Annotated in this window: 36 protein-coding genes; 19 read left to right on the top strand and 17 right to left on the bottom strand. The window is 63.1% G+C overall.

Features of this window, described 5'->3' with window-relative positions; genetic code table 11:
* A partial coding sequence (locus RFN28_RS29310; RefSeq protein ID WP_320290622.1) for a beta strand repeat-containing protein occupies window positions 1-3471 on the bottom strand: 3471 nt, incomplete at its 3' end.
* Window positions 3472-3795: 324 nt separating this feature from the next.
* Between RFN28_RS29310 and RFN28_RS29305 the strand changes: the two genes are divergently transcribed.
* The gene (locus RFN28_RS29305) at window positions 3796-4767 is read left to right on the top strand and encodes a transglutaminase-like cysteine peptidase (RefSeq protein ID WP_320290621.1); all 972 of its coding nucleotides are present in this window, start codon (window positions 3796-3798) and stop codon (window positions 4765-4767) included.
* A 1-nt stretch (window position 4768) separates the two neighbouring features.
* Here the strand turns inward: RFN28_RS29305 and RFN28_RS29300 are convergent, their stop codons facing one another.
* The 4 genes from RFN28_RS29300 to RFN28_RS29285 are packed head-to-tail and all read right to left on the bottom strand — an operon-like array spanning window position 4769 to window position 10325.
* Window positions 4769-5410: a ribbon-helix-helix domain-containing protein gene (locus RFN28_RS29300; protein WP_320290620.1), complete on the bottom strand. Its 642-nt coding sequence runs from the start codon at window positions 5408-5410 to the stop codon at window positions 4769-4771.
* Window positions 5400-6689 (bottom strand): HlyD family type I secretion periplasmic adaptor subunit, encoded by a 1290-nt coding sequence (locus tag RFN28_RS29295; protein WP_320290619.1) that lies wholly within the window; start codon window positions 6687-6689, stop codon window positions 5400-5402. Before RFN28_RS29295 ends, RFN28_RS29300 begins: the two co-directional genes overlap by 11 nt.
* Before the next feature lie 15 nt (window positions 6690-6704).
* A complete protein-coding gene (locus RFN28_RS29290) occupies window positions 6705-8837 on the bottom strand; it encodes a type I secretion system permease/ATPase (RefSeq protein WP_320290618.1) in 2133 nt (710 codons plus the stop codon).
* A gap of 39 nt (window positions 8838-8876) precedes the next feature.
* On the bottom strand, window positions 8877-10325 hold the full coding sequence (locus RFN28_RS29285; protein ID WP_320290617.1) for a TolC family protein: 1449 nt from the start codon (window positions 10323-10325) through the stop codon (window positions 8877-8879).
* Window positions 10326-10842: 517 nt separating this feature from the next.
* Here RFN28_RS29285 and RFN28_RS29280 point away from each other — a divergent pair.
* From RFN28_RS29280 to RFN28_RS29270, 3 genes are all read left to right on the top strand, one after another.
* Window positions 10843-12156, top strand: a complete 1314-nt coding sequence (locus RFN28_RS29280; RefSeq protein ID WP_320290616.1) for an NAD(P)H-dependent oxidoreductase — start codon at window positions 10843-10845, stop codon at window positions 12154-12156.
* An 81-nt stretch (window positions 12157-12237) separates the two neighbouring features.
* Window positions 12238-12480: a type II toxin-antitoxin system VapB family antitoxin gene (locus RFN28_RS29275; RefSeq protein WP_040970444.1), complete on the top strand. Its 243-nt coding sequence runs from the start codon at window positions 12238-12240 to the stop codon at window positions 12478-12480.
* Window positions 12480-12872 (top strand): type II toxin-antitoxin system VapC family toxin, encoded by a 393-nt coding sequence (locus RFN28_RS29270; protein WP_320290615.1) that lies wholly within the window; start codon window positions 12480-12482, stop codon window positions 12870-12872. Before RFN28_RS29275 ends, RFN28_RS29270 begins: the two co-directional genes overlap by 1 nt.
* A gap of 12 nt (window positions 12873-12884) precedes the next feature.
* On the opposite strand, the gene proC is transcribed toward RFN28_RS29270, so the two are convergent.
* Window positions 12885-13700: a pyrroline-5-carboxylate reductase gene (gene proC, locus RFN28_RS29265; RefSeq protein ID WP_320290614.1), complete on the bottom strand. Its 816-nt coding sequence runs from the start codon at window positions 13698-13700 to the stop codon at window positions 12885-12887.
* Window positions 13701-14095: 395 nt separating this feature from the next.
* Between proC and RFN28_RS29260 the strand changes: the two genes are divergently transcribed.
* The 5 genes from RFN28_RS29260 (at window position 14096) to RFN28_RS29240 (ending at window position 20223) form a co-directional block, all read left to right on the top strand.
* Window positions 14096-14830 (top strand): hypothetical protein, encoded by a 735-nt coding sequence (locus RFN28_RS29260; protein ID WP_320290613.1) that lies wholly within the window; start codon window positions 14096-14098, stop codon window positions 14828-14830.
* A 127-nt stretch (window positions 14831-14957) separates the two neighbouring features.
* Complete coding sequence (folD, locus tag RFN28_RS29255; protein WP_320290612.1) at window positions 14958-15857, top strand: bifunctional methylenetetrahydrofolate dehydrogenase/methenyltetrahydrofolate cyclohydrolase FolD; 900 nt, start codon at window positions 14958-14960, stop codon at window positions 15855-15857.
* A 16-nt stretch (window positions 15858-15873) separates the two neighbouring features.
* A complete protein-coding gene (locus tag RFN28_RS29250) occupies window positions 15874-16872 on the top strand; it encodes a GlxA family transcriptional regulator (RefSeq protein ID WP_320290611.1) in 999 nt (332 codons plus the stop codon).
* 88 nt (window positions 16873-16960) lie between these two features.
* Entirely contained in the window at window positions 16961-18625 is a 1665-nt protein-coding gene (locus RFN28_RS29245; RefSeq protein ID WP_320290610.1) for a vWA domain-containing protein, read from the top strand.
* 200 nt (window positions 18626-18825) lie between these two features.
* Window positions 18826-20223 (top strand): ATP-binding protein, encoded by a 1398-nt coding sequence (locus RFN28_RS29240; protein ID WP_320290609.1) that lies wholly within the window; start codon window positions 18826-18828, stop codon window positions 20221-20223.
* Window positions 20224-20560: 337 nt separating this feature from the next.
* Here the strand turns inward: RFN28_RS29240 and edd are convergent, their stop codons facing one another.
* The 3 genes from edd to zwf form a co-directional block, all read right to left on the bottom strand.
* A complete protein-coding gene (gene edd, locus RFN28_RS29235) occupies window positions 20561-22384 on the bottom strand; it encodes a phosphogluconate dehydratase (protein WP_320290608.1) in 1824 nt (607 codons plus the stop codon).
* Between the two features lie 62 nt (window positions 22385-22446).
* Window positions 22447-23163, bottom strand: coding sequence for a 6-phosphogluconolactonase (gene pgl / locus RFN28_RS29230; protein ID WP_320290607.1), 717 nt, complete (start codon window positions 23161-23163; stop codon window positions 22447-22449).
* Window positions 23145-24614: a glucose-6-phosphate dehydrogenase gene (gene zwf / locus RFN28_RS29225; protein ID WP_320290606.1), complete on the bottom strand. Its 1470-nt coding sequence runs from the start codon at window positions 24612-24614 to the stop codon at window positions 23145-23147. The genes pgl and zwf overlap by 19 nt, the downstream gene beginning before the upstream one ends.
* 375 nt (window positions 24615-24989) lie before the next feature.
* Here zwf and RFN28_RS29220 point away from each other — a divergent pair, with 375 nt between their 5' ends.
* The gene (locus tag RFN28_RS29220; RefSeq protein WP_320290623.1) at window positions 24990-25736 is read left to right on the top strand and encodes an SDR family oxidoreductase; all 747 of its coding nucleotides are present in this window, start codon (window positions 24990-24992) and stop codon (window positions 25734-25736) included.
* A gap of 69 nt (window positions 25737-25805) precedes the next feature.
* Here RFN28_RS29220 and RFN28_RS29215 read toward each other — a convergent pair whose 3' ends face one another.
* From RFN28_RS29215 to RFN28_RS29205, 3 genes are all read right to left on the bottom strand, one after another.
* Entirely contained in the window at window positions 25806-26690 is an 885-nt protein-coding gene (locus RFN28_RS29215; protein ID WP_320290605.1) for an SH3 domain-containing protein, read from the bottom strand.
* A gap of 258 nt (window positions 26691-26948) precedes the next feature.
* The gene (locus RFN28_RS29210; protein WP_320290604.1) at window positions 26949-28235 is read right to left on the bottom strand and encodes an NAD(P)/FAD-dependent oxidoreductase; all 1287 of its coding nucleotides are present in this window, start codon (window positions 28233-28235) and stop codon (window positions 26949-26951) included.
* Between the two features lie 146 nt (window positions 28236-28381).
* Window positions 28382-29818 (bottom strand): glutamine synthetase family protein, encoded by a 1437-nt coding sequence (locus RFN28_RS29205; protein ID WP_430679144.1) that lies wholly within the window; start codon window positions 29816-29818, stop codon window positions 28382-28384.
* A gap of 182 nt (window positions 29819-30000) precedes the next feature.
* Here RFN28_RS29205 and RFN28_RS29200 point away from each other — a divergent pair, with 182 nt between their 5' ends.
* Complete coding sequence (locus RFN28_RS29200; protein WP_320290602.1) at window positions 30001-30714, top strand: HAD family hydrolase; 714 nt, start codon at window positions 30001-30003, stop codon at window positions 30712-30714.
* Between the two features lie 113 nt (window positions 30715-30827).
* On the opposite strand, the gene RFN28_RS29195 is transcribed toward RFN28_RS29200, so the two are convergent.
* The 3 genes from RFN28_RS29195 to aceA form a co-directional block, all read right to left on the bottom strand.
* A complete protein-coding gene (locus tag RFN28_RS29195; RefSeq protein WP_320290601.1) occupies window positions 30828-31229 on the bottom strand; it encodes a response regulator in 402 nt (133 codons plus the stop codon).
* 260 nt (window positions 31230-31489) lie between these two features.
* Window positions 31490-31732, bottom strand: coding sequence for an SMc00767 family acetate metabolism repressor (locus RFN28_RS29190; protein WP_320290600.1), 243 nt, complete (start codon window positions 31730-31732; stop codon window positions 31490-31492).
* 55 nt (window positions 31733-31787) lie between these two features.
* The gene (gene aceA, locus RFN28_RS29185) at window positions 31788-33077 is read right to left on the bottom strand and encodes an isocitrate lyase (protein ID WP_320290599.1); all 1290 of its coding nucleotides are present in this window, start codon (window positions 33075-33077) and stop codon (window positions 31788-31790) included.
* A gap of 246 nt (window positions 33078-33323) precedes the next feature.
* Here aceA and RFN28_RS29180 point away from each other — a divergent pair, with 246 nt between their 5' ends.
* The 6 genes from RFN28_RS29180 (at window position 33324) to RFN28_RS29155 (ending at window position 40418) form a co-directional block, all read left to right on the top strand.
* The gene (locus tag RFN28_RS29180) at window positions 33324-34772 is read left to right on the top strand and encodes a helix-turn-helix domain-containing protein (protein WP_320290598.1); all 1449 of its coding nucleotides are present in this window, start codon (window positions 33324-33326) and stop codon (window positions 34770-34772) included.
* Window positions 34773-34928: 156 nt separating this feature from the next.
* A complete protein-coding gene (locus RFN28_RS29175) occupies window positions 34929-35879 on the top strand; it encodes a DMT family transporter (protein WP_320290597.1) in 951 nt (316 codons plus the stop codon).
* Between the two features lie 340 nt (window positions 35880-36219).
* Window positions 36220-37317 carry a polyamine ABC transporter substrate-binding protein gene (locus RFN28_RS29170; RefSeq protein WP_320290596.1) on the top strand — a complete coding sequence of 366 codons (1098 nt, stop codon included), beginning with the start codon at window positions 36220-36222 and terminating at the stop codon, window positions 37315-37317.
* 171 nt (window positions 37318-37488) lie between these two features.
* Window positions 37489-38628: an ABC transporter ATP-binding protein gene (locus RFN28_RS29165; RefSeq protein ID WP_320290595.1), complete on the top strand. Its 1140-nt coding sequence runs from the start codon at window positions 37489-37491 to the stop codon at window positions 38626-38628.
* Window positions 38629-38637: 9 nt separating this feature from the next.
* On the top strand, window positions 38638-39603 hold the full coding sequence (locus tag RFN28_RS29160) for an ABC transporter permease subunit (protein ID WP_320290594.1): 966 nt from the start codon (window positions 38638-38640) through the stop codon (window positions 39601-39603).
* Window positions 39600-40418, top strand: a complete 819-nt coding sequence (locus RFN28_RS29155) for an ABC transporter permease (RefSeq protein ID WP_124997935.1) — start codon at window positions 39600-39602, stop codon at window positions 40416-40418. The genes RFN28_RS29160 and RFN28_RS29155 overlap by 4 nt, the downstream gene beginning before the upstream one ends.
* Window positions 40419-40494: 76 nt before the next feature.
* On the opposite strand, the gene RFN28_RS29150 is transcribed toward RFN28_RS29155, so the two are convergent.
* Entirely contained in the window at window positions 40495-42387 is a 1893-nt protein-coding gene (locus RFN28_RS29150; RefSeq protein WP_320290593.1) for an AsmA family protein, read from the bottom strand.
* 263 nt (window positions 42388-42650) lie between these two features.
* Between RFN28_RS29150 and RFN28_RS29145 the strand changes: the two genes are divergently transcribed.
* Window positions 42651-44609 (top strand): acetoacetate--CoA ligase, encoded by a 1959-nt coding sequence (locus RFN28_RS29145; RefSeq protein ID WP_320290592.1) that lies wholly within the window; start codon window positions 42651-42653, stop codon window positions 44607-44609.
* A 727-nt stretch (window positions 44610-45336) separates the two neighbouring features.
* Here RFN28_RS29145 and RFN28_RS29140 read toward each other — a convergent pair.
* Window positions 45337-46449, bottom strand: a complete 1113-nt coding sequence (locus RFN28_RS29140) for an IS110 family RNA-guided transposase (RefSeq protein WP_320290591.1) — start codon at window positions 46447-46449, stop codon at window positions 45337-45339.
* 1444 nt (window positions 46450-47893) lie between these two features.
* On the opposite strand from RFN28_RS29140, the gene RFN28_RS29135 reads away from it, so the two are divergent.
* The coding region (locus tag RFN28_RS29135; protein ID WP_320290590.1) for a calcium-binding protein at window positions 47894-51134 on the top strand (3241 nt) is incomplete at its 3' end.

Genomic DNA, 51134 nt, shown 5'->3' with positions numbered 1-51134 from the left:
CTGCACCGTGGTGAAGGCGCCGGCGAAGTTGCCGGTCGAGACCGTATTGGCCGGGTTCGGCGTCGAGCCGTTGGCCAGGTAGCTCTCGTCAACCGACAGCGTCGGCTGCGTCCCGCTCAGCGTGATCGAAGGCACATCATCCTTGATGTCGATCGAGATCGTGGACGTAGAGGTGTTGCCCAGTCCATCCGTCACCGTGAAGGTGAACACATCCTTGCCCGGCTCGACCTCGGCACCGTTGTTGGCAACCGGGTTCGTCGTGTACGGCGTCGTCAGCGTGTAGGTGTAGTGGCCCGCCGCATCGACGGTCAGCAGTCCGTATGTCCCGGCGATCGTTGTTGAGACATTGCCGCTTACGTCGGCACCGCCGCTATTGCCGGCCGCCACACCGGTCACGGTAACCGGGCCATCGGGATCCGAGAAGGTCAGGGTCCCCGTCGTCGTTTCTGCCGTCGAGCTCGGGTTCGACCCGGTCACCGATCCGTGGCCGAGATCGCCCGGGTTGGTAATCGTGTCCAGCGCCGCTTCGTCAACCGTCGCGGTCTCTGGCGTGACGGAAGGTGCGCTGCCCGCCACGGTGATGGTGAGCGTGGCCTGCGAGGTGTCGCCGTCACCGTCGGTGATGGTGTAGGTGAAGGTGTCGGTGCCCGAGGTGTTCGGGTTGGCCTGATAGCTGTAGGACCCGTCGGTGCCGAAGGTCAGCGTGCCGTGGGTGCCGGTGACCGTGTTGCCCGATGCACTATCCCAGGCGATCGAGGCGATGCCGTCGGCGCCGGCCGTGTCATTGGTTTCGACGTTGCCGGTCACGGTCTGGCCCGACTGCGCGCTGTTGGCGTCGTTCTGCGCCGTCGGCACATCGTCCTTGATGTCGATGGTGATGGTCGAGGTCGAGGTGTTGCCGTAAGCGTCGGTCACCGTATAGGTGAAGACGTCCTTGCCGGGCTCGGTCTCGGTGCCGTTGTCGGCGGCCGGGTTCGTGGTGAAGGGCGTCGTCAGCGTGTAGGTGTAGTGACCGTCCTGGTCGATCTGCAGCACGCCGTAGCTGCCCTGCACGGTGACCGCACTACCGCCGACGGCCGACGAGGTCGCGCCTTGGATGTTGGTCACATGCGGGGTGTCGGCGTCGCCAAGCGTCAAGGTGCCCGACACCGTCTCGGCCGTGCTCGACGGGTTCGACCCCGTCACCGCCGAAGCCGCCAGGTCGCCGGTGGCGCTGGTGTCCAGCGCCGCCTCATCAACGGTCTGCGTTACCGCGACTGGCTGCGGTTGGCCGTTGGTCACGGTGATGGTGAGGGTCGCGGTCGAGGTGTCGCCGTCACCGTCGGTGATGGTGTAGGTGAAGGTGTCGGTGCCCGTCGCGGTGTTCGGGTTGGCATGGTAGCTGTAGGAGCCGTCGGTGCCGAAGGTCAGCGTGCCGTGAGCGCCGGTCACCGTATTGCCCGATGCACTGTTCCAGGCGATCGAGGCGATGGCGTCGGCGCCGGCCGTGTCATTGGTCTCGACATTGCCGGTTACGGTCTGGCCCGACTGCGCGCTGTTGGCGTCGTTCTGCGCCGTAGGCACATCGTCCTTGATGTCGATGGTGATGGTCGAGGTCGAGGTGTTGCCGTAAGCGTCGGTCACCGTATAGGTGAAGACGTCCTTGCCGGGCTCGGTCTCGGTGCCGTTGTCGGCGGCCGGGTTCGTGGTGAAGGGCGTCGTCAGCGTGTAGGTGTAGTGACCGTCCTGGTCGATCTGCAGCACGCCGTAGCTGCCCTGCACGGTGACCGCACTACCGCCGACGGCCGACGAGGTCGCGCCTTGGATGTTGGTCACATGCGGGGTGTCGGCGTCCCCAAGCGTCAAGGTGCCCGACACCGTCTCGGCCGTGCTCGACGGGTTCGACCCCGTCACCGCCGAAGCCGCCAGGTCGCCGGTGGCGCTGGTGTCCAGCGCCGCCTCGTCGACCTGCGCCGTGGCCGCAACCGGCTGCGGCTGCCCGTTCGTCACCGCGATCGTCAGTGTTGCCGGCGAGGTGTCGCCGTCCCCGTCCGTGATCGTGTAGGTGAACACGTCATTGCCCGTCCCCCCGTTCGGGTTGGCGTGATAGCTGTAATCGCCATTGGCGTAGACCGTCAGCACGCCGTGCGCGCCCGTTACCGTCGTCACGCCGCCGTTCGTCACAGCGTTCGTCCACGTGATCGACGCGATCCCGTCCGCTCCCGCCGTGTCCGCTGCGCCGGTCCCGTGGGTGCTCGTCCCCGTCTCGACATTGCCCGTCACCGTCTCGCCGGACTGCGCCGCGTCCGTATCGGCATGTGCCGTCGGCACATCGTCGACAATCTGGACCGACAGCGTGCCGGGGGCCGAGACGTCGCCGTCCGTGTCGGTGACTGTCACCGTCATGTTGTCAAAGATGGAATCGATTCCAGCGCCGGGGTGAGGCTCGCTGTGAAGCAGCGTGTAGGTGTAGCTCACCTGGCCGGTGGCGGCGTCGTAGCCGTTGATGGTCAGCGTGTTGCCGAGCGGCGTCGTGATTTCGATCGGCGTCGATCCGCTGTTGGCAAGCGCGGCGCCCGAAATCACCTGGCCGTTGATAGTCACCGAGCCGATGCCGTCGGGCGAGCTAATGGTGAAGGTGCCCGTGTTGATCTCGGACTGGTCGGTGTTTGGAGCGGGATTTTGCGCTTCGCCCGAGCCTTCCGAGCCTGAGTTTGCCGGCAGGCCCTTTTCATTGACGGTGGTGTCGCCCCCATCGACCGCAGGCGTCAGGTCCAGGATCGAGGGCGTGTGGTTCGGCAGTCCCGGAAACAGTTCGCGATGATCCAGTTGCCCGAACGCCAGGTCCGTCGGCGGCAGCAGTGCCGTCAGGCCGAATCCGTCGCCGATCCCGCCTGCGGGATGGTCGAAATTGCCGCCGGCGCTGCCAGGCGCGCCGTTTCCGCCGGCGGTGATCGAGCCGTCGGCGCCGAAGGCGACATTGACGTGGCTTGATTCCAGGGCTGCGATCAGGGCGACGCGCGGCACCTCGACGTCGCCGATGATGAAGGTCGGAACGTTGAGCGCGCCGTCCTTGATGACGATCTCGGAACCGTCGGGCTGCACCAGCACGAGGTTGTGACCGTCGACCTTGATGTTGTCGATCGAGACGTTGGCCGGAAGCTTCACGACATTGCCGGCTTCGGCGTGATATTCATGCGGAACGTTCGAAGCGGCGGTATTAGCCGCCGGCGCGTTTGCAGCAGGAGCGTTGGCGGCAGGAGTGTTGGCGGCGGCCGCCGGCTGGTTTGCACCCTGCGCGTTTGCTCCCTGAGCATTGCCCGCGCCCTGCGCCGGCGCACCGCTGCCGACATCGACCGGCACCGGCTCACTCGCGGCCTGGCCACTGGCGGCCTGCGCCACCTGGACACCCGCCGAGATCGGATGTTCGCCAACAGTCGCGTGCTCGTCCCCGGAATTGGAAACGGTGTCGAATTCGATACTGGTCGTCATAGCTCAAGCCCCCTTCGGCATTTCCCGGCAAGAGACATGCGGGGCCCGAACTTTGCAACAGACCTTCAACCTATTTCATATACTTGAATATGTAGAGATTTGCTTTTTTTACACTTGGTAAACCGCCGCGATATATCCGGTTATGTGTCTCCGGAAACGACGCCGGGCCGACTTTCACGAGCGGCTCCGGTTTGGTAAATGAAAGTATAAATTCGAATAAAATTTGACAGAAATAAGAACAAACTGATTCGCGGAACTTTACCCACCTTCCTTTCCGATAATTTGAGACAAGATTGGTAGCGTCCACAGTCAAAGGTGGGCGTCATGAAAATAAAAAAAGCTGTCCCGAGGACTTTAGGGATCAAGATTCTCCTGCTGGCAATCGGCCTCGCCGGTCTGCCAAATTCATCGTCGGCCAGCACGATTTCCGTCGCAAATCCGGCTCGGCAAGCGGTGCCCGCGCCGGTCCTTCTCGGCGGCGTTTCGCTGGCCAGATTGCAGCCTTGGCAGCCCGCTGCCGCCTACCGGATAACCGGCGTCGTCAGCGCCTATAGGCCACTCGAGGCTTATCCCGCGATGAGTTCCGCGACAGCCGAGGCCGCCCCCGGCATCGACCCGATCCAGACCGCGGCAATCATTCCGGGCGTGTTCGGGTCGGTGGCCTTGTCCATGCACAACTTCCCGGTCGCCGCGCGCTGGGCGCCCGTCTACAAGGCGATCGTCGATTGCACGCCGGGCAGCGCCTGCGACCACGAGAACGCGGCTTTTGGAGAGATCATCAACATTGCTGGCAGGAAGGGTTTTCGCGACAAGCTGTCCTTCGTCAACAGCAGCATCAACCGGCTGATCGCTTACAAGTCGGATATGGCCGTCTACGGCAAGCTCGACTACTGGGCAAAGCCCTCTGAGATCCTCGAGCATCGCGCCGGCGACTGCGAGGATTTCGCCATCCTGAAGATGGCGGCGCTGCTGCGCGCGGGTATCCCGGGAGAGAGCATGTCGCTCGTGGTGCTGCAGGACCGCCGCCGGAAATTCTTCCACGCCGTGTTGTCGGTGAGCACCGGAAGCGGCGCCTTCATCCTGGACAGCCTCAGCAACAATGTGGCGATGGACAGCGATCTTCCGGACTATGTTCCGCTCTATTCCTTCAGCACCGATCGCGCCTGGATCCACGGCTCGAAATCGGGCGCGCAGATCGCCGATATCGCCGGCGGTTTCGCGACGGTGGCGCCCGGCGAAGGGTCTTCGCCTGGTCTGGATGTGACGCCTGCAAGCGCAAGCACGGGTTCGGAATAGATTAGCCGTTGAAGACGAAAGCCATCAGCAGTTCCGGCTCGGCCACCGGCGCGCGCACGGCGCTGAGCTGGCCGCGGTAGCGGCGTTCGCCGGCGCCGATGACGAACCCGGTGGTGACGGGCGTCTCGCTGTTGGCATCGAGCCGGGCGAAGATGTCGATGACGTTCAGGTCCAGCGCCAGCTTGAGGTCCTGTCGGCCGTCGTCGCTTGGTGCGTTCGGCAACTGACGCCTGACCAATTGCTGGAACGCCGTGTTGAACGCCAGGATCTTCTTTGACGACGCCAGCGCGAAGGCGGGCGAGGGGCAGGCGACCAGGATCGCATTGATCGTCCGGATCGAGGCGAGCTTGCGCAGCTCCATGCTTTCCTCGGCCAGCCCGCGCATGCACGCGACCCTGATCGCCGAGGTGAGGTTGCCTTGGTCGGGATGGGTCTCGGCGATCTCCTCGACCAGCATGCCGATCGTGCATTTGCGGCTTTCGGCCATCTGCTTCAGCGAGGCCCAGAAGGCACGCTCCAGCCGGATGCCGCGGCGCACGCCGCCGCGCGCCACGACCCGGAACTCCGGGCCGAAATCCTCGGCCGCAAGCCACGGCAGCAGCCGTTCGCGCTGGGGTTCGGGGCGTGCGGCGCTATCGCTCACTCATCGCCTCCTGCCGCGCCTTGTTGATGGGCTTCAAAAGATAGTTGAGGATCGTCTTGCGCCCGGTCTTGATATCGACCGAGCAGATCATGCCCGGAATGATCGAATAGGTCTTGCCGTTCCTTTGCAGCGTCGATTTTTCGGTCGCGACGCGAACCTGGTAATAGGGCTCGCCCGTCTTCTGGTCCACCAGGCTGTCGGCGGTTATGTTCGAGACCTTGCCTTCGATGCCGCCGAAGATCGAAAAATCATAGGCCGTGACCTTGATCAGCGCGTCCTGGTCCGGCTGAATGAAGGCAACGTCGCGTGGCGAAACCCGCGCCTCGACCAGTAGCGTCTCGGAAGTCGGCACGATGCCGGCCACCACAGCGCCAGGCTGTACGAAGGCGCCGAGCGTGTTGACGTCGAGCGTGTTGACGATGCCGTCGACGGGCGAGCGGATGTCGGTCCTTGCTACCTTGTCGGTGGCGCCGCGAATGGTTTCGTCGACCACTGACAGGTCGGCCAGCGCCTGCGTCAGGTCGCTCAGCGCTTCCTGCTGCAGCTGCAGCCCAAGCTCATTGACCTGCAGCTGCGCCTCGGTGATCGCCGCCTGCGCCTTCTTGATGGTCTCGCCCGCAAGGTTGAGCTGCCCATGAAGGTCGGTCTGCTCCCGCTCGACACGGATCTGCTCGGTCCTGGCCATCAGGCCCTTCTTGACCATGGATTCGACCAGCGCCGTTTCCTGGTCGCTCACGGCCAAGCTCTTCGACAGGCGGTCGGAATTGGCGGTCGCCTCGTCAAGCTCCTTCTCGCGCTGGTCGAGGCGCGATTTGAGCACCGAGAGCTTCACTTCGAAGTTCTCGCGCCGCGCGACCAGCAGCTTCTGCTCGTTGTCGCAGATTTCCGGCGCGACTTTTTGGATGTCGGCCGGACAGGGAAACGACCCTTCGACATTGCCGCTCTGCTCGTATTTCAGCCTGGCGACGCGTGCCTGCAGCGCCCGCGCCTTGGCCTGCTCCTCGCCCAGGCTAGAGGTGTTGCCTGAGTTGTCGAGCCGGATGATCAGATCGTTCTTCCTGACGGTCTGGCCGATCTTGACGGCGATTTCCTGCACCACGCCAGGCTCGCTCGCCTGGATGATCTGCGTCTTGGAGGCGGGAATGACCTTGCCGTCGCCGCGCGCAATCTCGTCGACCTCGGCAAAGGATGCCCAGGCGGTGAAGGCCACAAACAGGGCCCCTATGATGTAGACGGACGCCGATGCGAAAAGCGGCGGCCGATCTTCTTTTGCAAGCATTCCCCAACGCCCCAATCAGGCATTTGCCTTTTGCAATGCCTGGATAACTTGTTCCTTTGCTCCGTCCGCGACCACGCGGCCCTGCTCGATGACGATGAGGCGGTCGACGAGCTCCAGCATGCTGTAGCGGTGGGTCGACACGATCAGCGTCGTGTTGCGGTCGAACGCGACCTTGAGCTGCTTTATCAACTGCCGCTCCGAGGCGAGGTCCATCGAGCCCGACGGCTCGTCCAGGAAGACGATCTTCGGCTTGGTCAGAAGCAGTCGCGCTATCGCCACCGCCTGCCGCTGGCCGCCGGAGAGATTGGTGCCCCGCTCGCCGACATTCATGTCGTAGCCGCGCGGATGGCGCGAGACGAAGTCGTCGACGCCCGCGGCCTTCGCGGCATCGATGATCTCGTCGTCGGTCGCTTCGGGAGCTGCCATCAAGAGGTTTTCCTTGATGGTGCCCGAAAACAGGTCGCCGGCCTGCGCGACGATGCCGACCGCGGCGCGGACTTCCGACGGGTGATATTGGCGCATGTCGATGCCGTCGATGAGCAACTCGCCAGAGGTCGGCAGGAAGAGCCGGCCGACCAGGCGGCCCATCGTCGTCTTGCCAGAGCCGATGCGGCCGATGATGCCGACCCGTTCGCCGGGCCTGATCGCGATGTTGAGCCCGCTCAGAACCTCGTTTTCGGTGCCCGGATAGGCGAAGCCGACATTCTTGAACAGGATGGCTCCGGTGCGGATCGGCCGGTTGACGAAGCCGACCGTATCGGGCCGGTCCTCCGGCTGCGACATGATCGTGTTGATGATCCTGAGCGACAGCATGGCTTGGCGGAAGCGGGCAAGCGTGATGGCGATCTGGCCCAGCGGCGCGACCGCGCGGCCCGCCAGCATGACGGTGCCGATGATCGCGCCTGTCGAGACCTGGCCGTCCGCGAAGGCATAGGCGCCGCCAACCACCAGCGCAACGGTCACGAGCTGCTGGATGGCGCCGGTGATATTGCCGGCGGCGGCCGAAAGCTCCTTGATCTTCTCCGACGTGTTGGCCGCGTTCTTGGAGTGCTCGCCCCATTTGCGCAGCAAATAGGCCTCGGCGCGCAGCGACTTGATCGTCTCCAGCGTGGAGATGGATTCGACGAGAAGCGCCTGGCGCTGCGAGGCTTCGTTCATCGAGGCGGCGACCCGCCTGCCGATGCGGCGCTGCGTCACCAGTCCGACAATGACGGCGATGACGAAGGCGAGGGCCGGTATGATCACCAGCCAGCCGCCGATGGCATAGATGACAGCCAAGAAGACGAAGACGAAAACGGTGTCGATGAAGACGCTGATGGTGTTCGAGGTGAAGAACTCGCGCACGAACTCGTACTGCGTCACGCGGTTCGCATATTCGCCCGTCGATCCCGGCCGCGCCGACAGGGACGAGTTGAGCACTTTCTCAAACAGCAGGTAGGAGATCCTGAGATCCGCCTTGCGCCCGGCATAGTCGATGAGCGAGGCGCGGGCCGTCTTCAGCAAGAGGTCGAACAGGATCGCGGCGCCGATTCCGAGCGCCAGCACCCAGAGCGTCGCGATCGCCTTGTTCGGCAGGATGCGGTCGTAGACGTTCATGGTGAAGATCGGCGAGGCGATCGCCAGCATGTTGATGAAGATCGCCGACAGCACCACCTTCGAATAGGTGCGCCAGAACGCACCCATCGTTCCGGTCAGCCAATGGCGCCTTTCGATTCTCGGCGCCGTGCCGACCCTCATCTCCTCGGCGGTGTTGGCATAGGTAATCGAGAAGGAGGCGCCGCCGCTGATATAGCTCTCTGCGAGCTCCGATTTGCCGATTGCGGTGCGGCCGTTTTCCTGCGGAGCCGTCAGATATTGCCCGGTTTCGGTCTCGGCGAGCAGTGCGACAGGCGGCTGATTGGTGCGGAAGACGATGGCCGGAAGATCGACGCGGCCGCGCACGAAATCGCGATGGCTGAACGCCTGGACCTCGAGGCCGATGCGCTCGGCAAGGTGCCTGATGTCGTCCGGCGCGATGCGCGTGTCCGAAATCGGCACCCCGGCAAACAGCACGGTCTCCGCGCTCGGCCGGCCTAGATAGGCTGCGATCGCCGAAAAGCAGGCTTTGAAAGCCTCCTTGGGCGAGACGATGTTAGGTTGTTGGTTCACGATCCGCCCCGAAGGAACAGAGATCGATGCTTACATCGGCTACTTCTTCCTGACCGGCGCGAGGATGTCGAACGGCAGATCGTTCTTCTGCTCCGACGGAGTGCGCGCATAGGTTTCGGTATCGGCCGTCGCCGGCACGCCGAATTCCGTCTGTGCGTAGGCCGCGGCCTGCTTGGGCGGCTGGATGTTCAGCGTCTTCAGCAGCTGCCCGGTCGCAGCCAGCAGCCGGTATTCGGCAAACAGCGACGCATAAGACGAGGTGTCGGCCAGCGTTGCGGTGTTGAAACGCGTGTTCTGCGCGTCGAGCACGTCGAGCAGCGAGCGCTGTCCGACCTTGAACTGCTCGCGGTAGGAAGCGACCAGCTTTTCGTTGGTGGCTGCCTGCAGCCGCAGCGTCTGTGCGAGTTCCGCCTGGCGGAAGCGACGGTCCCACGATGTGCGGACGGCTTCCTCGATCTCGCGCAGCACCTGATGCAGCGCAAGACGCTGCTCGCTCGTGCGGCGGATCTGCTCCTGCTCGTTGGCCTTGTCGATGCCGCCGCGATAAAGGTTCCAGCGCAGCACGACCCGGGCATGCAGGTCGCTGGTGTCGCCATTGTCGCCGTCGATGTCATATCCGCCCCGGGCAACACCCTCGGCGGTAATTGTGGGGCCGTATTTCGCCCGCGCGGCGTTGACCAGCGAGGCGGCGGCGTCGATGTCGCTGTTGGCCATGTGGACGCGAGGATTGTTCTGCCTGGCGAGCCCGATCGCGTCATCGAGCGAGCGCGGCAGCGCGCCGGCGACATCGGCCGGCCGCGACGGACTGGTCAGCGGCTTGCCCACATTCTTAAAGAAGCGGATCTTGGCCGCCTCCAGTTCTTCCGTGGCCTCCTGCATCCGCGCCTTCGCGGCATAGAGGCGCTCTTCCGCCTGCTGTTTGTCGGCGTCGTTCAGCGCGCCGCCCGCGATGCCCTGCTTGATGTCGCCGAGTATAGACTGATGGAAGGCGAGGTTCTTCTTCGCTTCGCCGACGATCAACGTCTGCAGCATGTATTCGAGATAATCCTGGACGACGGAAAGCCCGATGAATTCGGACCGTTCCAGCACCCTAAACGATGCCCCGTCCACGCGCGAGGCCTGGCGATCCAATTCCGCCCGCCTTGCCCCGCTGTCATAAAGCGTCTGCGTGACCGAGAGGTCGGCCTCGTTCGGGTAGAGAGCGTCGTGTTGCTCGTCCAGCGCACGCCGGGAAGAATTGTCGAGGCGGCGAACGCCGGTCGACGCTTCCAGGTCGACACTGGGAAGATAAAGGCCCTTGGCCTGGCGCAGCTCGAATTCGATGGCTTCGCGGTTTTCGATCGCCTGCCCAATCTCAGGGTTGGACTCGACAGCGACTGCTACGGCCTCCTTGAGCGTGAGTGCGCTTGCGCTTCCGCAAGCAAGCATAGATACCGTTATGGCAAGCGCAAACCGCCAGCCGACGGTCACTTTACCCGTCCTGGTCATTTCTACCCCGTAACTATCCCCGCGCCCTATAGTTCTTCGGCGCTTATTTGCCCAAGCCTGCCACCGGAGCCTTGGGGCAGTATCTAGCAGATTTTTCGAAGATGTGAGTGCTTATCGATCGAGAGACCATCAAAAGTGAAGTTTTCAGCCATTAGACCCAGCGGTTGTAGCAAAAATGGCACAGAAACGGTGCCCTTCCGGATCGTGGTTCGGTTGAAAACGGCCGCAACTGTGAGTTTTCTTAACGAATTGCAAACGCGCATGAGGAATCACTCGAGGCGACCGGCAACCGGCGCCGGGGTCGGCTTTTGACGTGAACTAAATCGTCCCTTTCCCTTTGGGGGGCAGCTTCCTCGGTAACTCGATGCCGCCACGCCGCGAAGGCTCGAATGCTGCGGGAAATCTGCTGCGATTCTGCAAAGTGAGCGCCGCAAATTGCCATCTGCGGCTGGTTTTGTTGGCAAACGGGGATCGTTCCCTGTATTGCGGGCCGGAGCAAAGAGATGGACGTTCTTATATGACAAATGTCGCTCTGACCGGGCTTGCCCGTGATCTCACCCGGCGCGCCGCCGAGGGCCGTCCCGTGCGCATCGGCGTTATCGGCTCCGGCGAGATGGGCACCGATCTGGTGACCCAGGGCATGCTGATGCCGGGCATTTCGGTCGCGGCCATCTCCACGCGCCGCCCGCACACGGCTCGCGACGCGATTCGCGTCGCCTACGGCGATGACGCGATGGCTGCCGAAGCCGACACCGCCTCCAAGGTCAGCCAGGCGATCGAGAGCGGCAGGATCGCCATCACCTCGAACGAGATGCTGGTCACCAATCCGCTGATAGACGTCGTCATCGACGCGACGGGAAAGCCCGGCGTCGCCGCCGATTTCGACCTGATGGCCATGGAGCATGGCAAGCATCTGGTGATGATGAATGTCGAGGCCGACGTCACCATCGGCTGCTACCTCAAGCAGCAGGCCGACCGGCTGGGCGTGGTCTATTCGGTCGGCGCCGGCGACGAGCCGTCGAGCTGCATGGAACTGATCGAGTTCGCCTCGGCGCTCGGCTACACCATCGTCTCGGCCGGCAAGGGCAAGAACAACCCGCTCAACCACGACGCCGTTCCCGATGATTATCGGGAAGAAGCGCTGCGCCGCAACATGAACCCGCGCATGCTGGTCGAGTTCGTCGACGGTTCGAAGACCATGGTCGAGATGTGCGCCATCGCCAACGCCACCGGCCTGGTGCCCGATGTTCCAGGCATGCATGGTCCCAAGGCCGACCGCGACCAGCTCGCCAAGGTGCTCGTCCCGCGTGAGGACGGCGGCATCCTGTCGAAGAAAGGCGTCGTCGACTACACCATCGGCAAGGGCGTGGCGCCTGGCGTCTTCGTCATCGTCGAGGCGATGCATCCGCGCGTCGTCGAGCGCATGGATGACCTCCATGTCGGCCACGGCCCCTATTACAGCTTCTTCAGGCCCTACCATCTAACCTCTCTGGAGGTACCGCTGACGGCGGCGCGCATCATGCTCTACGGCAAGCCCGACATGGTGCCGTTGCCGAACCCAGTGGCCGAGGTCTGTGCCGTCGCCAAGCGCGATCTTGCCGCCGGCGAGACCTTCGACGCTATCGGCGAGACCTGCTACCGCTCCTGGACCATGACGGTCGCCGACGCCCGCGCCAGCCGCGCCGTGCCGGTCGGGCTGCTCGAAGGGGGCAAGGTGCTGAAGCCGGTCAGGAAGGGCGAACTGCTGACCGCAGACAATGCCGCCCCCGACGAGACGACGCGGCTATACGCCCTGCGCCGACTGCAGGACGAGTTGCTGTACGGAGTCTGATTCTCCTCAGCCCGCCGACTGCACTCGCTTTGTCATGACAAATTCACTATATTGTAGTGGCAAAGACAGGAGATCGTTCAGATGAATCTTCAGATACGGGACCCGCGGGCAAGGGAACTCGCCCGGCAGCTGGCTGAAAGGCGCAAGATCTCGATGACCGAAGCGGTCATCGAAGCGCTCGAATCCGAGCTGCAGCGCGGGCGCGAACAAATTCCGCTGGCTGAGCGGCTGGCCGCCATTTCACAAGACTTCAGATCCAAGGCAGGCAACGGCGGCAGGGCCTTGAGCAAGGATGAGATCGACGAGATGTGGGGACATTCCTGATGTTCGTCGACACGTCGGTGGTTGTCGCAATCCTGGCAGGTGAGGACGACGCCGCCGAGTGGAGCAGCAAGATCGAGAAGTCACCAAGGAGGATAACGTCCCCACTGGTTATGCTGGAGGCTGCGATGCGACTCTCCTCGCTGCTGGCGGTGGAACCCATCGTGGCGGAAACAGCGATCGAGGCCTTTCTTCGAGAGGCCGAAATCGAAGTCGTCCCGATCGAAAGCGGCGATGCGAAACTCGCGATCCGGGCCTTTTGTGATTATGGGAAGGGTCGCGGCCATCCGGCCCAACTCAACCTCGCCGACTGCCTGTCATATGCTTCGGCGAAAAGTCGCGGAATGGCCTTGCTCTACAAGGGCAATGACTTTTCGCACACCGATCTCGCGTGATCGGAACGAAATTCACTTCCCCAGCTCTATCGACCTGAGCCGCGCCGCTTCCACCGCGTCGGTCAAAAGCTTCGTCAGCCGGTCTTCGCCCATCAGCACCGCAAGTGCCGCGGCTGTCGTGCCGTTCGGGCTGGTGACCTGCTGGCGCAGGACGCCCGGCTCCTCGTCGCTTTCGGCGGCAAGCGAGGCGGCGCCATAAACGGTCTGCATGGCGAGCAGCTTGGCTGTCTCGGCCGGCAGCCCGGCCTTCTCGGCGGCCACCGTCAGCGCTTCGATGAAATGGAAGATGTAGGCCGGGCCGGAGCCGGAGACCGCGGTTACGGCATCCATCAGGCCCTCATCGTCGATCGTCGTGACGACACCGCTCGCCGAAAGCAGCTCGGCGACGAAGCGCCTGACGTCGTCCAGGACCAGCGGGTTGGAAAACACCACCATCATGCCCTTGCCGATCGCCGCCGGCGTGTTCGGCATGCAGCGGATGATCGGCGCAAGCTCGCCGAGGATTTCCTCGAAGGTAGCGACCGGCGTGCCGGCGGCGATGCTGAGGAAGGTGGTCCTGCCGTCGGCGAAGCACTTGTAGGCAGCGAGCACATCGCGGATGACCTGCGGCTTCACGGCGATGACGACGAGATCGGGCACGGCATCGGCCGGAATGGCGGAAGCGTCGGCGGCGGCGCTGCAGCCAAGGTGTTCGGCGCGCTTGCGCAATTCGGCATTGGGCTCGACCACGAACACCGCCGACGGCTCCAGCTTGCCGGATTTCAGCCAGCCCGAGAGCATGGCGTATCCCATGTTGCCGCAACCGGCGAGAACGAGCCTGATGGTCATGAGAGCCTCCATGAAACAGCTTTCCTTAGACGCTTGCGCGGCGGCGGGAAAGTCCAGTCTCAAGCAGATCGATCGGCCAGCACGATGGCAATGCCGGGAAGAAAGTGCAGCGATCATCCGTCCGGAACCGCGGAGATAAAAACGGCTGGAGCACATCAGCGGACATTCTAGCAAGCGCCCAACGCGCCGTTCTGCGGCTTCGGTGGCGGTTCGTGGAGCGCCGCGGATTGAGGCAAGATACTGTGCGTCCCGAACCCGAAATTAACCTTTTGTTTTCCATGCCTGTTTAGCGTGACTTAACGATTGGCCGACCGCCGCCCGCAAGCCGCCAGAGAGTAAGTTCCAGGACAATGGTCGACAGGGATAACCATGAGGATTGGAGGCGCGAGCGCTCTTTGCTCGCGCTTGCCCAGGTCCTGCGTGGCGAGGACAGCGCGGATGCTTCGCTTGTCACTATCGGCGACAAAGCCGACCCGTCATGGCGCAAGGACGCCGCAGCGCGTCACCGCGCCGCGCGCTTGGAGCGGGAATGGCGGCTGACCCTGCAGCCAGATTATCCTTCGCCGGCCGCGTTCGAACCTCGCTTTGCCGAACCTCGCTCCGCAAGCCGGCCGCCGGCTGGGGACGATCCCGACACGCAGGAATGGAAGCCGCTGATCGACCCGATGCAGGTCGTGCGCGGCATCACACGCTCGCCTATCGCATCGCCGCTTCCGGCACCGCCCGTCGCGCCGGCCGCGATCAATGACGTCAGTCGCCCGGGGTTCCTGCGGGCGCTGGCCTCGGCATTGCGCTACCTTGTGCGTCGCGGGCCGGCTGAACCGGCCGATAAAGGTGCCGTCCCAGGTGAAAGCGCCCGGCGCGTGCAGGAGGCTCGTTCTTCCCATCCGGAAAAGCCGCAGCAGCGTGACGTGCGGCCGCCGCCCGCGCGAATGTCCTTTGCATATCAGCCGGACTGCGAGCAGCCTGACCCGCATGACGATGCGTATTCTCAGCCTCCAATGCCGGCAGCGGCCTCCCCGCAGGCCGACCAGCAGAGCCAGATAGACGAGATCCGGACCGGCCTGCGCGAATTCCGCGAGGCGGTGCGCGATCTGACCGAAAGCCGCACGCGCCGCCGCTATTTCTAAAACGCTCCCTGCCGGTTAAAAGCGTGCCGGTTTCGAGTTTACGGCATGCGACGGCGCTTTGGCGGGATTGCCCGGCCGAATTTTCGTGAAAATGCCGTTCCCAAACGAACGGTGTTGAAGGTGAATTATGGCCGAAGTGATTGACGGAAAGAGCGTCGCCGAGAATGTGGTCAACAAGGTCAAGGCGCTGACTGCCGAGCTGTCGGCCAAGGGCGCAACCAGGCCCGGCCTGGCGGTGGTGATCGTGGGCGAGGATCCGGCGAGCCAGGTGTATGTCGCCTCGAAGTCGCGCACGGCCAAGGAGTGCGGCTTCCTTTCGCTTCAGCACACGCTGCCGGCCGAAACCACCGAGGAGCAGCTGCTGAAGCTCATCGGCGACCTCAACGCCGATCCCTCGATCCACGGCATTCTCGTGCAGCTGCCGCTTCCGGGCCATATCGATTCCGGCAAGGTCATCCAGACGATCGCGCCGGAGAAGGACGTCGACGGCTTCCACTTCATCAATGTCGGCAAGATCGGCACCGGCGAGCTGGAGACTGCCTTCGTGCCTTGCACGCCGGCGGGCTCGATGCTGCTGATCGAGCGGGTGCGCGGCAAGGATCTTTCCGGCCTCAATGCCGTCGTCGTCGGCCGCTCCAACATCGTCGGCAAGCCGATGGCCAATCTCTTGCTTGCCGCCAACTGCACGGTCACCATTGCGCATAGCCGCACCAGGGACCTGCCGGCGCTGGCGCGCACCGCCGATATTTTGGTGGCTGCCGTCGGCCGTCCGGAAATGGTCAGGGGCGATTGGGTGAAGCCCGGCGCCACCGTCATCGATGTCGGCATCAACCGCGTTCCCGCGCCCGAGAAGGGCGAAGGCAAGTCGCGGCTGGTCGGCGACGTGGCCTATGCCGAGGCGGCGAAGGTCGCCGGCGCCATCACGCCGGTCCCCGGCGGCGTCGGACCGATGACCATTGCCATGCTGATGGCCAACACTGTAGCTTCCGCCTACCTCGCGGCCGGGTTGAAGCGGCCGTCCTTCTGATCGGAAAGCTTGATCCTTGCCGAACCTGATTGTCCCCGTCGAACGGCCGGTCACGAACGATCCCGTTCAGGGCGGCCGCCAGTTCGGCTTCCTGCTGGTCGACAAGTTCTCGATGTTCTCGCTGGCCGCGGCGATCGACTGCTTCCGCTCGGCAAATCGTCTGCTTGGCCGCGATTTCTACGGCTGGACGACGATTTCGGCCGATGGCGACGCGGTCATGGCGTCCAACGGCCTGCCGCTCAAGATCGACTATTCCGTCGCCGACATGCCGCCCGTCGACATCCTGTTCGTCTCGGTCGGGCTCACCACCGAGTTTCCCGGCAAGAGCAAGGTGCTGGCGGCATTGCGCAGCTCGGGCCGGCGCGGCAATGCGCTCGGCGCGCTGTCGGTCGGTTCCTATCTGCTGGCCGAGGCCGGACAGCTCGACGGCTATCGCTGCACCATCCACTGGGAAAACCGCGCTGGCTTCATGGAGCGCTTCCCCGACATTACCTGCACCGGCAATGTCTTCGAGATCGACCGCAAGCGCTACACCTGCGCCGGCGGCACCACCTCGATCGACCTGATGCTGGAGATCGTGCGCGGCGATTTCGGCTCCAATCTTGCCAATGGCGTCGCCAACCAGTTCCAGCACGAGCGCATCCGTTCGGCCGGCGACCGCCAGCGCGTCGGGCCGGAGCGCGATCTCACCGGCAAGTCGGAGAAGCTGAGGCGCATCGTCGAATTGATGGCCGACCATCTCGACGAGCCGCTGTCGGCGGTGCAGCTCGCCAAGTCGGCAGGGCTTTCGGTGCGCCAGGTCGAGCGCCTGTTCCTGCGCCATCTGAGCGTCACGCCCGGCCGCTACTACATGCGGCTGAGATTGGAGCGGGCGCGCGAATTGCTGCGCCAGACCAACATGCCGATCCTCGACGTGGCGATCGCCACCGGCTTCACCTCGCATTCCTATTTCGCGCAAAGCTACCGGCTGCAGTTCGGCCGCCCACCCTCCGAAGAGCGCCGCACCACCTATTGAGTGACTTCGCCGGCCATCGGACTTGTCTCTGAGGGTTGCGTCAAATAGCTTTCCCGGTGCGGACAGGGGGCTCATTCAGGAGATTTTCATGGCGGGACTGGCACGGAGCGTCGCTGCGGCGATCCTCCTTTTGTCGATGACCAGCTTTGGCTTTGCCGCCAACAAGGTCATCATCATTCTCGATGCATCGGGCTCCATGTGGGCCCAGATCGACGGCAAGCCGAAGCTCGAGATCGCGCGCGAATCGCTGCGCACGGTGCTGCAGTCGGTGCCGGCCGACGACGAGATCGGTTTCATGGCCTATGGCCATCGCCAGAAGGGCAGCTGCGAGGACATCGAGCTGATCGTGCCGCCGCAGGCGGGTTCGGCGAGCGCGATTTCGGCTGCCGCCGACAGCATGAAATTCCTCGGCAAGACGCCGCTGACGGCGGCGGTTAAGCAGGCGGCCGAGGCGCTGAAATACACTGAGGACAAGGCCACCGTCGTCCTCATCACCGATGGGCTCGAGACCTGTGGCGGCGATCCTTGTGCGTTGGGCAAAGAGCTGAAGGAAACCGGCGTCGATTTCAGAGCCGATGTGGTCGGCTTCGGCTTGAGCGCCGACGAAGGCAGGCAGATCGCCTGCCTGGCCGAGAACACGGGCGGCAAATACATCCAGGCGTCCGACGAAAAGGCGCTGCAGCAAGCGCTGGTCGAGACGGTTGCGGCACCGGCTCCTGCGCCCGAGCCCGCTCCGGCCCCAGCACCGGCGCCTGCGCCCGAACCCGCCAAACCTGCGTTCAATTTCACGCCGAGCGTCGTCATGGCCGAGGGCGGCTCCGAGATTTCCAACAACAGCAATGCCTGGGAGATCTACAAAGCCGATACGGACGGTACGCGCGGCGATCAGGTCATGACCGAGTATGGCGATCTCAAAACCAACCTTGAGCCGGGCGACTACATCGTCATCGCGCGCGACGACGAGGCAAGGAGCGAGCAGAAGATCAAGATCGAGGCCGGCAAGACCTACGATCCGCTGTTCACCCTGAACGCCGGCACCTTGGTCATCCACCCGCATGCGAGCCAGGGCTCGGAGATCAGCGGTGAGGCGCGTGTCGACTTCGCCTATCCGGGCGGCAGCACCACCCATTACGGCGACGCCAAGGCGACCGTACCCGCCGGCGAGCAGAAGGTGACGGTGCAGATCGGCGCCGGCACCGCGACCGAGACCGTCCAGCTTGCCGCCGGGCAGACGGTCGAGAAGGATGTCGTCGTCGGCGTCGGCCATGCCGTGCTCAACGCCTACTACACCGCCGGCGGTGACAAGGCCGACAATTCCGGCATCGGCTTCGAGATCGTCAAGGCCAAGAAGAAGATCGACGGCTCGCGCGAAAGCGTCGAGCATTCCTACGGTCCCGACAGCAAGTTCTGGCTGCCGCCGGACGATTATGTCGCGCTCACCACGCTCGATCTTGCCGTCTCAGAACAGCCCTTCAGCATCAAGGCCGGCGACAACCAGGACATCAAGGTCACGCTCGACGCCGGCGTGCTGGCGATGTCGGCGCCAGGCGCCTATTCGATCGAGGTGCTGTCGTCGAAGAAGGATATCGAAGGCAAGCGCAAATCGCTGGGCTTAAGCTATGGCGACAGCTGGCAGCAGACGGTCCCTGCCGGCGACTATGTCGTCATCCGGCACATGTCAGCCGAAGGCCAGGAGAAGGAGGTGCCGGTGACGATCAAGGCCGGCGCGCGGACCGAGATCACCGTCCAGTAAGGATTGCTGTGCGAATGCAAAAAGGGCGAGTCCGAGCCCAGCCTCTAACCAAATGTGGAAAATGTGCCCGCGGCATATTGGGTAGGCCTTTAGCCCATCCCGCCTTTGGGTAAGTTTTCTGCCTGGCCGTCTGCCACTCCGACTCTGGCTTTGTAATCCAAGTTAGTGTAATCCTATTTACCGTAATCAGGAATACGCTAATGTTCATAGGACGCATCCACGAGATTTCCCGGCTCATCAAGGAATTCTCCTTCACCAGGCCCTCCTTGCTCGTGGTGTATGGACGGCGCCGGATCGGAAAGTCCGTGCTGCTCAAGGAAGCCGCCAAGGACCGTCCACATGTTCTCTATCAAGCAACGCGTGTCACTCCCACTCTGAATCTGGATGGCTTCAAGGCTGAAATCGCCCGCTCGCTCGGTGCCGATCCCCTGTTGGACGGCCTCGGCGATTGGTTGGGCGTGCTGACGTACCTCGCCCGCAAGGCTGAGGAAATGCCTGGACTGATCGTCGTACTGGACGAATTCCCCTACCTCGTCGAGGGCGACCCTGCGCTGCCATCGATCATCCAAAAATTCTGGGACGCGGTCGTCGCCGACGAGGGCAAGCTGAACTTGGTGCTCTGCGGGTCGATGATTGCCCAGATGGAGGACTTGTTGGCCGAGAGAAACCCACTCTATGGGCGCCAAACACTATCTCTGGAAGTTAAGGCGCTCCCGCTGCGGGACGCGGCCAGGTTCTTCCCAGAATACCCGGCCGAGGATCGCACGCTCGCCTATGCCATCTTCGGTGGTATCCCCTTCTACCTCAAGCTCTGCGATCCGAGCGCAAGTCTCAAGGAGAACGTCACCAATTTGCTGCTTACCGATGCCGGGACGCTGGTAGACGAACCAAATGTCCTGCTCCAATCGGAACTTCGGGAGACCCAACGTTACGCCAGCATTCTGGCGGCGATCGCGGACGGCTGCACCAAGCTCGGCGAAATCGGAGGCCGTGTCCGGGACATCAAGGATTCCGTTTCGCTAAGTCCCTACATGAGGCGGCTCGAGCGTATGCGACTGGTTCGGACCGTACATTCTCTCGATGCCAGCCCTAAGTCACGAGATACGCGGTATTTCGTGGACGATCCACTTGTTGCCTTCTGGCATCGGTTCGTCCGGCCAAATATGTCAAGTGTGATGCAGGGCTTCGGTCACGATATTTGGCGACACCAAGTGGCGCCGCAGCTGGACGAGTACATGGTCGGCGCGTTCGAGGAAATCTGCCGAGGGCACGCGCGCCGCCATGCGCAGGAGGCTCTCCCGTCTCCAGCCCAGGAGATCGGTCAAATCTGGAGTGCCGACTACGACATCGATGTAGCCGGGCGCTTGCTCGACGGATCGGTGCTATACGGCGAGTGCAAGTGGCGCCGCGGAGTGATCGGGGCGGATGTCCTCGGGACGCTGATCGAGCGCGCCGGACGCACTGAGTATGGCCGTGGCATAGAAGATCGCCACTTCATCTTATACGCGCGCACTGGTTTCAAGGCAGGTGTCCACGAACGTGCCAAGGAAGACGGGCGAGTTGTGTTGATGACGCCCAACGCAATGCTCGCCCTCTAATACCTTCAGGCATGTGGTTGACCCGCATCTGCCCGACCATGGTCGCGGTTCGTTCTGGCAGATGAACTTGGCAGGCACTTTCGTAACGATGGGCGGAAGCAGGCAACCCGAGCTAACCGTCGGCGAAAGGCGGCCCCTTTCCAAGGCAACGTTCAGGGGAACATCGGATCAGCCGTCGAAGTATCGATAGTGGTTTGCCTATTTCAGATTCCTTCAGCGAGAGAAAATCCCTTAGATCCTTGCGACCTATGGGATGCAGCAGAAACTTCAACTAAGATTCCACAATTTGGTTAGGGGCTGGGGGTTCCCAGCCGCCCTTTTATGAAGCGCGTTGGGATCAGGCGTTTGCGAACGCGGCGGCGCCATGGTCGGCGCGGCCGACCAGTTGCCTGAACCCGGCAAACAGCTCGCGTCCGAAGCCGAACTCGTTGCCGACGAGATCGGCATCGGCCGTGCGGCGCAGCGCGAACTCCGCGCCCGGCACCAGCACTTCGAGCGTGCCGGCCTCGGCGTCGAGCCGGATGATGTCGCCGTCATGGATCCTGGCGATCGGCCCATCCTCGACCGCTTCCGGCGTCACATGGATCGCCGCCGGCACCTTGCCGGAGGCGCCCGACATGCGCCCGTCGGTGACCAGCGCGACACGCTGGCCGCGGTCTTGCAGGATGCCGAGCACGGTGGTCAGCTTGTGGAGCTCGGGCATGCCGTTGGCCTTCGGCCCCTGGAAGCGGATGACGGCGACGAAGTCGCCGGTCAGCGTGCCTGCCTTGAAGGCATCGTTCAGCGCCTGCTGGCTGTCGAACACTTTCGCCGGCGCCTCGATGAAGCGGCGCTCCGGCTTGACGGCCGAGGTTTTGATGACGGCATGGCCGAGATTGCCGGCGAGCACCTTCAGGCCGCCGGTCGGCTGGAACGCCTTCTTGAACGGCGCCAGCACCTTCTCGTCGCCGCTCGTGAGCGGGGCCACCTCGCGCAGCACGCTGCCGTCGGCGGCGAGCTTCGCCTCGACCGCATAGGGCCGCAGGCCTTCGCCCCAGACCGTCTGCACGTCCTCATGCAGGATGCCTTCGTCGAGCAGCTCGCGGATGAGGAAGCCGAGACCTCCGGCGGCGTGGAAATGGTTCACGTCGGCGAGCCCGTTCGGATAGACCCGCGCCAGCAGCGGCACGGCTTCCGACAGGTCGGAAATATCTTGCCAGGTCAGTGAAATGCCGGCTGCTGCTGCCATCGCGATGAGGTGGATGGTGTGATTGGTCGAGCCGCCGGTGGCGTGCAGGCCGACCACGCCGTTGACGATCGAGCGTTCGTCGATCATGCGCCCGACCGGCGTGTAGGCATTGCCGAGCGCGGTGATGGCGAGCGCCCGCTTCGCCGCTTCCTTGGTCAGTGCATCGCGCAGCGGCGTGCCCGGATTGACGAAGGAGGCGCCTGGCATGTGCAGGCCCATCATCTCCATCAGCATCTGGTTGGAATTGGCGGTGCCGTAGAAGGTGCAGGTGCCGGGCCCATGATAGGATTTGGACTCCGCTTCGAGCAGTTCGGCGCGGCCCGCCTTGCCCTCGGCATAGAGCTGGCGGACCTTGGCCTTCTCATCGTTCGGCAGGCCCGACGTCATCGGTCCGGCCGGGATGAAGACCGCCGGCAGGTGGCCGAAAGTGAGCGCGGCGATCACCAGCCCAGGCACGATCTTGTCGCAGACGCCGAGGAAGACCGCTGCGTCGAACATGTTGTGCGAGAGGCCGATCGCGGCCGCCATGGCGATCACGTCGCGCGAGAACAATGACAGCTCCATGCCTGGCTGGCCCTGGGTCACGCCATCGCACATCGCCGGAACGCCGCCCGCCACCTGGGCAATGCCGCCGGCCTCGCGCGCCGCTTCCTTGATCAGCGCCGGAAAGGTCTCGAAGGGCTGATGCGCCGACAGCATGTCGTTGTAGGAGGTGATGATGCCGAGGTTCGGCACGCGGTCGCCGCCGAGCGCGACCTTCTCCGACGGGCTGCAGACGGCAAAGCCGTGGGCGAGGTTGCCGCAGGAGAGCACCGCGCGGTTGGCGGCGCTGCCGGATGCGTCCGCGATGCGGCCGAGATAGGCCTCGCGGCCGGCTTTCGAGCGTTGGCGGATGCGTTCCGTGATGGCTTCGATGTCGCGTCTGGCTGTCATGGTCGGTCCTTTCGAGCCCCGGAAACGTCCTCCCCTGCCTCCGGGACTTCTTTTCGAGAAAATCAGGGTGCCCAGAACACCTCTGTCGGTATCGGTGCCGCTTCGAGCACTGTGCGGATGGGCTTTTTCACGCCCGCTCCCATCGCGTCGTCGAAGGCGGTGCGCTTGTCCTCGCCTTCGATGTGGAGCGCGATGAAGCCGGCGGCAACGATCCGCGCCATCGACAGCGTCAGCCGCGGCTCGCCGGCGCTTTGCGCATGCACCGGCAGCACGATGCGCTGCGAGGACGGGTCGAGCAAATCAGTAAGATTGCCCGCATCGGGAAAGAACGAGGCCGTGTGGCCGTCGGCGCCCATGCCGAGCACGACGACGTCAAGCGGCCAGGCCAATGACTTCAGGGTCTCGCTGCCAGAAGCGGCCGCGGCCTCGATGCTGGCCGCGTCATGGCAAAGCGGCACGAAGCGCGCCGCGGCGGCCTTGTTCTGGAGCAGGTTGGCCGCCACCAGCCCGGCATTCGAGCGCGGCGAAGAGGGCGGCACGAAACGCTCGTCGACCAGCGTCACCGTGACCTTGTCCCAGGCGATCGGGATCGAGGAGAGCGCGGCGAAGAACTTTGCCGGGGTCGTTCCGCCGGATACCGCGAGCAGCGCTGTGCCGCGCTCGGCGATCGCCTTGGTCAGCCGGGCGACGACATTGCCGGCAAGTGCGGCCGCCAGCTGCTGGCGGTCGGCAAAGCCGTTCCAGGCGTAAGCTGCCTCGCTCAGTTGCTCTCGTGCCATGTCCGTCCGTCGCGTTCGATGAGCGCAATGGAGGCCGAAGGCCCCCAGGTACCGGCCGTATAGCCCTGCGCTTCCTGCCTGGCGCTTTCCCAAGCGTTCTGGATCGGGTCGATCCACTTCCAGGCCGCCTCGACCTCGTCGCGGCGCATGAACAGCGTCTGGTTGCCGCGCACCACATCCATGATCAGCCGCTCATAGGCATCAGGTGCGCGGCTGCGGAAGGATTGCGCGAAGCTCATGTCGAGCGAGATCTGGCGCAGCCGCATGCCGCCCGGACCCGGATCCTTGATCATGATGTACTGCTTGACGCCTTCGTCCGGCTGCAGGCGGATGACGAGTTGGTTGGCGAAGATCGGCCCGGCGCTGTCGCCGAAGATGGAATAGGGGATCGGCTTGAACTCGATGACGATCTCCGAAACACGGGTCGCCAGCCGCTTGCCGGTCCTGAGATAGAAGGGAACGCCGGCCCAGCGCCAGTTGCCGATCTCGGCCTTCACGGCAACGAAGGTCTCGGTATTGCTGTCCTTGCCGAGTTCCTCGACATAGCCCTTCACCGGCCCGCCGGCGGAGGCGCCGGCGCGATACTGGCCGCGCACGGTTTGCTTCGGCGCCTCGTTGCCATTGATGCGCTTGAGCGCCCTCAGCACCTTCAATTTCTCGTCGCGGACCGCGTCCGCGTCCATCGACGACGGCGTTTCCATGGCGACCAGGCAGAGAAGCTGCAGGATGTGGTTCTGCACCATGTCGCGCAATGCGCCGGCCTTGTCGTAATAGGTAACGCGGTCCTCCAGGCCGACCGTCTCGGCCACCGTGATCTGCACATGGTCGATATGGGCCGAATTCCACAGCGGCTCGTAGAGCGCGTTGGCAAAGCGCAGCGCCATCAGGTTCTGCACCGTTTCCTTGCCGAGGTAGTGATCGATGCGGAAGATCTGGCTTTCATGGAAGTCGTCGCCCACCGCGTCGTTGAGCGCCCGCGCCGAAGTCAGATCCCGGCCGATCGGCTTCTCCAGCACGATGCGCGAGTTCGGCGTGATCAGCTTGTGCTCCCTGAGCTGGTGCGAGATGTCGCCGAACAGGGCAGGCGCCACCGCCAGGTAGAAGGCGCGGATGCGCTCGCTGTCGCCGATCGCCTTCTTGAGCTTGTCGAAGCCGACGCCGGTGGTGGCATCCGCCGAGACATAAGAAAGGCGGGCAAGAAATGTGTCCAGTTCCTTCGGGTCGATGTCGGCCGGCTTCACATGGTCCGATATCGCTTTCTTGGCGAAGGTCTGGAATTCGGCATCGCTCATCTTCGCGCGCGACGTGCCGATGATGCGCGTCGGCTCGCAAAACTGGTGGTCGCGCTGGCGATGGTAGAGCGAGGGCAGAAGCTTGCGTTCCGACAGGTCGCCGGTGCCGCCGAAGATGATGAAGTCGAAAGGGTCGACGGGGATGATCTGGCTGGTCATGGTCGGTCCGATTTGATGCGGTCGCCGGTAGCGGGGCTGATATATTCTAATCGATTTAAATCGTCCAGTGCCAAGGTGTCACATCAAAGGCCAATCGCTGGAGATTGATTGGGTCCACACATGCCCCTCGATACTGGCGCTTGACACTGGCGCTACCGGGAGGCTTGTCGGCAAGCGATGGCTTCCGGCAGCGTTCGCGTCTGCAACATAGAACGTGAATGTGACGAAAGCCAATGCATGTCGCCCAAAAGTGCGCAGCGGTTTTGGGTAAACGACATGCATCGGAAAAATGCATGTCGCCCAAAAGTGCGTAGCGGTTTTGGGTAAACGACATGCATCAGAACTAAAGGCTCGATCTCCATGAGCGGGAAAACCATGCGTCTGGAAAACAAGGTTGCCATCATCACCGGCGCGGCGTCGGGTTTCGGCAAGGGCATGGCGACGCGCTTCGCCGAAGAGGGCGCGCGCGTCGTCGTCGCCGATCTCAACGCCAAGGGCGCCGAGCGCGTGGCGCAAGAAATCGGCGAGCGCGCGATCTGGACCCAGACGGATGTCTCGCAGCGCTCCGAATTCGACGAGATGGTCTATGCAGCCAAGAGCGCCTTCGGCCGCGTCGACATCATGGTCAACAATGCCGGCTATACCCATCGCAACGGCGACATGCTCAGCGTCGACGAGGAAACCTTCGACCTGATCACCGCCGTCAACATGAAGGCGATCTACCATGCGGCCCTTGCCGTCGTGCCGATCATGGATCGGCAGGGCGGCGGCGTCATCCTGACCACGGCCTCGACCGCCGGCATCAGGCCCCGGCCGGGCCTTACCTGGTACAATGCCTCCAAGGGCTGGGCGATCACCGCCACCAAGTCGATGGCGGTCGAACTCGCGCCGAAGAACATCCGCGTCAATTGCCTCTGCCCAGTCGCCGGCGAAACCGGCATGCTGGAGAAGTTCATGGGCGCCGATACGCCGGAGATCCGCGAGAAATTCCGCGCCTCGATCCCGCTTGGCCGGCTCTCTACGCCGCTCGACATCGCCAATGCGGCGCTCTGGCTGGCTTCGGACGAGGCGGCCTTCATCACCGGCGTGGCGCTGGAGGTCGATGGCGGGCGCTGCATCTGAGCTGCCGCTCCAGCGCGAAACGGCTTGGCGGCTCACGGCATTTGCGGCTGGCTCAGCCGAGGAAACGGATCACGCGCCGGTCTTGACGTAGCTCTTGTAGACCCAGCCGTGCTTGCCGTTGTAGATGATCTCGCACCATTTCTTGCAGCCCACGACCTGCACCGATGCCTTGGCTGGCACGGTGACGATTGCGGCAGCACCGTTCTTCGGGCCGGTGCGCATGGTGACCGCTCGCAGAATCCGTCCGTTGGCAGCCGCACCGACGTTCTGAGGCTCCGGCTTATCCTGGGCCGCGTCGTCGGTTGCCGCCGGCTGAGCCTCGGCAACCTGCGGCTTTGCGTCCGGTATGGCCGCGGTCTGGGCGCCGTCCATCTTGTCTTCCGGCTTCTTCGCATCCGCTGATTGGTCAGCCGTCGGCGCGGGCGACACGACCTTGGACAACACGGTTGAGGCATCGGTCTCGGCACCGGATTCGGCGAAAGCCGTCTTGGTGGTCTTCTGCTCGGTCGGCGCATTGGCGGGTGCGGAGTTGGCGGCAGCGGAGGCCGAAGCTTGCGCAGCACCCGGATCGGTCCAGCGCGGGTTGTTGGGCGCCAGCGCGGGAATCGCGGCTTCGCGGGCCGCGGTGACGGGTGAAACCGCATCGGCCTTGCGCGCGGCCTGCGGAGCCGCGATGGAGACAGCTGCACTCGCCACGGCCGGAGTGATCTTCGCTGTCTTGACTGGGACCGCAGGCACCTGTGCTGCGCTCGCGATCGCCTGCCGTTCGTTGGCCGGCAGGGCCAGCCAAAGCGCCAATGCAGCGACGCCTAACAACGCCACGGTACCGACGGCCGCTATCACCAGATGCGCGTTCGACTGCAGACCCTGCCAGAACGAGGGCCGCATGTCATAGCCGAACTGCACTGCAAAGCGCCGTCGTTCCGGCGCTCCGAAACTGAAGGGCACGTTCACTTAAACCACCTCCAACAACCGGGCCGACGTTCTTTCGATCGTGCCGCAAACAAGTTTGCGGTGGTCGGCATCGGTCCCGAAATTCCAGCGGGCAAGCCCGCGCAAATCCCCGTTTATCGCCCAGAACCGGCATCTTTTGCCGCCGATTATGGCATCACTGCGCCCTTTTGCGAAATTCTGCGCTTTCGTTAAGGATTCTGCAACGTGACGCAAGGGAAGCGGACTTGTTGAATCAGCCGCTTCTGCTGATGTCCGGCTTCAGATCCGGTCGCGCAGCGCGAACCAGTTGAGCGCCAGAAACAGGAGCGGCGCGCGAAAACGGCGGCCGCCTGGGAAAGCGGGGATCTTCAGGTCCTCGATCAGCTTCAGCCGGTCGCGGTTGCCGGCGACCGCCTCGGCGTAGAGCTTGCCGAAGAAGTTCGAGAGCGTCACGCCGTGGCCGGAATAGCCGCCCACAGAGATCACCTTCGGCATCACCTCGCGCACGAAAGGCTTCCTCGGCAGGGTGATGCCGACATAACCGCCCCAGCCATGGGTGATCTCGACATCCTTCAGCGCCGGATAGAGCTCGGCGATCTGCCGGCGGATGTGGATATGGATGTCCTTCGGATCGTTGACGGCATAGACCTCGCGGCCGCCGAACAGAAGCCTGCCGTCCTTCGACTTGCGTAAGTAGCGCACGACGAAGCGGGAATCGTCGACCGACTCGCCGCCCGGCAACACCTTGGACTGAGCGCCGAGCGGCACGGTGGCGCCGATGAAGGAGCCGATCGGCATAATGTGCGCCGCGCTCACCGGCTCCAGCTTGCCGCCATAGGCATTGACGGCAATCAGGCATTTCTCGGCTGAGATCGTGCCTTTTGGGGTGGTCACCTTCACCTTGCCGCCGCTGGAGGTAACGCCGGTCGAGGGCGTCCGCTCGAACAGGTGCGCGCCGGCCGTGGCAGCAACCTTTGCTGTACCGATTACCAGCTTCAGGGGATGGATATGCCCGGTCCCGGTATCGCGCGTGCCACCGAAGTAACGCGTCGAGCCCAGCCGTTCGGCAGTCTCGTCGGCGTCCATGAAGGAAATATGAGGGTAGCCGAAACGGGTCGCCATGATTTCCGCATGGGCCTTGTAGTCGTCGACATAGCGCCTCTTGTGCGCCACCGACAGCTGACCGGGCATATAGTCGATCTCGATCTTGTTGGCCGCCGCGAAGTCGAAAAGATGCGACTTGGCCTCTTCCGCCAGATCGAACAGCGCCTTGGCGCGGGAGAACCCTAACTCAGCTTCCATCTCTTCGGCCCAGGCGCGCTGGCCCGTGCCAAGCTGGCCGCCATTGCGCCCGGATGCGCCGTCGCCAAAACGGTACGCGTCGATCAGCACGACATTCGTGCCCGCCTTGGCAAGATGTGCGGCCGCCGACAGCCCGGTGAACCCGCCGCCGACGATGACCACGTCGCACTGGCGATCGCCGTCAAGCACCGGATATTCGGGACGCGGTCCGGCCGTATCCTCGTACCAGGAACGGCCGGGGGAGATGGGGGATTGGTAGGGCATGGGAACGCCAGTGAATGGTGAAACGCAAGTGAATGATGAATAGTGAATGGTGAATGGCTTTGCGAAAGCGCGCTGGCTGCGTTCACCCGTCCAATATAAAACTACTCACCATTCACTATTCACCATTCACGCGACGAGGTCGCCGCTCACACATTCAGCAACAAATACTCCCGCTCCCACGGGCTGATCACTTCCATGAAGGTCTCGAACTCAGCTCGCTTGATCGCGGCGTAAGTGGCTGCGAAGGATTTGCCGACGATGGCGCCGAGCTCCTTATCGGCCTCGAAGAGGTCGACGGCCTCGAGCAGGCTGCGAGGCAGGTCGATTTCATCCTCGTTTGCGGTCGTCAGGACCGGCGGCTCCGCCTTGATCTTGTTGTTCATGCCGATCAGCCCGCAGGCAAGCGAGGCGGCGAGCGCCAGATAGGGATTGGCGTCGGAGGACGGGATGCGGTTCTCGACGCGCCGCGCTGCCGGATCCGAGCGCGGTACGCGGAAGGCCGTCGTGCGGTTGTCGTAGCCCCATTTGTTGTTGACCGGAGCCGACGCCGCCTGCGTCAGCCGGCGATAGGAGTTGACGTAGGGCGCCAGCATCACAAGTGCGTTTGGCACATGCTTCTGCATGCCGCCGATGAAGTGGAAGAACGCGTCGGTCTCGGAACCGTCCTCGGCCGAGAAGATATTCCGGCCGGTCTTCTTGTCGATCACCGACTGGTGGATGTGCATGGCCGAGCCTGGCTGCCCCTGGATCGGCTTGGCCATGAAGGTGGCGTAGATCTCGTGCTTCAGCGCCGCCTCGCGGATCGTGCGCTTGAACATGAACACCTGGTCGGCGAGCTCGATCGGATTGCCGTGGCGCAGGTTGATTTCGAGCTGGCCGGCGCCTTCCTCGTGGATCAGCGTGTCGATCTCCAGCCCCTGCCGCTCGGAGAAATGGTAGATGTCATCGATCAGCTCGTCGAACTCGTTGACGCCGGCGATCGAATAGCCGGCGCCGCCGCCGATCGGCCGCCCCGAGCGCCCGACGGGCGGCGTCAGCGGATAGTCCGGATCGGGGTTCTTGCGCACCAGGTAGAATTCGATCTCGGGCGCCACCACTGGCCTCAGGCCCAGCTCGTCATAAGCGGCCAGCACCCGCTTCAGCACATTGCGCGGCGTGAACTCGACCGAGCGGCCGTCCTGGTGGACGAGGTCGCAGATCACCGCGGCGGTCGGGTCTTCCTCCCAAGGCACGACGGTCAGTGTCGACAGGTCTGGGAGCAGCTTCAGATCGCCGTCGTCCTCGGGATAGTGGAAGCCGTTGCCGTCTTCCGGATAGCCGCCGGAAATCGTCGTCATGAATACCGCAGAAGGCAGCGCCAAGGAGGTGTTGGAGGTGAATTTCTTCGACGGCATCATCTTGCCGCGGGCAACGCCGGCCTGGTCCGGCGTGATGCATTCGATGTCCTCGATGCCACGCCATTCCAGCCAGGCGCTGGCTTCCCTCCAGTTTTTCACACCGCGTTGGCTTTTCAGGAAGGCAGGCGTGCGTGCGCGTCCCCCCCGGCTCGACGGACGGACTTCCCTTTTTTCAGGCGGCATCATTCACCAGATTGTGTTGCGGATTTCGAAGTATAGCCGGGCGCCGAGGGGGAAGGGAAGGGGAGGTGCCAGAGCCCCATAGGCGAACGCCAACTGCGGTCCATCCGTGTCGCCGCAACTGCCTTCCTGCTGGCGGTGCAGCGCGACAAGGTCTAGATGAGCCTGTAAGTAAGAAGGGTCTGCCTATGTCCGCTCCACGTTTGACCACGATCGGCTTCGATGCCGACGACACGCTGTGGCAGAACGAGCAGTTTTTCCGCATGACCGAGAAGCGCTTTGCCGCCTTGCTGGCCGAGCACGGCGACCATGAGCATATCGCGGCAAGGCTGCTCGAAGCGGAAAGGCGCAACCTCGCCCTCTATGGCTTCGGCATCAAGGGCTTTACCCTGTCGATGATCGAGACGGCCGTCGCGATCACGAACGGTGAGGTGCCTGGTTCGGTCATTGGCGAAATCCTGGCTGCCGGCCGCGAGATGCTCAGCCATCCGATCGAGGCGCTGCCGCATGCGCGCGAGACGGTCGAAAAGCTGGCGGGCTCCTACCATCTGGTGCTGATCACCAAGGGCGACCTCTTCGACCAGGAGCGCAAGCTTGCGCAGTCTGGAATGGGCGACCTCTTCGATGCCGTCGAGATCGTCAGCGACAAGAGCGCCGCCACCTATGCCCGCATCTTCAGCCGGCATGGCGACGGTCCGCACAAAAGCATGATGGTCGGCAACTCGCTCAAGTCCGATGTGGTCCCCGCCATCGAGGCCGGCGGCTGGGGCATCCATGTGCCGCACGAATTGACCTGGGCGGTCGAACATGCCGAGGCGCCCGTCGCGGCGCCGCGTTTTCGCGAGATCACAGATCTCGGCGAGTTGCCGGCGCTCGTCGAGGTCATCGCGAAGGCCGGCTGAATCCGTTCAATCTAGAGCAATTCCAGGAAAAGTGTGAAGCGGTTTTCCGTCCGGAATTGCCTAAGGACTAAGCGCTAGCGTGGTTCGCCCTTTCCCTGAAACGGTGAACCGCTCTAGCCGCGGCCGACCAGGCGATCAATCACAGGCTGCAGTCTCTCGGGTGTGATCGGCTTGGCAACCACCGCGTCGACCACGCTCGACAAGCCAAGGCTGTCCGGCGTGCCAGTCCTGGTTGAGAGCAGGATCACCGAGGGCAGCGCCGTGCCGGAAGCGCGCCGCAATGCGTCGATGCCGGACAACAGCCCGTCGCAATCGCTGTTGTTGGGACCGCCGTCAAGGATGACTGTTCCGGGGACCGGGCCGGCCAGAGCCTTCCCGGCCGTCTCGGGTGATTCCGAAATCGGTCTCAGCCCGGACTTCTCCACGATCTTCGACACCACGACCCTGTTGATCGACGATTTTCCGACTACGAGCACCTTGGAAAGATCCGCAGGCAGCCGGGCCGCCGCGTTCATTGGTTTTCGAGGATCTTCACGATCGGTGGGGCACATGGCGGGCGGGCGCTCTGGTTCAATGCAGGGTTGAAACCTGAGCGCAATTGGCGCGAGATCGCCAGCGGTGTCAAGCAGAAACAGTCGAAAACGACAATATAACAAGAAAGGCTAATATTCGTCGCAAGTCCTACCCGTTACGTCGGATTGAATTCGAAAAAAAAAGATAGTCTCCCTAGCGTATAGCGCACGGGAGACGCTCGCGGAGATTGTTTGACGTAACGTCAACTGTTCCTCTGGTTGGTGACGATCACCGGGATCAAAAGATCACCCCAGTTGCCGTCCCCGCCATGGTGCCTGGCCGAACGCACCAGTTCCACGGACACGCCTGCCTCGACTGCCTTCATCACCGACTGGTTCAGTCTGTGCAGATCGTTGGCGAGCATGCGGATCGTCGCCTGCTGATCGACGCTCATCGTGCTCGATTGTTCCTCGGCCCGTTCCTTGACGCGGCTTATCGACGCCATTGCTCTTCTCCTCGAAATAAGTGCCCGTTGGGCGTTTCCTCTTATATTGTCGTTTTTACTCGGCCGCCGGCCTGAACTGGGCGTGCTCGGTCGATTCATGCATGGCTGTGGTCGAAGACTGGCCGCCGGTGATCGCCATCGAGACGGCATCGAAATAGCCGGTGCCGACCTCGCGCTGATGCTTGGTCGCGGTGTAGCCGTGGGCCTCCGCCGCGAACTCGGCTTGCTGCAGTTCCGAATAGGCCGCCATCTGGCGGTCCTTGTAGCCGCGGGCCAGTTCGAACATGCCGAAGTTCAACTGGTGGAAGCCGGCGAGCGTGATGAACTGGAATTTGTAGCCCATCGCGCCGAGCTCCTTCTGGAACTTCGCGATGGTCGCGTCGTCCAGGTTCTTCTTCCAATTGAACGACGGCGAGCAGTTGTAGGCGAGCAGCTTGCCCGGATGATGCTTGCGCACGCCCTCGGCGAACTTCTTCGCCTGCTCAAGATCAGGCTTGGAGGTTTCGCACCAGATCAGGTCCGCATGCGGCGCGTAAGCGACGGCGCGCGCGATACAGGGCTCGATGCCGTTCCTCACATGGTAGAAGCCTTCCACCGTGCGGCCCGCGTCGTAATCCACGAAAGGCCGGTCGCGCTCGTCGATATCCGAGGTGAGGAGCTTCGCCGCTTCCGCGTCGGTGCGCGCGACGACCAGCGTCGGCGTGCCCATCACGTCGGCAGCAAGCCGCGCCGCGTTGAGGTTGCGGATATGGGCCGCGGTCGGGATCAGAACCTTGCCGCCGAGATGGCCGCATTTCTTCTCTGATGCCAACTGGTCCTCGTAATGGACGCCCGCGGCGCCGGCCTCGATGAAGGCCTTCATGATCTCGAAGGCGTTGAGCGGCCCGCCGAAGCCGGCCTCGGCGTCGGCGACGATCGGCGCGAACCAGGTGTCGACCGAAAGCCCTTGGCCCTCGGACGTTTCGATCTGGTCGGCGCGCTGAAGCGTGCGGTTGATGCGCTTGACCAGCTCCGGCGCCGCATTGGCCGGATAGAGCGACTGGTCCGGATACATGGCGGACGCTGTGTTGGCGTCGGCCGCGACTTGCCAGCCCGACAGATAGATCGCCTTCAGGCCGGCCCTGACCTGCTGCATGGCCTGGTTGCCGGACATGGCGCCGAGCGCATTGACGAAGTCTTCCTCATGGATGAGCTTCCACAACCTATTCGCACCATTTTCGGCAAGCGTCTGACGGATCTGGACCGAGCCGCGCAGCCGCTTCACATCCTCCGGCGAGTAGGGGCGCTCTATGCCGTCGAAACGGCCTTCCGACGCGGAGGGGACGAGGTTGTAAAAATCAGTCATCGGTTGCTCCAGATCGTTCTCGCTTCTTCGAGCGGCCCCCTTTGGGAAGATGTTCCGGGCCGCCGGTGTGTGACATCATTTACATTGCGGCGCGAAAAGAGCTAGGAAAACCAAGGTTTTTCCGCGAAAATAAGGGAAAATCTGTGTTGTGTTTGACAGGTCGGCAGTGTAAATTTGTCACGATTGTAAAGGTCAGGTGCGCAGCGCGCGCCCGACTTCATGTAAAATCTTGTCAAGGACAGTCGATTGGCCGACCAGAAAATCTTTGCCGGGCCGCGCATCCGCCGGCTTCGCAACGCCAAGGGCCTGACCCAGACGGCGATGGCCGAAGGGCTGGGCATCTCGCCCTCCTATCTCAACCTCATCGAGCGCAACCAGCGGCCGCTGACGGTGCAGCTGATCCTCAAGCTGGCGGCTGTCTACAAGGTCGACCCGCACGAACTGCAGGGCGAGACCAAAGGATCGATCGCGGCGCTGAAGGAGGTGTTCGGCGATCCGCTGCTGGCCGGCGAGCTCCCAGGCGACCAGGAGCTGATCGACCTCGCCGAGATCGCGCCGAACGCTTCCGCCGCGATGGTGAAATTGTTTCGCGCCTATCGCGAGCAGGCCGAGCGGCTGTCGGACCTCAACGAGCTTCTGGCGCGGGAGGGCCGGGCGACCGCGCTGTCCGGCACGCGCCTGCCGGTCGACGAGGTGCACGAGGTGCTGGAACGGCGGCCCAATCACTTTGCGGCGCTCGAGGAAGAGGCGGAGGCCTTCACCTCGGTGCTCGATCCCGGCGACGACCTGTTCGGCGCGCTGAAGGCCTGGCTGAAACGCGAGCACGGCATCGTCGTCAAGGTGCTGCCGGTCGCCACCATGCCGAACTGGCGCAGGCGCTATGACCGCCACTCGCAGCGCCTCTTCCTGTCCGAGCGGCTGTCCCCCTTCGATCAGCTGCGCGAAGTCGCCATGGAAGCGAGCCTGATGCGCATGACGGTGGCCGTGGCGGCCGAGATCCAGGCGTTGAAGCTCGGCACCGACGAGGCACGCCGGCTCGCCCGCTTCGAGCTCGGCCGCTATGCCGCGCACGCGCTGATGATGCCCTATCAGGCCTTTCATGCGGCGGCCGTCCGCGCCCGCTACGACATCGACGTTTTGCGCTCCCGCTTCGGCGTGTCCTTCGAACAGGCGGCAAATCGCCTGACCATGCTGCAGCGGCCGGGCGCCTCTGGCGTGCCGTTCTTCATGCTGGAGGTCGACAATGCCGGCAACCGCTTCCGCAAGGCGGGCAGCCAGGGCTATCCGCAAAGCCGCTTCGGCGGCGCCTGCCCGAAGCTCCCCGTCCATGCCGCCTTTTCGCAGCCGGGCCGGATTCTGGTCGAGGCGGTGGAAATGCCCGACGGCGCAGAGTTCCTCTGCATCGCCCACACGCTCGAAGGGCCGCAAGGCGCCTTCTCGGAGCGCCCGCGGCGCACCGCGCTTCTGCTCGGCTGCGACATCGGCTTTCGCGACGAGATCGTCTACAGCGCGGCGCTGCCCGGGCCGGCCGCCGGCAAGACCGCGCAGGGCGCGGCATTCGCAACGCCGGTCGGTCCGGCCTGCAGGCTGTGCGAGCGCGTCGGGTGCCTGGCGCGCGCCGAGCCGCCCGTCACCCGCCCGCTCGGCCTCGACGAGATGGTGACGGGCCTCAGCGCCTTCGATTTCCAGGGATAGTGCCGCAGCGTTTTGGGTGAAAAACGCGTGGCTTTGTCCCACATTTCAGCGGTTGCTGGATCACGCCGGGCGCTCGCCTTTGCGCTACGCGAATGGGCCAGGGTCTTGTCGTCCCCGCTGGATTGTGCCGCCCGCAACCCGCTGACAGTCGTGTCCATGTCCGATACCGCTTCGCCTCGCATCGCCTTGCCTGTCGTCTCGCCGCGCGAGGAGCGGATCGGCATGCTCTTGGTCTTCCTGTCGGCGCTGATGTGGAGTTTTGGCGGCACCATCGCCCGCTTCATCCATGTCGGCGACAGCTGGACCGTGGTGTTCTGGCGCTCGCTGTGGGCGGTGGCCTTCCTCATTGCCTTCATGCTCTGGCGCGACGGCTGGCGCGGCACCTTGAAGCTCTTCCGCGACATGGGCCTGCCCGGGCTCGGCGTCGCCTTCTGCTTCGCCACCGCCTCGACGAGCTTCGTGGTGGCGCTCGCCTACACGACGGTCGCCAACATCCTGTTGATGCAGGCCGGCGTGCCGCTGCTGGCAGCCTTGCTTGCCTGGCTGCTGTTTCGCGAACGTGTGAGCCTCGCCACCTGGATCGCCATTGCCGCCGTCATCACCGGCGTCGCCATCATGGTCTCGGAATCCCTCGGCGGCGCCGTCTCGCCGATCGGCGACGGGCTGGCGCTGCTGATCGCGGTGATGTTCTCGGTCGCGACTGTGATCACCCGGCGCTTTGCCCATGTGCGCATGGTGCCGGCCAATTGCCTCGCCACCCTGCTTGCCGGCGCCTTTGCCGCATCGCAGGCGTCGGAATTCGCCGTTTCCGGGCGCGACATGGGCTTTCTCTTCGCCTTCGGCGTCATCAATCTCGGCGTCGGCCTTGCCTTCTTCGCGATGGGCGCGCGTCTCGTGCCTGCCGCCGTCGCGGCGCTGCTCGGCACTTTCGAGCCGATCCTCGGCCCGATCTGGGTCTGGCTCGTCCATTCCGAGGTGCCGTCGGTGCGCACCATCATCGGCGGCGCGGTCGTCGTCACCGCGCTGCTTGTCCATATCGCATTTGAATTCAAGCGGCAGACGCGCCCCGAGCGGCCGGGCATCACCGGCCTGCCGTCTCCCAATTGACGCTCGGGAGTCTTCCCCATTGACAACCCCGTCACCGGGCGGGCAGGCTGCGATCACGGCAACAACAAGACAGGCGTATCTTGCCAAGTGTCTCCGCCGGCCCCACCGGGGCCGGACCGCAAAGTCATATTTTTGTTTACGCCGCAGCGAACGCCGCTGACGCCGCTCTGATACCTTCCCGGGGGGAGGTTAAGGGCTGCAGCCGCTACTCAACGATCCGGCATGGCACCAGCGGATCGCACTTGTCGCCCTCCGGACATCCCAACGATCTCAACCAAATGCCGTTCTGCGCTCACGCCGCGACAGGCCGGCAGGGGAATACTCACCAAAGGAGAACAGCATGATCCGCAAAGCGCTCTGGCTTTCGGCAACTTCGGCATTTCTGACGCTTTTCACCATAGGCGGCCACGCCGAGGACCGCGTCGTCAACGTCTATAACTGGTCGGACTACATCGACAGCTCGATCATCGAAGACTTCACCAAGAAAACGGGCATCAAGGTCGTCTACGACACCTTCGATTCCAACGAGATCCTGGAGACGAAGCTGCTGGCCGGCGGCAGCGGCTACGATGTCGTCGTGCCGAGCGCCAACTTCCTGGCCCGCCAGATCCAGGCCGGCGTGTTCCAGAAGCTCGACAAGTCGAAGCTGCCGAACATCTCCAACATGTGGGACGTGATCTCGGACCGCACCGCCAAGTACGATCCGGGCAATGAATATTCGGTCAACTACATGTGGGGCACGGTCGGCCTCGGCTATAACACCAAGAAGGTGCAAGCCGCACTCGGCACCGACAAGATCGACAGCTGGGACGTGTTCTTCAATCCGGACAGCCTCGCCAAGCTGAAGGATTGCGGCGTCTATGTGCTGGATTCGCCGGCCGACATCATTCCGGCGGCGCTGAAATATCTCGGCCTCGATCCGAACAGCACCTCGCCCGACGACATCGCCAAGGCCGAGGAAGCGCTGCTGAAGGTCCGGCCCTATATCCGCAAGTTCCATTCCTCCGAATACATCAATGCGCTCGCTAACGGCGATATCTGCCTGGCGGTCGGCTGGTCGGGCGATGTGTTTCAGGCCCGCAACCGCGCCCAGGAGGCCAAGCAGGGCGTCGAGATCGGCTATTCGGTGCCGAAGGAAGGCGCCCAGATGTGGTTCGACCAGATGGCGATCCCGGCCGATGCGCAGCACGTCGCCGAGGCGCATGAGTTCATCAACTACTTGATGACGCCTGAAGTCATCGCCAAGTCGTCGAACTACGTGCTTTACGCCAACGGCAACAAAGCCTCGCAGCAATTCGTCGACAAGGCACTGCTGGAAGATATTTCGGTCTATCCCGACGAGGAGACGACCAAGAAGCTCTATACCGTGAAGCCGTACGATCCCAAGACACAGCGCGTCATCACGCGCACATGGACCAAGATCGTCACCGGCCAATAAGCATTGAGACGCGACCCCGGCAGTCAACTGCCGGGGTCGTTTTCTTCGGGGCAATTCCAGAAAAAGTGCCGGCGGGCTCCGCCAGGAATTGCGGCACAACAAAACAGATGGAGCGGTTCTGCGTTTTCTTTGAAACGATGAACCGCTTTCGAACAAAACCGGAGTGGGGACATGAAATCGCTTGGCAGCATCCGCAGGGATTTCGCGCCGTGGAATGATCCGAGCGCCAAGCCGTACATTCAGTTCGACAGGGTGACCAAGAAGTTCGGCGACTTCACCGCCGTCAACAACCTGTCGCTGACCATTTTCGAGCGTGAGTTCTTCGCGCTGCTTGGCGCCTCGGGCTGCGGCAAGTCGACCTTGCTGAGGATGCTCGCCGGCTTCGAGGAGCCGACGGCCGGCCGCATCCTGCTCGACGGCCAGGACCTGCGCGGCATCCCGCCCTACAAGCGGCCGGTCAACATGATGTTCCAGTCCTATGCGCTGTTTCCGCATATGACTGTGGAAAAGAACATCGCCTTCGGCCTCAAGCAGGAAGGCATGCCGGCGCCGGATATCGAAAAGCGCGTCGCCGAGATGCTTAGGCTGGTCAAGCTCGAGCAGTTCGCCAAGCGCAAGCCGCACCAGCTTTCCGGCGGCCAGCGCCAGCGTGTCGCTCTTGCCCGCTCGGTCGCCAAGCGGCCGAAGGTCCTGCTTCTGGACGAGCCGCTCGGCGCGCTCGACAAGAAGCTGCGCGAGGAGACGCAGTTCGAGCTGATGGACCTGCAGCAGGAGCTTGGCCTCACCTTCGTCGTCGTCACCCACGACCAGGAAGAGGCCATGACCATGGCCGACCGCATCGCCATCATGGACAAGGGCGAGGTGATGCAGGTCGCGACCCCGGCGGAAATCTACGAGGCGCCGACCTCGCGCTTCGTGGCGCATTTCGTCGGCAATGTGAACCTGTTCGAGGGCAAGGTCGCCGAGCGGACGGCCAGCGCGACGCGCATCACCGGCGCGACCGGCGCTCAGATCCTCGTCGACAATGGCGGCGATGCCAATGCCGGCGCCGACATCGTCTTCGCGATCCGGCCGGAAAAGATCAAGGTTTCGTCGAAGAAACCGGCTGACGCCGTCAACGCGCTGGAGGGCGAGGTCTACGATGTCGCCTATCTCGGCGACATGACCGTCTATCATGTCAGGCTTGACGACGGGCAGATCGTGAGGGCCAGCGCGTTGAACGCCGCCCGTGTCAGCGAGGATCCGCTGACCTGGAACGACCGCGCCTGGGTCTCCTTCCGGCCGGACGCCGGCGTCGTGCTGACCAGGTAGGAGGGCGCCATGACCAACATCGCCGCCGCCGCTTCTCCGTCGGCCGAAACCGCAGCCGCGTTGCCAACCAGGCTGGCGAAGGGCTTCGTCGGCCGCCTCGTCATCATCATTCCCTATCTCTGGCTGCTGTTTTTCTTCCTCGTTCCCTTCATCATCGTCTTCAAGATCTCGCTGTCGCAGACGGCGATCTCGATGCCGCCCTACACGCCCGTGCTCGATTTCAGCGACGGCGTTTCCGGATTCCTCGCCGGTTTCCGTGAACTGAACTTCGACAACTACACCTGGCTGACCCAGGACGCGCTCTACTTCAACGCCTATGTGACGAGCCTGATCATCGCGGCGATCTCGACGGTGCTGACGCTGATCGTCGGCTATCCGATCGCCTATGGCATGGCGCGCGCGCCGGCGACGGTGCGCCCGACCCTTCTGATGCTGGTGATCCTGCCGTTCTGGACCTCGTTCCTGATTCGCGTCTATGCCTGGATCGGCATCCTCAAGCCCGAGGGCCTGCTCAACCAGGTCCTTCTGTCGCTGCACATCGTCAGCCAGCCGCTGGTCATCCTCAACACCTACACGGCGATCTTCATCGGCATCGTCTATTCCTACCTGCCCTTCATGGTGCTGCCGCTCTATTCCTCGCTGGAGAAGATGGATTATTCGCTGATCGAGGCGGCGCAGGACCTCGGCTGCCCGCCGACCGGCGCCTTCTGGAAAATCACCTTCCCGCTGTCGCTGCCGGGCGTGATCGCCGGCTGCCTGCTGGTCTTCATCCCGGCCGTCGGCGAGTTCGTCATCCCGGACCTGCTCGGCGGCTCGCAGACGCTGATGATCGGCAAGACGCTGTGGAACGAGTTCTTCGCCAACCGCGACTGGCCGGTCTCGTCGGCGGTGGCGGTCATCCTGCTCCTGGTGCTGACCGTTCCGATCATGTTCTTCCAGCAGGCTCAGGCGCGCGCCCAGGAGCAAGGCAAATGAACGCCACCTGGAGCCGCTTCAACATCACCTCGATCGTGCTCGGCTTTGCCTTCCTCTATTTGCCGATCGTGCTGCTCATCGTCTTTTCCTTCAACGAATCGAAGCTGGTCACTGTCTGGGGCGGCTTCTCGACCAAATGGTACGTGTCGCTGTTCCACAACCAGGGCCTGATGGACGCGACCTGGGTGACGGCGCGCGTCGGCGTCATCTCCGCCACCGTGGCGACCGTGCTCGGCACCCTCGCCGCGATCACCTTGACGCGCTACACGCGCTTCAAGGGCAGGGTGCTGTTTTCCGGCATGGTCTTTGCGCCGCTGGTCATGCCGGAAGTCATCACCGGCCTGTCGCTGCTGCTGCTGTTCGTGGCTGTCGGGCTCGATCGCGGCTTCTTCACGGTCACGCTCGCCCATATCACCTTCACCATGTGCTTCGTGGCCGTCGTCGTGCAGTCGCGTCTGGTCTCCTTCGACCGTTCGCTGGAGGAAGCCGCCATGGATCTCGGCGCGCCGCCGGTGAAAACCTTCTTCCAGATCACCTTGCCGGTCATCATGCCGGCGATCATCTCCGGCTGGATGCTGGCCTTCACGCTCTCGCTCGACGACCTGGTCATCGCCAGCTTCACCTCGGGCCCGGGCGCCACAACGCTGCCGATGAAGATCTACAGCCAGGTGCGCCTCGGCGTGACGCCTGAAATCAACGCCGCCTGCACCATTCTGATCGCCGTCGTTGCGATCGGCGTCATCATCGCCTCCATCGCCAACAAGCGCCGTGAGGTCCAGCGCCAGCGCGACGAGCAGGCAGCGCAGCGCGGGTGAGGAAAAAGGACGGGCGCGACCTGCGCCTTGTGCTTCCTATCCCTGACGGAGAGTCGCCTGCGCGCTTTTCCAGAAATTATTGGCCTGAAACGCCGCGGCTGATCGGCGAGATGAACGGCGTGCTCCAGTTGCCGCCGACGAAGAACAGCGACTGCTTTGGCGGCGGCGGCGCCTGCACCGCTGCCTGACCGCTGGCGGCTGATTGCTGCGCCGGCTGTTGCTGCGCAGGCTGGCCGTTCGGAATGATGCCGCCGGACAGCGCCAGCCCGCGCCCCGTATAGGAGGCGATGCCCGAAAGCCAGATCTTGTACTTCTGTGAATTGACCTCGGCCTTGTCCAGGCGCGCCACGCCTTTCGAGATGCTCGCCTTGATCTCGGCGCCGTCGATCGGCAGCGAACCGTCGGCGACGTCGTCAAGGGCGAAGAATCCGCCCTGTTCGTTGCGCTTGAGGAAGGCTGGCAGGTTGAGGCCGTTGAGCGAACCCGGGCCGAATGTTGCCGAGAAGGATCCGTCGGCATTCTCGAAGATCGAATCCCAGGCCTTCCCCGGCCCCTTGAGGATGACCGAGACAGTGCCGGTGCCGGCTGGCACCAGCCGCGTCATCCCCGCCGCGGTGGCGAAGGCGCCGGTGTCGACGTTCGATGCCAAGAGCCGCATCTCGACCTGGGTACCGTCCGGCTTGCGGTCGAAACGCAGGCTGCTCTGGATGTTGCCGTTAAAGGCGGACGCGTCGGAAATGTCGAAGACGGCAAGTCCGTTCTTGACCTGCGCGGTCGCGGCGACGTCGGCAAGCTGGATGGGGCCGGCAGTGGCGTGCGCCGCCGACAGTCTGAGATCGAGATTGATCTTGTCGGCGAAGCTGGTGTCGATATCGCCGGGACCCCCTTGGCCGGTCGGCGCGATCGGCGTGAAGGCGGACAGGAACGATCGAAGGTCAAGCGTGTCGAAGGCAAGCGTGCCGGAAATGACGGGCAGCGCCTCGCTGAATGAGAAATCCAGCGCCCCCATGCCGGGATTGTTGTCCAGCGCCACCGTCGTGCTCTCGAATTTCGCCCGTCCCGCCGAGGCCGTCACCTTGCTTGCGACCGAGACGGAGCCGATCGCGGCGCTGGGCGCGATGCCGGCCTGTGACCATTCAAGCAGGCGTCTCAGCGACGGAGCGGCGAATTTCGCCTGGCCGTCCAGATAGGCGTTCTCCGACATCGAGGCGACGCCGTCGAAGGAGAGGGTCGCGGGCGCCGCCTTGAAGGCGAGCGTGACGGGCGCGACCCCTCCGGCAAACAGCACCAGCGGCCTTGCCGAGGAAAAATCGATCTGAACGCTCTCGCCGCGCCATATCCCGGTCGCCGTCAGTGTGGCATCGCTGTTCATCGCCGCCCAGTTCACCTGGCCGTTGAGGCTGCTCAGGATCTCGGTGTCCTTGCCGCCCTCCGAGGTCACTATGCGGCCGTCGCGGAATTCGACGATGCCGAACGGATCGGAAGGCAGTCTGCCGAGATCGGGCTTCTGCGGGTTCGCGCTGACTACGCCGCGCGCGGTGTCGATCGAGCGCGTTATGCGGCCGCCGGTGGGCAGCGGCGGCAGATAGAAGCCGTTCGCCGTGCGCTCGACCCTGATGGTCGGCCGCACAAGCCTTGCCGTCGAGAATTGAACATCGCCCTGCAGGGCGGCCATGGCCGAGAGGCCGACCTCGACGCGCTCGGCTTCAACCACCGGCGGCGCGTCGGTCTCGGTCCATTGCGACAGCGTCACATCGCTGAGGATCGCCCGGAACTTCGGCCACACCTCGATGCGCGGCGAGCCGTCGATCGTCACCCTGAAGCCGCTCCAGGCGCTCAATTCCCAGGCGATGCGGTCACGCACGATGCGGGTTGAGGCAATCAGCGGCAGGGTGGCGACGGCGAGCGCGATGACCAGCACCGCAACGCCGATCACCCATACCCCGCGCCGGATCAAAGATGATGGCATCTCGCCCCGTATGCTTCCATTGCCGACAAATCGCTCGACGGGTGTAACCGAGCGCCGACGCTTTTCAAGTCTTTATGGCCCTGCGATGGCATTTGCGCCGCATCTGTATTCGCAATTCCAACAAAATCTTGCTCTGCTGCGCCGCGGTATGCATAAGCGATAGACCCGTCCGGCTTGGAAACGGAACGCCGGTTTTGGGACAACGACGCAAGCGATATCAGGCTTGACTGCCGCAATCGCGACGCGCTTTGGGAGGAACGATCATGGCCGCCGACACCCCCTTGTGGACGCCGACGCAGGACCGGATCGCCTCCGCTCCGATGACCGCCTTCATGAAGGAAGCGGCGGCGAAATCAGGCGAAGCTTTCTCCACCTATGCCGAATTGCACCGCTGGTCGATCGACGACCGCGAGGGATTCTGGAGCCTGGTCTGGGATTTCTGCGGGCTTCTCGGTGACAAGGGCGAACGGGCTCTCGTCGATGGCGAGAAGATGCCTGGCGCCGCCTTCTTTCCCGACGCAAAGCTCAATTTCGCTGAGAACCTGCTTAAGAAGACAGGTGGCGGCTTGGCCATCGTCTTTCGCGGCGAGGACAAGGTTGAGCGCCGGCTGTCCTGGAACGAGCTCCATGCGCTCACCTCGCGCCTGCAGCAGCTCTTCCTGTCGCTTGGGGTCAAGCAGGGCGACCGCATCGCCGCAATGATGCCCAACATGCCCGAGACGATCGCCGCCATGCTGGCTGCCGCCTCGATCGGCGCCGTCTGGTCCTCCTGCTCTCCGGACTTCGGCGAACAGGGCGTGCTCGACCGTTTCGGCCAGATCGAGCCGGTCGTCTTCATCGCGCCCGACGGCTATTGGTATAACGGCAAGGCGATCGAGGTCGCCGACAAGGTCCGGGCGGTGGCGGCGAAGCTGGCGACCCTGCGCAAGGTGCTGATCGTCGATTATCTCGGCACGTCCTCCGATGTCGCCGCCACCATCGACGAGGCAGCGGCGCTGGAAGAGGTGCTCTCACCCTTCGCCGTCAAGGCGCTCGCCTTCGAGCGGCTGCCTTTTGCGCACCCGCTTTACATCCTGTTCTCTTCCGGCACGACCGGCATTCCGAAATGCATCGTGCATTCGGCCGGCGGCACGCTGATCCAGCACGTCAAGGAGCAGCGCCTGCATGCCGGCCTCTCCGACGGCGACCTTTTCTTCTACTTCACCACCTGCGGCTGGATGATGTGGAACTGGCTGGTTTCCGGCCTCGCCTCGGGCGCGACCTTGCTGCTCTACGACGGCTCGCCCTTCTACCCCGACGGCAACGTGCTGTTCGATTTCGCCGACGCCGAGAAGATGACCTATTTCGGCACCTCGGCGAAGTTCATCGATTCCGTGCGCAAGGCAGGGCTGAAACCCATCAAGAGCCACGACCTTTCAAGCGTGCGCACCATCTCCTCCACCGGCTCGCCGCTGTCGCCGGAGGATTTCCGCTTCGTCTATGACGGCATCAAGAAGGATGTGCATCTGGCCTCGATTTCCGGCGGCACCGACATCGTCTCCTGCTTCGTGCTCGGCGTGCCGACAGAGCCGGTCTGGAGCGGGGAGATCCAGGGACCGGGTCTCGGTCTCGCCGTCGACGTTTGGGACGACGACGGCAAGCCGATCAAGCAGGAGAAGGGCGAGCTCGTCTGCACGAAAGCCTTCCCGTCGATGCCGATCGGCTTCTGGAACGACCTCGAGGGCAAGAAATACCACGCGGCCTATTTCGAGCGCTTTGACAATGTCTGGTGCCATGGCGACTTCGCCGAATGGACGGCGCATGGCGGCATGATCATCCACGGCCGTTCCGACGCCACGCTCAATCCGGGTGGGGTGAGGATCGGCACCGCCGAGATCTACAACCAGGTCGAGCAGATGCCGGAAATCCTGGAGGCGCTCTGCATCGGCCAGGATTTCGACAATGATGTGCGCGTCGTGCTGTTCGTGCGGCTTGCCGCCGGGGTGAGCCTCGACGAGGATCTGGAAAAGCGCATCCGCGCCAGGATCCGCACCGGCGCCAGCCCGCGCCACGTGCCGGCCAAGATCGTCGCCGTGACCGACATCCCGCGGACCAAATCGGGCAAGATCACCGAGCTCGCCGTGCGCGACGTGGTCCACGGCCGCGCCGTCAAGAACAAGGAGGCGCTCGCCAATCCCGAGGCGCTGGAGCTGTTCAGGAACCTGCCGCAGCTTGCTGATTAGGCCGCCTGGCATGGTTAACGAATAGTGTCGGTCGAATTTACCTAGATTTCACGAGTGGTACACATTCGTAAATTTTTTCGCGCCCAGGTAAGGACTTGTTAAGGGACGGCGCTGATAGTCGCGTGTAACTTGAGGGAGAAATCCCGTTCCTCGTCCCTGAGGATCAGATTCGCTCAAGCCCCGTTGTGACAGCAATCCCATCTTCAAGGCGTCCGTTGGACGCCTTTTTCTTATGTGCGCCAGGCATGGCGCGTGGTGTGAAAGCACCGTTTGGCCGGGATGGTATCCGGCCGATGACTTGGAGGTGCAAGTCCTCTGCGGGCCCTGGTGATGGGAACCGCTCTTATGACCGTGGTCAAGGGTGATGGATGAGGCTTGTCCGCCCTGTGGCCTTTGCCACAGGTTTTGTTGCCGTTGATGGGGCAGCACGGGGACGGGATGGGCCTTTAAGACGACGGTTGATCATACTCTTATCCGCGGGTTGGCTACCGCACTTCCGTAATTCGTCTTGGGCTATCCCTGTCTAGCGGTCGGGCGTTGGGGGCTGATATCCCCAGCCACGCAGCGGTTCGCGGGAATTCCCCACCGTGGCCACATCCCGTCGCCGTGCTGCCCGTGATTTTCGCCGGAGACCGGCGCGGGCAGAGCCCCTCAATCCGGCGGCGCCCGTGCCAAGGGGACGCTTACCGGGATCCTGACCTTCGATGAACAGCAAGCGCACCGCATTTCAGTTGACCGGTTCGACCTGGTGGCCAATGGCCCACAGGAACGCCGCCATCTCGCGCGCGATCGCCGCAACGATGATCGGGGCCTTCTTGCCCGCGGCCATCAGGCGCCGGTAGCGGGCGCAAAGCCGGGTCTGCGCCTTCCAGGCGATCTCGCGCACCGCCTTCGGCAGACCCTCGAGCCGGACGCGAATGGTCTCGCTCACCCTGGCGGGATAGCGGTAGGCCCAGGCGCCTTCGATCAGGACGCGGCGGGCGCGGCGATTGCCGGCCAGCGTCAGGCCGCCGCGCTTGACCGTCTCGCCGGTCGAGCGCTCCGAGGGCACCAGGCCGAGAAAGGCCATCAGCTGGCGCGGATTGTCGAAGCGGCGGACATCGCCGACTTCGCTGACAAAGGTGACGGCGACGATGAAGGACACACCACGCAGCGCCTGATAGGCCGCCACCACCGGCGCCATCGACCAACTCGGCACCAGCTCGGCCAACTGCGCATCCAGCCGCTCCAGCCGAGCCTGCGCATCGGTGATCACGTCGACCTGGTCCTGGAAGACGATCTGCTGGGCCGGATGGTCGAACTTCTGCGCCGCCAGCCAGCGGGCATGGGCCCGGCTCCAATTTTTTTGGCCAGTAAACACGCGGCCGTGGCGCAGCAGGAACGAGAGCATCTGCTGGCGCTTCTTGCGCAGGTCTTCGCTCGCTGCAGCCCGCACCCGCACCAGATCGCGCACCGCTTCATGCACGGTGTCGGGAACCCAGATGCCCTTCAGTTCGCCCGCCCGCAACAGCCGCGCCAGGCTGACCGCATCGCGCCGGTTGGTCTTGACGCGCTCGCCCGGCCGCTTGGGGATCAGCGAGGCTGCGACGACGTCGCAGCGGTGACCGAGTTCGACGAGTTGGCGATAGAGCCCGTAACCGGTCGGGCCGGCTTCATAGCAAAAATGCAAACAAGCATGCTTCTTCTCCAGCTTGCGCACGAACCGCTCCACTGCCGCCGGCGTCGCCTCGATCTCGCCGAAATAGCGGACCTCTCCCTCCCGGCTGCCCTCGGCAATCGCAATCGCGTGCTTGGCCTTCGACACATCGACACCGACGTAAAAAACGTTATCCTGCTTCATGGCCCGTCCTTCCTTTGCTTGAGGCTCGGCTCGGCACTGCCCGCGCAACCCTCGTTTGCTTACAGCTGCAAAGACTAAGGGCGGGCCGCCGCTCACACCACGGTCATAACGTCTAGCCGAACAGCAAGGGCGTCGTCGCGAGGCGAGGTCCGAAGGAAGCTGTAAGCAAAGTGCCGGCCTGACGAACAGGAAGCGCATATGAGGCGTCCGCATCCGGGCGAGGGGGCGTAAAGACCCGAAGCCCGATATCACCCGGAGGGTGCGGGCGTAGATGCGACAGGTATATGGCACGAAGGTCACGCGTCTTACCCTGGGAGAGCTGCCGACCTGCCCCTGGTTTCAGGTGTGCTACCGGCGTCGAGAGGCGCCGGGATGGGGCGGCAGAAGTCAGCAGAAGTCGTAGTAGCCGAACCGAGCGGCGAAGGGCTGAACATGGAGTGCCGGACGGAGGCCGGTCTTTCGATGTCTGATGCACCCAAAGTCTGCCCTCGTGGCTTCCGGCCACTGCTCTCAGCATGGGCACGAAGCATCTCATCTCCGTCTTCTGCGTCTGTCCTCACCGCCGCAAATGGCGCCTGCTTCCTCACCCTGCCATGCTCCAGGATCACCAGGTCGTCACCGAACGATCGTCGTGCGGCGGCCGGCGAGCGATTTCAGCGTCTCGACGATCGCCGCCTCCGTGGTCGTGCCCGCCCATGCTCTTGGTTGAAAGAACGCCAGCTTGAAGTTCGCTCGCAAGGTGGCGAAGGAACTATACTGTGGCTGCGTGAGAGGCGCATGACCCCTTTGGGTCAGGTCGTCACCTGGGAAATGGACCGCGACGACCGACGAACTCGCGTCAATAAGTATCTCACGCCTGCTGCTGTGGGTGCGACGGACAGTACTGTTAGAGACGTGGGCAAGGGGTCGATCGCCTTCCAAAAACCCGAGCACTTTCCGAATTAAGTATTGGACTATCGGCTCTAAATAAGATATGGCTAATGTAAAGGAAAACTGGGGAAGCTACCCAAAAAAGGGCAGCTGCGGAGATAAGATTTGGGTGGCTCTTCAGCCGCCTGAAGAGGGTTACTTGTTGCCCAGAGGCGGGCTAGCCGCCAAACTTCGGGCTACTCCCATCGCCGGGTAAAACCCCATGGTGTTGTCAGGGGCGTACAATGGCGGGGAGATTGCCCAAAACCAATACGACGGCCGCAAACGGCTTCGAGCATCAACTCCCGACAATCGTCTTAAGAGTCTTCGACCAGAATAGATCGGTCGCAGCCTCTATATTGAAATCGCCGCCTTTCAGGGACCCGCCGCTGGGTTTACGGCGCTCACATAGGCCCTGCTCCGATACACCGTCTCCATAGAAAATTCCATCCGCTTCTTGCTCAGATGTCGGCAAGAAATCGGAGTATGAACATCCGCCGGCTAAAGCTCTGGATAAGTAATTGGGGAGGCAATAATGGGTAACACCATCAATTTTTCCGATGCGGCTGGAACTACAGTTTCGTTCTCCTTTTCAGAGGATCAGATAATTTTCGATGGAGTGTTCTCTGCAGGCGAGATGACGCTCACGCAGCTTGGCCCGGATGTGGCAGTGACTTGCAATGGCACTACGGTCACGCTCGCTGCTGTAACTATAGAAGAACTGCTGGATGCAAATTTCGCGTTCGCCGACGGCAGTGTTGTGCGTTTTGATACTTCTAACCAGCTGACGGGGTCAGACCAAGCCGACTATTTCTATTTTCGAAACAGCGGTACGGAAACTGTAACGGCCGGCGGCGGGGATGACACGATCGTCGTGGGAGATCACCTAGATCCGACCGATGCCATAGATGGCGGCGCCGGCAACGACACGGTGATCGTTTCCGGCAGTCTGTCAGTCACACTTTCACCAACGACGATTACAGAGGTCGAAGATATCGTCTATCAGGGCGGGGGAACATTCAATCTAACGTTGAGCAACGAGGCGGTTTCGAGCGCGTTGGCCGGAACTCTCGCGGTTGACGGTTCGGCTGAAGGTCAGAATGATCAACTGATCGTTGATGGCAGTTCGGTTTCTTCGGGTAGTCTGCACCTGATTGGCGGCGACGGATCGGATACATTTACTGGGGGTGCAGGTGGCGATACCTTGGTGGGTGGTGACGGCAGCGACACCATCTCCGGTGGTGGAGGCGCCGACATTATCGAAGGCGGTCTTGGCGCTGACACGTTGACCGGTGGCGGTGGCAACGACGTTTACAGATTCGGATTCGGGATTCCGCGCAGCGAGTCCGCACCCTCGACGGTCGACACAATCACTGATTTCGAGGGATTGGGCGTAGCTGGCGGCGACCAAATCGACCTGCCCAGTTTCTACGGCAACCTACCGCTAGCCTTCAATTCGGAACAGCTCCAGTTCAGCTATACGCCAGGCGTGCCGTCGGGTTCATTCATGTCGCCCGATGGGTTCGCCGATATTTCTTGGCATTGGACGACCATCGGAAGCTGGTCGGGCATCGAAATTTGGGTCGACGCCGATGACGACGGCCAATTCGGCGAGCAGGACATGCTCATTCACCTGACCACCAGCGATCCCAATGCAAAGCTCGTCGCCGCCGACTTCTCTGACTCGCTGATAGTCTATCGCGGTACGGATCAGTCCGATTCCTATGAGGGCACTTCCCTCGGCAACATTGCCTTTGGTCAGGGCGGGGATGATGTCCTGGATGGTAACGATGGCAATGACCAGCTGCACGGCGGCGATGGCGTCGATACGCTGAACGGAGGTCTCGGCGACGATCAGCTTTTCGGGGACGACGAGAGCGACACGCTCAACGGAGGGCTAAACAACGATACGCTGGACGGCGGGTCGGGCGATGACACCCTGAACGGTGATGAAGGCACTGACACGCTTGTTGGCGGCTTGGGCGCCGACACACTGCATGGCGGCGAGAACGATGACACGCTTATGGGTGGTGTAGATGCATTTGGGAACGGCGACACCGCAATTAACAAGCTGTTTGGCGACGCTGGAAACGACACACTCTATGGGGATGGTGGGGCCGACGAGCTCCATGGTGGCGATGGCGCTGATACGCTCTCCGGCAATGGCGGGACTGATCAGCTTTTTGGCGACGGTGAGAATGACACTCTACTTGGCGCGTCAGGCGATGACATACTGCAAGGCGGTGCAGGGACAGATACGCTTGACGGCGGAATTGGCGCTGACACGCTGACAGGCGGCACAGAAGCCGACGTTTTCAGGTTCTTCAGCGCAAGCGACTCGAATCTGGCCGGCATTGATGTGGTGACCGACTTCAATCAGCTTGAGGGAGACAAGCTCGATCTATCAGTGGAACGGGGCGGCCCCGGCTCCTACGATGGCGGTCAACTGGTTTTCATGGGTCAATTGGAAGCCACTTTCACCGGGACACTTGGGGACCAGTTCATTCGCACCGATGGCTTGAAGGCAAGCGATATTGGTGCGGGGTTCTCGCAAGTATGGTGGAAGGTAATCGGCGGCCACGCATATCTTTACGCTGACATCAACAGTAATTTTGAACTGGACGGAAAAGACTTAGTCGTACAATTGGATGGCTCTGCGCCCATTCAACTCACCGCGGGGGATTTCCTGGCCGGCAATTTCAAGGTGATTGTCGGCACGCCGGGTGACGACACGCCTTTGACACTGCCCGCCACGGACGGCGACGACATCGTCTACACCGTCGGCGGCAACGATACGGTTGACGGTCTTGCAGGTAGCGACACCATCTACGGCGGCGACGGGATGGACACGCTCAATGGCGGCCTTGATGGCGACCAGCTCTATGGCGAGGGCAACGACGACACCCTGAACGGTGATGAAGGCAGCGACACCCTTGTTGGTGGCTTTGGTGCCGATACGCTGCATGGCGGCGATAACGCCGACATTCTCATCGGCGGTGTGGACGCGTTTGGGAATGGTGACACCGCAATCAACAAGCTGTTTGGCGACGCTGGAAACGACACACTCTATGGGGATAATGGCCACGACGAACTCCACGGGGGCGATGACGATGACGTGCTCGTGGGCAATGACGGTGCCGACCAGCTTTACGGTGATAAGAACAATGACACCCTGCTAGGCGGGACAGGCGACGACATACTGCAAGGTGGTGCAGACACCGATACGCTCGACGGCGGAGCTGGCGCTGACACGCTGACAGGCGGCACAGAAGCCGATGTCTTCCGCATCTTGACGGCCTCCGCATCGACGTTTGCCGAGCACGACACGATCACAGACTTCAATCAGTCCGACGGCGACAAGCTCGATCTCTCGGTGGCGCGTGGTTCCCCTGGCAATTATGACGGCGGGCCACTGGTGTTCATGGGGCAACTGGGAGCTGCTTTTACCGGAACACTTGGAGACCAGTTCATCGGTGTAGTCACTCCTTATGGTGTCTTGCAGGGAAGCGATATAGGCCCAGGCTTTTCACAGATTTGGTGGAAGGAACTCAACGGCCACACATATCTTTACGGGGACACCAACGGCAATTTCGAACTCGACGGGACCGACCTGGTCGTCCAGTTGGATGGCACTTCTCCCATCCAACTGACGAAAGACGATTTCGTGGCCGGCAATTTCAAGGTGATTGTCGGCACGCCGGGTGACGACACGCCTTTGACACTGCCCGCCACGGACGGCGACGACATCGTCTACACCGTCGGCGGCAACGATACGG

The sequence above is a fragment of the Mesorhizobium album genome, assembly GCF_033977205.1.
Taxonomy (GTDB): Bacteria; Pseudomonadota; Alphaproteobacteria; order Rhizobiales; family Rhizobiaceae; genus Mesorhizobium; species Mesorhizobium album.
The sequence above is the reverse complement of the archived record's forward strand: the minus strand, read 5'-3'. Positions and strand labels throughout refer to the sequence as shown.

What these genes read in the sequence shown, in the direction of transcription:
- RFN28_RS29305 (WP_320290621.1), top strand. Translation starts at nt 3,796, where the DNA reads ATGAAAATAAAAAAAGCTGTCCCGAGGACTTTAGGGATCAAGATTCTC.
- RFN28_RS29295 (WP_320290619.1), bottom strand. Translation starts at nt 6,689, where the DNA reads ATGCTTGCAAAAGAAGATCGGCCGCCGCTTTTCGCATCGGCGTCCGTC.
- RFN28_RS29285 (WP_320290617.1), bottom strand. Translation starts at nt 10,325, where the DNA reads ATGACCAGGACGGGTAAAGTGACCGTCGGCTGGCGGTTTGCGCTTGCC.
- RFN28_RS29280 (WP_320290616.1), top strand. Translation starts at nt 10,843, where the DNA reads ATGACAAATGTCGCTCTGACCGGGCTTGCCCGTGATCTCACCCGGCGC.
- RFN28_RS29275 (WP_040970444.1), top strand. Translation starts at nt 12,238, where the DNA reads ATGAATCTTCAGATACGGGACCCGCGGGCAAGGGAACTCGCCCGGCAG.
- RFN28_RS29270 (WP_320290615.1), top strand. Translation starts at nt 12,480, where the DNA reads ATGTTCGTCGACACGTCGGTGGTTGTCGCAATCCTGGCAGGTGAGGAC.
- proC (WP_320290614.1), bottom strand. Translation starts at nt 13,700, where the DNA reads ATGACCATCAGGCTCGTTCTCGCCGGTTGCGGCAACATGGGATACGCC.
- folD (WP_320290612.1), top strand. Translation starts at nt 14,958, where the DNA reads ATGGCCGAAGTGATTGACGGAAAGAGCGTCGCCGAGAATGTGGTCAAC.
- RFN28_RS29245 (WP_320290610.1), top strand. Translation starts at nt 16,961, where the DNA reads ATGGCGGGACTGGCACGGAGCGTCGCTGCGGCGATCCTCCTTTTGTCG.
- RFN28_RS29240 (WP_320290609.1), top strand. Translation starts at nt 18,826, where the DNA reads ATGTTCATAGGACGCATCCACGAGATTTCCCGGCTCATCAAGGAATTC.
- edd (WP_320290608.1), bottom strand. Translation starts at nt 22,384, where the DNA reads ATGACAGCCAGACGCGACATCGAAGCCATCACGGAACGCATCCGCCAA.
- pgl (WP_320290607.1), bottom strand. Translation starts at nt 23,163, where the DNA reads ATGGCACGAGAGCAACTGAGCGAGGCAGCTTACGCCTGGAACGGCTTT.
- zwf (WP_320290606.1), bottom strand. Translation starts at nt 24,614, where the DNA reads ATGACCAGCCAGATCATCCCCGTCGACCCTTTCGACTTCATCATCTTC.
- RFN28_RS29220 (WP_320290623.1), top strand. Translation starts at nt 24,990, where the DNA reads ATGCGTCTGGAAAACAAGGTTGCCATCATCACCGGCGCGGCGTCGGGT.
- RFN28_RS29210 (WP_320290604.1), bottom strand. Translation starts at nt 28,235, where the DNA reads ATGCCCTACCAATCCCCCATCTCCCCCGGCCGTTCCTGGTACGAGGAT.
- RFN28_RS29205 (WP_430679144.1), bottom strand. Translation starts at nt 29,818, where the DNA reads ATGATGCCGCCTGAAAAAAGGGAAGTCCGTCCGTCGAGCCGGGGGGGA.
- RFN28_RS29200 (WP_320290602.1), top strand. Translation starts at nt 30,001, where the DNA reads ATGTCCGCTCCACGTTTGACCACGATCGGCTTCGATGCCGACGACACG.
- RFN28_RS29195 (WP_320290601.1), bottom strand. Translation starts at nt 31,229, where the DNA reads ATGAACGCGGCGGCCCGGCTGCCTGCGGATCTTTCCAAGGTGCTCGTA.
- RFN28_RS29190 (WP_320290600.1), bottom strand. Translation starts at nt 31,732, where the DNA reads ATGGCGTCGATAAGCCGCGTCAAGGAACGGGCCGAGGAACAATCGAGC.
- aceA (WP_320290599.1), bottom strand. Translation starts at nt 33,077, where the DNA reads ATGACTGATTTTTACAACCTCGTCCCCTCCGCGTCGGAAGGCCGTTTC.
- RFN28_RS29175 (WP_320290597.1), top strand. Translation starts at nt 34,929, where the DNA reads ATGTCCGATACCGCTTCGCCTCGCATCGCCTTGCCTGTCGTCTCGCCG.
- RFN28_RS29170 (WP_320290596.1), top strand. Translation starts at nt 36,220, where the DNA reads ATGATCCGCAAAGCGCTCTGGCTTTCGGCAACTTCGGCATTTCTGACG.
- RFN28_RS29165 (WP_320290595.1), top strand. Translation starts at nt 37,489, where the DNA reads ATGAAATCGCTTGGCAGCATCCGCAGGGATTTCGCGCCGTGGAATGAT.
- RFN28_RS29160 (WP_320290594.1), top strand. Translation starts at nt 38,638, where the DNA reads ATGACCAACATCGCCGCCGCCGCTTCTCCGTCGGCCGAAACCGCAGCC.
- RFN28_RS29155 (WP_124997935.1), top strand. Translation starts at nt 39,600, where the DNA reads ATGAACGCCACCTGGAGCCGCTTCAACATCACCTCGATCGTGCTCGGC.
- RFN28_RS29150 (WP_320290593.1), bottom strand. Translation starts at nt 42,387, where the DNA reads ATGCCATCATCTTTGATCCGGCGCGGGGTATGGGTGATCGGCGTTGCG.
- RFN28_RS29145 (WP_320290592.1), top strand. Translation starts at nt 42,651, where the DNA reads ATGGCCGCCGACACCCCCTTGTGGACGCCGACGCAGGACCGGATCGCC.
- RFN28_RS29140 (WP_320290591.1), bottom strand. Translation starts at nt 46,449, where the DNA reads ATGAAGCAGGATAACGTTTTTTACGTCGGTGTCGATGTGTCGAAGGCC.